This is a genomic window from Stenotrophomonas sp. YJH_SMC_110, assembly GCF_059369255.1.
Window position 1 is genome coordinate 794,119 of record NZ_JCAFSM010000001.1, and the last position, 57,021, is coordinate 851,139.

Here is a 57,021-nt window from a genome sequence, read left to right on the forward strand (position 1 = left end):
TAATGGCCGGCTGTGGTGGCTTTGTGGTGTTGATGCTGGCCGCGCTGGCCTGGGTCTGCCTGCAGCCGCAGACCGTGGATGTGCAGGCCGCCGAACGCCACGCCATCGAGCAATGCGTGCAGCGCAGCGAGGATCCGTCGCGTAGCGAGATCCAGCGCCGCGCGCAGGCCGACTCCTGCCGCGAGATGCGCAAGCAGTATGTGCACAAGTTCGGCGGGGACGCGTCCTGATGGGCGCAGCCGCGCCGCGCCGCCGCTGGCTGCTGCCGACGATGATCGCCCTCGCCTGCCTGTTCATGGCCGGCGTGGCGGCTGCGCTGTGGCAGTACTTCGGCTACAGCGCGCAGTCGACGTTCACCGAACAGGCCATCGTCTTCGACGACTCGCAGCTGCGCCTGCCGTCCGATCTGGCCGGTGATACCGGCCGCATCCGCGTGGTGCATTTCTGGGACCCGGCGTGTGCCGTCTGCAACCGCGAAACCGGCGCACACCTGAGCTACCTGATCAGCATGTACCGCCGCGCCGGCATCGACTTCTATGCGATCCGCCGCCCCGGTACCCACGGCGAACTGCCTGAGCCGCTGCGCAACAAGGTGATCAACCTGCCGACCATCGACGGCATCGAACACATCCCGGCGAGCCCTGCCGTGGCGATCTGGGACCGGCAGGGCCACCTCGCCTATGCCGGCCCGTACAGCATCGGCATGGTCTGCAACTCGGCCAACAGCTTCGTCGAACCACTGCTGGACAGACTGGTGCGCGGCGAAACCGTGCGCCCGAAAGGACTGCTTGCCGTGGGCTGCTACTGCCCCTGGCAGGCCAAGCGCTGAGGACGCGCAATGACACCACTGACGCTGGCCGCTGTGGCCGCCACAAGCAACAACGGCGGTCACCTGTCCGAACCGACCGATGGTTATGGACAGGCTCCCGCCGTTGGAAGCAACGATACGCCCCGACATGCTCCGTACATGCCGCGACCGGATGTCGCAGCCCGCGAATGGGTGCAGGACGTGCTCGCGCACAACGGGCCGATCTACCTGCGCATCGTCAATTCGCTGGAGCGCACGGTGCGTCGCGGTGGGCTTGCACCAGGACAACGCCTGCCCTCGCAGCGTGCGTTGGCGCAGCAGCTCGGCGTCGACCTGACCACGGTAACGCGGGCGTTCGACGAAGCGCGCAAGCGCGGCCTGATCGAGGCACGCGGGCCACAAGGCAGTTTCATCGCACCACCCAAGGCCGGCTTCGACCAGGTGGTGGACCTGAGCATGAACGTGCCGCCGGTGCCCGATGCCGATGCGCTGGCCGAGACCCTGCGCCGCGGTGCCGCCGCCGTGCTTGCGCGCAGCAACGCGCCGAACCTGATGACCTACCACCTGGGCGGCGGCAATCCCACCGACCGCCACGCGGCAGCGCGCTGGCTGCAACCGATGCTGGGCGCGGTGGAGGATGCCAGCCTGTTGCTGACCGAAGGCGCGCAGGTGGCATTGGCCGCGATCCTGCTCAGCCAGGGCCACGATGGCGACGCGATCCTGTGTGACACGCTGGTCTACCCGGGGCTGCTGCAGGCCGCCGGGGCGCTTGGGCGGCGGCTGGTACCGGTGGACGGCGATGAGTACGGGATGTGCCCCGAGGAATTGGTGAGGCAGGCGCGCGGGAGTGGCGCGCGGCTGGTCTATCTCAACCCCACCTGCCAGAACCCGACCGCGCTGACGCTGTCGTTGCAGCGGCGCGAAGCGCTGGCACGCGTGTTGGAAAGCCAGGGCCTGTTGGCGGTCGAGGATGATCCTTACTGGCACCTTGCCGAAGAGGCACCCATACCGTTGGCAACGCTGGCACCGCGCCACGTGTTCCATGTGGCGACGCTGTCGAAGGTGATCAGCCCCGGCCTGCGCACGGCCTTCGTGCGCTGCCCGGGTGCCGCGCACGCCGAGGCGATGGCTTCGGCCTTGCGCGCCACCCGGTTGATGGGGCATCCGCTGGTGGCGGCGCTGGCCAGCCAGCTGCTGCTGGATGGTTCAGCGCAATCGCTGCTGGCGCAGGTGCGCAGCGAAGCGCACGAGCGCATGCGCATGGCGCGCTACCTGCTGGCGCCTTCGCTGCTGCTGCGCGCCGAAGGCCTGCATGCCTGGTGCCGGGTACCAGCGCCATGGACTGACGCCACCCTGGTGCGTACCGCACAGCTGCAGGGGCTGGCGATCGCGCCTTCATCGGCATTCTGCCCGCCGGGGGTGCAGCATCAGAACGGCGTGCGGCTGTCGCTGGGGCTGGCGGCCGATCGCCGGCAGCTGGAAAGTGCGCTGCAACGGATTGACCGGTTGTTGTTGTCGGACGCGTTGCCGGCGATCGAGCGGTAGCCCTGGAATGGGATGTGCCGACCAACGGTCGGCACCCACCCGACCGGTAGTGCCGGCCGCTGGCCGGCGGAAGACTCCTCAGCACGGTTGGAATGTGCCAACCAACAGTTGGCACCCACCCGACCGGTAGTGCCGGCCGCTGGCCGGCGGAAGATTCCCCGGCACGGTTGGAATGTGCCAACCAAGGTTGGCACCCACCAGATCGGTAGCGCCGGCCGCTGGCCGGCGGAAGATTCCCCGGTACGGTTGGAATGTGCCAACCAAGGTTGGCACCCACCCGACCGGTAGCGCCGGCCGCTGGCCGGCGGAAGATTCCCCGGCACGGTTGGAATGTGCCAACCAAGGTTGGCACCCACCAAAGCAGGGTCAGGCCAAGGCGGAGAGGGCCTTCACCAGCGCATCCATCTGCTGCGGCCGGGTGAACACCGACGGCGTCACCCGCACGCAGGCGCCGGAGTCCAAGCCGTCGCGATGGGTGGTGAACACGCGATGTTCGTCCAGCAGGCGCTTCTGCAGCGCGATGTTGTCAGCCACGCTGGTGCGCCCGCGCAGGCGGAAGCTGGCCAATGCACTCGCCAACGCCGGATCCGGCGAAGACAGCACTTCGATGTGCGCCATCTGCCGCGCCGGCAGCGTCCAGCGCTCGCGCAGGTAACGCAGGCGCGCCTGCTTGTTGTCCGCACCGATGCGCTGGTGCAGGGCAATCGCCTCCGGAAGTGCCAGGTAAGCGGCGAAGTTGACCGTGCCGGTATGTACGCGGCTGCCCACGCGGCCGTCGTCGGTCTCGCCCATGTACGGGTCGAGGTCCGCAACGCGGCCCCTGCGCACGTACATCGCGCCGACACCGACCGGTGCGCCGATCCACTTGTGCAGGTTGATGCCGACGAAATCGGCCTTCAGCTGCGGCACCGCGTAGTCGATCTGGCCGAACCCGTGCGCCGCATCGACGATCACGTCGATACCGCGTGCGCGTGCACGCTCGGCGATCTCGGCCACCGGCAGCACCAGCCCATGGCGATGGCTGACCTGGGTCAGCAGCACCAGCTTCAGGCGTGGCAGCCGCGCGAACGCGGCCTCGTAGGCCTGCAGGATCTGCGCATGGTCGGGCACCACCGGCAGCGCGATGCGCTCGACCTGCACGCCACGGCGCTGCTGCAGCCAACGCATCGCACCGATCATGCTGTCGTAGTCGATGTCGGCGTACAGCACCTGGTCGCCGGGCCGCAGGCGGTTGTAGCCACCGATCAGCGCCAGCATCGCTTCGGTGGCGCCACGGGTCAGTGCGATCTCGTCGGCGCCCACGCCCAGCAGTTCGGCCACCTGCCGCTGCACCGCCATGTACTGCACCGGGAACTCATGACGGCCGTACCAAGCGTTACCACGGTTCACCTCGGCGGTGTGGCGCTGGTAGCTGGCCAGCGTCTCGCGGCCCATCGCGCCCCAGTAGCCGTTCTCCAGGTGGTTCACTTCATCGGTGATGTCGAAGTGGCTGGCCACGGCGGCCCAGTAGCCTTCATCGCGGGCCAGCGCGTCCGGCGCTACGGTCGTTGCGGGAATCTGCATGGGCGCAGCGTAACCCGCGGCCGCCATGGCAGGCAGTGAAGACAGCGCAGCTGCAGCCGGCAGCAGTGCACCGGCACGCAACAGGACGCGGCGGTTACGGTCCATCAGAAGCTCAGCCGGTACTGTGCGTACAGGTTGGCACCGTCGGTGTCGTACGGCGCGTTGCGCGAGTAGACCAGGCCGCGACTGGCCTGGAAGGTGGCTTCGTCCGGATAGCGGTCGAACACGTTGTCGGCACCCACGCGCAGGCTGTGATGTTCGTTGATGCGATAGCCGACGGCCAGGTCGAGGAAGCTCATCGCACCAAAGCGCTGGTAGATATCGCCCACCGCATTGCCGCTGGAATCGGTCCAGGCACCGTAGTAGCGCATGCGCGCCATCAGCGACCAGGCACCGATGTCCCAGCTGCCGGTCAGGCTGCCCTTGTGCTCGGGCAGGCGATCTTCGAACAGCACGCGCTGGGTCTCATTGGTTGCCACCGAGGTGCTGCCGTTGTCCACGCGGGTGCGGTTGTAGTTGTAGGCCAGGGTCAGCGTCATGCGGCCCGCGCCGAGGTCGCGCAGGTAGTTGCCGACCACGTCCACGCCGGTGGTGGTGGTGTCGAAGTCGTTGGTGAAGTAGTTCACCGAGGTATAGCCCAGCGGATTGGGCGTACCGGCCGGAATGGCGAAACTGGCCGACTGGCTGAAGCGGTCGGTGAGCTTGATCTGGTAGACATCCACCGAGCCGGACAGGCCCAGGTCGGTGCGCCAGGTCAGGCCCAGCGATGCGGTACGCGATTCTTCCGGCTTCAACGGCCTGGCACCGAGCAGCTGCGCCAGCGGATCGTTCGGCGACAGGCGGCCGCTGGTGAAGATCTGCAGCGTGCGCGTATCCAACCCCTGGGTGGTGCTGGTGGTGTTGAGCTGCGCCGGCGTCGGCGCGCGGAAGCCGGTGGACACGGTGCCGCGCAGGGCGACGTCCGGGGTGATCGCGAAGCGCGCCGACAGTTTGCCGTCCAGTGTGCTGCCGAAGCTGGAGAAGTCCTCATAGCGGCTGGCTGCACCGATGCTCCAGCGCTCGCCCAGCGGCACTTCCATGTCCACGTAGGCGGCCTTGCTGCGCTGGCTCCACTGCCCGGCCTGGCTGGCCGAGAAGCCCGGCGCGCCATTGGAGTTGGCCTCCAGGCCCGCGGCCGCGCCCGGACCCACCGCGTACGAGGCCGGATCACCGGCGCGCACCTGGTAGGTTTCCTGGCGGAACTCGCCACCGAAGGCGACGTTGATCGGCTTGGACAGCGCAGCCACGTCCCATTCGTAGTTGAAGTCGGCGTTGGCGTTCTTCTCGGTCTGGGTGAGGCGGCCGAGATCGAAGTCGGTCGGGCTGGCCGGACCGAGCGAGGCATTGATCGAGTTCTTCAGGCGATAGTCGATGGCGTTGCGGCCATACGAGGCGCTGACATCCCAGCGCAGCTTCGGCGCGATCTCGCCGCGCAGGCCACCGACCAGCTGCAGGTCGTTCTGCACGTTGCCGTACTGCGGGCTGAAGCCAACCGGATACAGCGAGCGCAGGTTCCAGCCCGGGAAGATGGCGGTGGTGCGGTACGCGCCGGTGGTGGTGTCCGGGTTGCGCCAGTTGAAATCGCTGACGCCATCGCTGTGGCTGTACAGGCCAAAGGCATAGAGCTCCAGCGTATCGCTGGCGTTGGCCTTTACGTTGAAGCCGACGCGGCGGCTTTCCAGTTCCGGCTGGCCCCAGCGCTGCACCGGGTTGGGCACCTCCAGCTCCGGATGCGCGGCCTGGAAGGCGATGGCATCGGGGCGCTGGCGGGTGCGCGAGGTGGCGTCGGAGGTGGACGATTCGGCGAACAGCACCAGGCTGCCGTAGTCACCCAGCGACCAGCCAGTGCGCGCACTGAAATCGCGCGAAGCACCGTCGCCCTGCGCGTACTGCGAGTAGCCGGCGGTGATCTCGCTACCCGGCCCATCCTCCAGGATGATGTTGATGACGCCGGCGATGGCGTCCGAGCCGTACTGCGCCGACGCGCCATCACGCAGCACCTCGATGCGCTTGATCGCGCTGGTTGGAATCTGTGCCAGGTCAGCGGCCTGTGCACCACGGTTGCCGAGCAGCGCGCTGCGGTGGAAGCGGCGACCGTTGACCAGCACCAGGGTCTGGTCCGGCGACAGGCCACGCAGCGTGGCCGGACGCACGAACACCTGGCCGTCCGCCATCGGCAGGCGCTGCACCACGAACGACGGCACCAGCTGGGCCAGCACGTCCTTCAGGTCGGTGGATTCGACGGACCTGATGTCTTCCTTGCTGAACACATCCACCGGCGCCAGCGTTTCGAACTGGGTGCGGTTGGACGCGCGGGTACCGGTGACCAGCATCGCGTCGAGCTGGGTGGGCGCGGCGCGGCTGCCGCCGGCGGCATCGACCGCATCGGCCTCCGTTGCGATCGCGCCTCCTGCGCTGGCCATGGAAAGGGCAAGGAGGATGGAACGCGAAAGCTTCGAACGATGCACGGCAGGGCTCCGGGAGGACGCGACAGGGCCAGCACCTGTGCGCACACAACAGGCCTGGACAAGGCGCGCAGTCTCGGCGCGATGTGTGAAGGAGGCATGACGTCAGTACGACAGCTTGATGCGCCAACCAAGGTTGGCCCTGCCAGGGCTCATCCGTAGATCCACGCCATGCATGGGTGGCAATGCAGACCCACGCCCCATCTCCGCACACAGCGGCTAGCCGTTGGCGTCGTCGCCAAAGCCGAAACGGGCTGGCCGTGCCGTTCGCAGCGGAACGAACATCATGGCAGCGAACACCACCAAGGCGGGGGCGGACATGATCCAGATGCCCCTGTTGCGAATCCCGATCCCCATGAAGTCGACCTGCAGATCGCCGATCCATTGCAGCTGCGTCAGTATCATCACCAGCCCGCCGATAGTCGCGCACGGCAACCCACCGTGACCGGCCCCCAACAACGTCGGTGTCAGAAACCCGCCCAGCAACGCGAAGCCGACACGGTACACCCAGGGGTTGCCGCGCCACCGTGGCGCGCCGAACAACATCAGCAGCATCAGCGCCAGGGTCAACAGACTGGGAAGTACCCAGAGGGCAAGCAGCATTTCGATCATCTCGATCATCGGCCGGGCTCCGCTGGCCTGGCATCCCCCGTCGTCGATCGCATCTCCCTGCCCCCCATCACGTCCATGAAGCACGCATTGTTGCCGGTACGCAGGCAGACGCAAAGCCCCGGCAGCGCAAGAACTGCTAAACGCCGCGCCTGCCGATCCGCTACTGTGCCGGCATTGGATGCGGGGAACGGCAGGATGAGCGCGGCAGGCAAGGCGTTGTGGTACATCGAAACCCATGCGGACCAGCCATTGGCGCTGGCCGACATCGCCGCTGCGGCCGGCCTGTCGCCGTTTCATCTGTCACGCCTGTTCCAGGCCCGCACCGGCACCTCGGTGGTGCGCTACCTGCGCGGGCGCCGCCTGACCGCTGCCGCGCAGCGGTTGGCCAACGGCGCGGGCGACATCCTGCAGGTGGCGCTGGGGGCCGGCTACACCACCCATGCTGCCTTTACCCGTGCCTTCAGCGAACAGTTCGGGCAGACACCGGAACGGGTACGCGAACAGGGCACCGATGGGCTGACGCTGGTGCAGGCGATCCGCCTGGACGAGGCCCCGTCAGCCTGCATTGAAGCCCCCCGGCTGCTCGATACGCCCGCGTTCCAGGTGGCAGGCGTCGGCATGCGGCATACCCGCGACAGCAGCGGCGCGATTCCGGGCCAATGGGCCCAGCTCAACCGCGAGTGGCCGACGCCGGCACCGGTCAGCTTCGGCGTGTGCTGCAACAGTGATGACGATGGTGGCTTCGACTACATTGCGGCACTACCGGCAAGCGCGGTGCCGAGCGTGCCTGCGCACTGGCGACGCGTGGACATCCCGGCGCGCCGCTACCTGGTGGCTTGGCACGGCGGACACATCTCGGCCATCCGCTCGACCTGGTTCTGGTTGCTGGATCACTACCTGCCCGGCTCCGGCCTCAGCCTGGCCGATGCACCCGATCTGGAACGCTACGACCTGCGTTTCGATGAGCATAGCGGCAACGGCGGCGTGGAGATCTGGCTGCCGGTGGAAGAACGTCCCCACTGACAAGGAGTTGAAGATGCGCATGACCGCTGCTGTGCTGGGAGGAATGCTGCTGGCGTTCGCGAGCGTCGGCGCCGCCCGCGAAAGCGGCGTCGCCGGCGAGCGCCACGGCACGACGACGCTGGCCAGCGCCGCCGTGCGCGACGCAGGGCACCGCGACGCGCTGCGCTACACGGCCTGGTATCCGGCACAGGCCGGCAGCCGCGAAAACGCGCTGACCATCGGTCCTCCCGACGCGCCGCTGTTCGTCGCCGGCCGGTCGGCCAAGGATGCGCCGGTCGCGGGTGATCGCCTGCCGACCCTGCTGCTCTCGCATGGCAACGGCGGCAGCGCGCGCATGATGGGTTGGCTGGGCACGGCGCTGGCGCGGGCCGGGTATCTGGTGATTGCGGTGGATCATCCAGGCAACAACGGCGTTGACACCATGACCCTGCCCGGCAGCCTTCTGACCTGGTTGCGCGCCGATGACCTGCGTGCCGCACTGGCGGCCGTGCAAGCTGATCCGGTGCTGGGCCCGCATGTCGATCCTGAGCGCTTGGGGGTCGCCGGCTTCTCGGCCGGTGGCTACACCGCGCTGCTGGCAGCCGGTGCGCGACCGGACCTGCAGCGATTGCGGGACTTCTGCACCGCACATCCGGATGACGGCGTCTGCCGGCCCCAACAGGAGGCGGCAACGCACACGATGGAGGCGCGCGTTGCCGCTGCGGCGTCGCCCGAGCTGTCGCCATGGATGTCCCACGCCAACGACGCACGCGCCATTCCCGGCGTGCGCGCGGTGTTCCTGCTGGCGCCGGCAATCGTGCAGGCCTTTGCGCCCGAGCAGCTCTCCTCGCTGAAACAGCCGGTGTCGATCGTGCTGGGCCAGGCGGACACGGTCGCGCCACCACAGACCAATGGCGAGGCTGCGCGTGCGGTGATTGCGGGCGCTGCACTGCAGGTGCTGCCCGGTGTCGGCCATTACGATTTCCTCGCCGCATGCACCCCGGCCGGACAACAGCGGCTGCAGGACCTGTGCAGCACATCGGTGCCGAAGGCGCAGACCCACGCGCAGGCAGCGGACGCGGCAATACGGTTCTTCAACCATTCGCTGCGCTAGTGGCCGCCGGGCATCGCCCGGCGCTACAGTGGGCGCGTCCACGGAGAATCGATCATGCGCCTGCTGCACCTCACTCTGCCGGTATCCGACGTCGCTTCCGTGGCCACATATTTCCACGATGTGCTGCAGCAGCGCGTGGTCGGCAACCATGTGCACGTCGGCTGGAGCACCCTCGAACTTCAGCCTGCGGCGGGGCGTCCGGTGGGTGGCGTGCATCTGGCCTTCAACGTGCCGGACAACCGCTTCAGCGAGGCAATGACGTGGTTGCGTGAGCGCACGCCGCTGCAGCGCAATCCGGCGGGGCTGGACTACTTCGCGCTGGAGAGCAGCTGGCAGTCGCAGTCGGTGTACTTCACCGGCCCGGACGGCCTGATCCTTGAACTGATCGGCCGCCGCCGCCTGCCGGCCAGCGCTCGCGAAGGCGTGTTCCATGGCAGCGAGCTGACCTGCCTGAGCGAAGTCGGCCTGCCCAGCCGCGATGTCGAGGCCGTACGCGAACTGTCCAACCAACGTTTCGGCCTGCAGCCGATCAGCCCGGCTTCGCCGCAGTTCGCACCGATTGGCGACGACGAGGGCCTGCTGATCGTGGTCGCGGCCGATCGACGGTGGTTTCCCGAGCAGAAGGACCTGCCCAATGCGCAGGGGCTGTTGCTGCAGGTCGGCGACGTGGCTGGCCCCGGTGTCGTGGAGGACGTTGTGCTCGGCTGGCGGGTACAGGCAGCCTGAACTACCAGCTGCCCGACGCACCACCTCCGCCGCTGCGGCCGCCGCCTCCGGACCAGCTGCTGGAGCTGCTCGCAGACGAACTTGACGACGGGGTGCTGGACGCACTGCGGTGGCCGACGGATGATCTGCGGCTGCCGCGTGCCTTCTCACAGGGCAGCATGGTGAAAATCCAGGCGAAGTACAGCACGACCGTGCCGGCACTCCACCCGATCGTCGCGGCAAGGCGTGCCACCGGGTCGGCGCGATCAATGGCCAGCAGTGCGAAGAGCACGTAGCCAGCGGTCAGCAGCAAGAGCACTGCGAACCTCACCCCGAAGCTGCTGCGGTCCTTGTGCCAGCGCGCGCGGCACGCCTGCACGAGGAAGAACAGCAGCATGGCTACGATGCCTGCCGCCAGGTCCAGCAACGTGTGCAGGGCCAGACTGGGCGGCAACTGGCCACGCAGCATCATCACCACCAAGAACCCCGAACTGACCCCGAGCATGCCGAGCAGCACCACGCGCACACCTCGGCTGCGGCGCCAGCACCAGCCAAGCAGGCTCGCCACCGGTACGCACAACGCCAATACGATGCAGACCGCTGCCAATGCCTGGCGTGGCGCCCACATAGCCGCCGACAGCAGACCCGCGGCTACCACAGCCGTCACCAGCAGCGGGCGACCCCAGGCCGGCAATCGCTTCGGGCGCGCCTGCGGCGTGGTGACCTCGCGTGGCGCTCCACGCTGGCGCTCGCGATGCCTGCGTGCGAGGTCGTCCGGCATCCTGGCCGCGGGCGCCGAGGGCGGTGAGCGCCACAGACCCGCAAGGAAGCCGGCCAGCAGCGTCAGTGCAACCACGGAATCCGCGCTGCGCCAATCGGCCGGCAACACGTTGCGCATCGATGGCGCTTCCCAGGCCGGCAGGTCCTCGCCATCGATCAGCGCGACCACGACCTTCGTTCCATCCAGCAGGCCCTGGTCAAGGTCGCCATCGCGGAAACGCGGCACGATCGCCTTGTCGATGATGCGGGCGGCATAGGCATCTGGAATCGCACCCTCCAGACCGTAACCGGTCTGGATGCGTACACGGCGGTCCTGCACGGCCACGAGCAGCAGCACGCCATCGTCAACGCCTTCCCGGCCCAGCTGCCACTGGTCGAACACCCGCTGTGCGTAGGCCTCGATGCCCTCGTCGCCAGCATGGTCGACCACCAGCACCTGCAGCTGCGCGCCGGTGCGCGCCTGCAACTTGAAGGCCTGCGTGCGCAGTATGTCGCGGGTATCCGCCGAAAGTGCGTTGGCGGCGTCCACCACCGGGTCATCCAGCGCAGGGACCGCAGCACCGGCCATCACCCTTATCGGCAACAGGCACAACAGCATCAACAGCCATGCCGTGACCCGGGTGCACGTCGTCCTGCGCAGCATCTTCACGTGCCCTGCCCTGCCTCGATCCGCGCATGCAGCGCCTGCAGCTGCGCGACCGCCTGGTTGAACACCTGCAGATCGGCATCAACCAGCGCCGGCCAGTCGGGCGCGTGCCCCAGCAACTGCGCCACCTGCTCGGTCGGCGCACGATCAAAGCCTTCACCCAGCACCGCGAGATAGCGTTCACGGAACCCTGCCGGGTCGCGTTGATCCTGCACGAACAGCTGCACGGCCAGCAGCCCTGCATAGAGGTAGTTCACCAGATAGTTGGGGTCGTCATACATCAGGCGCTTGCCGATCCAGCCGTTGCACAGCTGCGGATAGCGCTCCGGGTCCTGACCGAAGCGCGCCAGCACCCGGCCGGTCAACGCGTCCAGGTCATCGGCGGTACCCAGCGTGTTGTCCGCCACGCCCTCGTAGATCGACTGCTCCAGCTGCGCCTCTTCGGAAGACGTGAACAGCTGCAGCACCATATCGTCCAGCAGTGACTTCAGGTAATAGGCCTTGGCCCGCGGGTCCTCTGCCTGCTGGTACAGCTGGTCGCGGAAGCGCAGTTCGTTGTAGATGGCAAAGGCCTCGGTCAGCCACTGGCTGCCATTGCGCTGCAGCGGCGAGGCATGGCCGCGCTGCATCCACTCACCGTGCATGGCATGACCGGCTTCATGGGCGATCTCGACATCGCTTTCCAGATCACCACGGCGCACGCCAACGAACAGCATTGCCGGCACGCCGGGAGCGCTTACCGAGAACGCGTCCTGGCTGCGGTCACCACGTTCGGTGGCCAGATCCATGCGCCGGTTGGCCGGATCGAGCAGCGCACGCAGCTCACTGACGTATGCCGGCCCCAGGTGCTGCATGGCATCGGCGGCATTGTCGCGCAGCTGCGCCAGCGTAAGTACCGGCGGCATATAGCCGGCATCGGGCAACGTGGTATCCCAGAGCTGCGGCGCATCGATGCCTGAACGCGCGGCGTGGCGCAGCAGCATGTCCTGGTAGGCGCGACGGTCCCGTGCATGGCGTTCGATCGCCTGCAGCGTAGCATCCACCGCCGATGCATCCAGGCCCATGCGCTGGTAGCCCCGCGCCGGTGCAGAACCATCGCCCTGCAGGCGCGCGGCGGCATCGTTCACCTGCACCAGGCCCAGAAGCACCGAGGCCATCGGCTCGCGGCGCGAGTGCAGGCCCTGCCAGTAACCCTTCCAGCCCGCTTCCCGCAACGCGCGGTCCCGCTGCTGGGCCAGTGCCTGCTTGTCGTGCCCGGTGTCCCAGTGCCGACCATCACGCTCGATCTGCGGGTACTCGGCACTGCGCAGGATCTGCCCACGCAGCCGTGCGAAACTGTCCAGCGCCGGATCGGCCAGGGCCTCCACGGCCTCATCCAGTGCGGTACTGGCCGGTGCTGCGGCGTCCTTCAGCGCACGCGCGCGCAGGAAGGCATACGGTGCTGCCCACGCCGCGTCTGCGGGCGCTTCGCGCAGCGCCGCGCGGCCGGTGTGGGCGATGCGGCTGCACAGCCCCATCACCTGGTCCAGCGCCTGCGTCGGGCGATGGTCACGGGCGTTGCGTGCGGCCTGCAGATGCAGATAGCTGTGATGGCGCAGGCACTGCGCCTGCAGTGCCTCGGCCTGATGGAAGCGTTGCGCAGGTGCAAGCGCGGAAGCCTGCTGCAGGGCCTCGACACGCTTGCCCAGCTCGCCGCGCGCGGCCTGTTCGGCTGCCGCACTGGCGAAGTAGGCGCTATCGTCGGCCGGCAGCGACTGCGCCTGGACGCCGGTGAAGGGTGCCATCGCCAGCATGACAGTCATGGTGGCGGTGATGGTGCACATCCTGCGAGCCTGCATCGGCGTCTCCCTGCCTGGATCAGGCTCCGAGCCTAGCAGCCCCCGCCCGGCCGCGCCTGTGCCGGGACAGGCATCAGATCGACTCATCCTCGCGCTTGACCAGCGTCCAGCAGGGCGACTGCGCGAAGGTGTAGGTCTGCTGGTCGCTGCTGTCCGGCGTGCGGATCTGTACCTGTCGTTGCCCATCGGCCAGCGTGCTGACCTGCATCTCGCGGCCCTGCCCGGCCAACGCGGCGGGATCGGGCATGACCGGCCACTCGACATCGGCCAGCGCCAGGCGGCTTTCCACCTTGCGCGGTTCCGGCTCGGCCTCGGCATCGATGTAGCTGTCCAGCAGCGGATCGGCGGTGGCTTTTTCCTGCAGCGCGATCTCGTTGCCGAAGTGCTTCAGGAACGCATCGAACTGCGAGTAGGGGCATTCACCGCTGGCAGGCACCGGTGCGGGCTGGACCGCTGCCGCCGTGGACGACGGCGCGGGATGTGCAGGCGCCACTTCCGTGGGCGTCACCTGGGGCTCGGGCGTGCAGGCAACCAGGGCCACGCCACAGGCAAGCATCAGCACGGCAGCGGAACGGTTTCGACGCATGGGCTCATCCTGAATCCGGTTGGGTCGTCCCATGCTACCGCGCGCCCTACAATTCCGGCACTCCGCCTGTCCGAGACTCTCCATGCGTCGCCTCCTGCTCATGATCGGCCTGCTGTTGCCCGCCCTGTGGCCAGCGCTGGCGATGGCCGTCGATGTCCACGAAGGCGATCTGCTGTTCGTCACCGCCGGCCGCAGCGGCCTAAGTGCGGCCATCGACGATGCCACCGGCAAGCAGGGCGCGCCCAGCTTCGATCATGTGGCCCTGGTCGCTGTGGCGCCAAACGGCTGGGAGGTACTGCATGCGGACGAGAAGGGATCGCGTCGGCAATCGCTGGTCGAGTTCCGCCAGAGCGCCCGGGCCAAGCAGCGGCAGATCGTGGTCTATCGCCTGCGGGCACCGCAGCAGGCGGCGATCAAGGATGCGGTCGCCACCGCGCGCATGATGCTGGGCAAGCCGTACAACACGTCGTATGTGTTGAACGAGGACAGCTACTACTGTTCCGACTTCATCGAGCGTGCGTTCCGTGCGCACCATGTGTTCGCGCTGCAGCCGATGAACTTCCGCAATCCGCAGACCGGGCAGATCGCACAGCATTGGGTCGATCTGTACCGCGGCATGGGCATGGAGGTGCCGCAGGATCAGCCCGGCACCAATCCCAATGACATGTCGGCCGCGCCGGTGCTGCAACGCATCGGCGTGCTGGAATAAGCGAAGCCCCGCGCGCGGCGGGGCTTCGGGGGTTGCCCAGGGTGGGTACCGACGTCACTCTTCCTCGTCCTGCCCACCTTGCTGCTGATTGCGCTGGTTGCGCTGCTGCTGTTCCTGCTGCTGTTGCTGCTGCTGGTCGCGGCCACGGCCCTGCTGCTGATCCTGCTGGTTCTGCTGGCCCTGCTGCTTCTGGTTCGGGTTCTGGTTCTGCTGTGCCATGTCCGATCTCCAAAGCCACGCGCGGAATGCGGTGGACGGGGCCATCGTCTGCAGCGAAGAGTTAATCGCGCGTTGGCGGACGGCTACACCTGTGTGTACGCGCGTGAATGAACGCGCAGAAGCCCTTGTGGCACAAGCGGCTGAAGGATTCATGCGGGTTCGGCATGTCCTCATGCCATCATCCATGCCGCGCGCATTCATGGCGCTTGCCGTCGGAAACCCGCGCTGAACGGGGCTGGTTTCATGACGCTCGCAGTGCAGCCAGCCCCGCAGTCAGGGCATCACCGGCGGCACATACGCCAGGGTCATGCCCAGCAGCCACAACAGGCCCAGCACCAGCGGGATGTGCACCAGCAATTGGATGAAGGTGAAGCCCACGATGTCGCGTGCCTTCAGGCCCAGCACGCCCAGCAGCGGCAGCATCCAGAACGGGTTGATCAGGTTGGGCAGGGCTTCGGCCGCGTTGTAGACCTGCACCGCCCAGCCCAGGTGCGCCTTCAGTTCGTTGGCGGCCTGCATCACGTACGGCGCCTCGATGATCCACTTGCCGCCACCGGACGGCACGAAGAAGCCCAGCACGGCCGAATAGACGCCCATCACCAGCGCGAACGAATCGGTGCTGGCCACGTGCACGAACAGGCTCGACAGCCGGTGCGCCAGGGTCTGCCCGTCACCACCAGCGGCGTGGGTGAGGATCATCGCGATGCCGCCGTACAGCGGGAACTGGATCAGCACGCCGGTGGTACTCGGCACCGCCTTGGCCACCGCGTTGAGGAAGCTGCGCGGGCGCCAGTGCAGCAGCAGGCCCAACGAGATGAACAGGAAGTTGTAGGTATTGAGGTTGGCGATGGCGGTGATCACCGGCTTGTTGGCGAACTCGTTGAACAGCCAGCCGAACGCCAGCAGCGAGAGCAGCACGGTCAGCAGCGGGCTGTATTCCAGCCATTCGCCCGGGCGCGTGCGTCGCTGCAGCGGTTCCGGCTCGGCCTGTGCAGCACCGGGGAACGCCTCGGCGGTACGCGCACTACCCGCCGCGGGTGCCGTCAGCCAGGCGATCAGCAGCGAGACCAGGATCAGCACCGAGGTCAGCGCGATCGACTGCCACAGGAAGATGGTTTCGGTGAACGGCAGCACGCCGGTGATCTCCACCAGCCCCGGCGGCATGCTGGCCGGGTTGGCCTGCAGCTGTGCGGCCGAGGAACTGAGCCCCATTGCCCACACCGCACCCAGGCCGAGGTACGCCGAAGCACCGGCGGCGCGGTAGTCCATGCGCAGTTCGGTACGACGGGCCAGCGCACGCACCAGCAGGCCACCGAACACCAGCGAGAACCCCCAGCTGAGCAGCGAGGCGAGCATGCTGACCAGGCCCACGTACACCACCGCACCGCGGCCGGTACGCGGCACCCGGGCCAGGAAGTCGATGAAGCGCGCGACCACCGGCGCGGTGGCCACGGCGTAGCCACCGATGACCACGAAGGCCATCTGCATGGTGAAGGGAATCAGGCTCCAGAAGCCGTCACCGAAGGCGCTCGCGGTGGCCTGCGGGGTCGAGCCGAAGCCCATCGCGGCCAGCGCGACGATGACCACGCCCAGCACCGCGAACACATACGCATCGGGGAACCACTTTTCCGCCCAGGCGGCCGAACGCAGCGCTGCGCGCGCCATCCAGCCGTCCTGTACTGCTGCCGTCGAGGCCATCGCCTACCCTCCCAGGTTCGATGGATCGATTCTGGGCGGTGGGGTGCAGGCTGTCAGCCACCTATTGGTCGTAGGTGGCGGGGTCGGATCCCTCTCCACAGGAGAGGGCTCTGACCCCGAGCCGGGTATCGGCGCGGCAGAAGGGTCAGAGCCCTTTCCCACAGGAAAAGGGATCCGACCCCGGGCAATCAACGCAGCGCCAGGTCCGCGGCGATGCCGGCAAACAGCGCGGCACCCACCCAGTTGTTGTGCAGGAACGCCTTGAAGCACGGGCCGCGTTCGCGGTTGCGGCAGATCCAGAACTCGTACACCACCAGCGCGGTGGCCACGGCCACGCCGGCCAGGTAGTACCCGCCCAGCCCGCCGCGCACGCCGACCAGCGCCATCGTGGCCAGGAACAGTGCGTACAGCACGCCCTGGATGACCAGGTCGAGATCACCGAACAGGATCGCGGTGGAGTGCGAGCCCATCTTCAGGTCGTCCTCGCGGTCGACCATGGCGTACCAGGTGTCGTAGGCGGTGGACCACAGGATGTTGCCGGCATACAGCAGCCAGCCCAGCATCGGCACCTCGCCCTGCACGGCGGCGAACGCCATCGGGATGCCCCAGCCGAACGACATGCCCAGGTAGACCTGCGGCAGATGGGTGTAGCGCTTCAGGTACGGATAGCTGGCAGCCAGGAACACGCCGATGAAGCTCAGGCCGATGGTCAGCCCGTTCAGGGTCAGCACCAGGCCGAACGCCACCAGCATCAGTACGGCGAACAGCGCCAGCGCGGCGCGGCCGCTGATCGCACCGGTGGCCAGCGGGCGCGCCTTGGTGCGCTCCACATGCGGGTCGAGCCAGCGGTCGGCGTAGTCGTTGATGACGCAACCGGCCGAGCGGGTCAGCCACACGCCGGCGGTGAACACGAACAGCGTCCACAGCGGCGGCAGGCCGCCCGCGGCCAGCCACAACGCCCACCAGGTGGGCCACAGCAGCAGCAGCGTGCCGATCGGGCGATCAGCGCGCATCAGACTCCAGTAATGCCGCCAACGCGGCGTCGCCGGCGACTGCGGCGAAGTGAGGGGGGTATCAGCCATGGCGATAGGATACTCCTGCCCCTCCGGCACGGCTTTGCCCGTGGGGGGAGATTTGTTCGGCGAAACTGGATAGAATGCCGGTCCCGCACCGCTTCATGGCGCTGCGATGCCCGCCCCGGCACCGGCCGACGGCGCGGCGGTTCTACAACGCGCCCGTAGCTCAGCCGGATAGAGTAGTGGCTTCCGAAGCCATTGGTCGGGGGTTCGAATCCCTCCGGGCGCGCCATCTTCCCCTGTGTTGCCTGCACGCCGCCAGCCCGCGCTGGACGTTGCCACGTGCTTCATCAACACTGCGCGCATGACGCCACCGGATCTGCTGAAGCTGGCCGCGGGTGCTGCGATTCTCGGCCTGGCCACCTTGTCCACCGGCGTGAGCGTCGGTCGCACATCGCGTGGGAACCCGCTGCTCACCGCATTCCTCGCCTGTTTCGCCGCCGCCAATCTGTTCGGATTGGTGCTGCTGGGTGGCCAGGCCTGGCTCTCGCCCGACGCCGTGCGCTGGCTGCGGGTCATCGAAGTGCCTCTGGTCTATCTGCTCGGTCCACTGCTGTATGGCCATGCGCGTGCGCTGCTGACACCCGCGCAGGCCGCTGCAACACCCTTGCCGCTCGCGCATCTGCTGCCGGCTGGCCTCGCGTTCGCCATTTCCCTGTTGAACGCACTCGCGCCTTTCGAGGCCTCACCGCTGGGCGATGTGCTGTTCCAGCTCAGTTTCCACGGCTGGCTGCTGCAAGGGTGCTCCCTACCTGCTGGCCGCGCTGTGGCTCTCGCTGCGTGCGCCGCCCGCCTCGCCCGGAGCCGCCATCCAACGCAGCGGACTGCGCGGGCTGGCGATCGTGATGGCGGGATGCTGGCTTGCCAGCGCAATGAACCGGTGGCCGCCGGACGCTGCTCCACTGCTGGCCAGCATCGGGCTCAGCCTGCTGACCACCATGGGCATGTACCTGCTGGCGTGCCGGGTCGTACGCCAGCAGCTGCGCGTACGTGCGGGCACTGCGGCACCCATCATGGTGGACATGACCGCGTCCGCCGAGGATACGACCCACGCACGCTACGAGCGCTCGGGCATCGACGCAGCACAATGCGCGGCCATCGCCAGCGCGCTGACCGCATTGATGCAGGACGAACGCCTGCATGAAGCGCCCGGGCTGGATCTTCAGACCCTCAGCCAGCGCAGCGGCTGGTCACCCAACCAGGTCTCGCAGGCGCTCAACCAAGGGGTGGGCCAGAGCTTCTCCGAGTTCGTGAACAGCTTCCGCGTCGCTGCCGCGAGGGCGTGCCTGTCCGATCCGTCCGACCTCCGCAGCGTGCTGGACATCGGCCTTGCCGCCGGCTTCGGCAGCAAGTCGACCTTCAACAGCGCGTTCAAGCGCGCCACCGGACAGACGCCGAGCGAGTACCGCCGCCTCACCGCGTCCAACTGAACGTCCAATCCTTCACGCCCGGTCGAATATCCCCGGTCCGGGCGCTGCCATCACCTCCTGACCCAACGAAGGAGGTGAGGCGATGCGTTTGCGATGGATGCTAGGTGGCCTGCTGTGGATGCTGGCGGTTCCGGCACACGCCGCGGGGGTGGATGCTGCCGATGTGCTGGCCAAGGCCCGCGTAGCCAGTGGTGGCGAGCAGTGGCTGTCGGTACAGCGTCTGCAGGCGGTGGGCGAGCAGTCGGTGGGCGGCCTGCACGGGCGCTGGCAGCTCAACCAGGACCTGCGTGCCGGGCGCTATGCCGAACAGGCGCAACTGGGAGACTTCACCGTCGCGCAGGGCTTTGATGGGCAACTGTCCTGGCGGCGCGACTATGGCGGCGAGGTCGGCCTGCTGGATGGCACCGTGCCACGTCGGACCGCGCGCACGCAGTCGTGGCTGGCGACCCGTGCCTATTGGTCCAACGCCTATCCGACCACGCACTTTGCCGCGCCCCGCACCGAGGCTCTGGATGGCCGGCGCTATACCGTCCTGGCCACGAAGCCGGAGGGCGCCGACCCGATCGAGCTCTGGTTCGATAGGGGCAGCGGCCTGCTCGGCCGCGTGGTCATTGCATCCGCTCGCACACCCACCGCCACCGCACTGGAGGACTACCGGGCGGTCGAAGGCCTGTTGCTGCCCCATCGCATCATCACCGACACCCTCGATGCCCGGGGCCGTGCTGATCCGCGACTGCGCAGCGATGTACAGGTGCAGCGCTACCAGGTGGATGGCCCGGTAACAGACACCGTGTATGCACCGCCAATGATGGCCCATGACAGCTATATCGAGGATGCCAGCGGCACCACCCGCATTCCGTTCGACCTGATCAACAACCATGTCTACATCGAGGCCGAAGTGGACGGACAGCCGGCGCGATTCCTGGTGGATACGGGCGCCATCAATCTGCTGACACCGACCGCCGCCAAGCGCCTGGGGCTGACCACCACGGGCCGCCTGAGCGTGCATGGTGCCGGCGACAACGCCAGCGACCTGGGCCTGGCACAGGCCCGCCACCTGCGCATCGGTGGCGCGCACCTTGCAAACCCGGTGTTCCACATCATCGACCTCGGCCAGCAGATCAACTCGATGGGCGTGCCGCATGATGGCTTCATCGGCTACGAGACCTTCCTGCGCTTCGTCACCACCTTCGACTATGGCGCGCGCGTGCTCAGCTTCACCCTGCCGGGCCACTACCAGCCGCCTGCCAACGCGGTGGTGCTGCCGTTCGAACAGGATGACCGCGCGCCGGTACTGAATGGCGAGCTTGACGGCATCCTGCTTCGCCTGTGGCTGGACACCGGCTCACGCAACTCGCTGAGCCTGAGCAGTCCGTTCGTGCGTACCCATGGTCTGTTGGAGAAATACCACGCCAGTGAGGAGGCGGTGCTTGGATGGGGCCTGGGTGGCGCGGGGCGGGCGCGACCTGCCCGGCTCGGTGTGCTGCGCATGGGCGATATCAAGGTCACTGGTCTGGTCGGTGATCTGTCCAGCACTGACAAGGGCGCGCTGGCCCTGGCCGACTACGGCGCGATCCTGGGTGGCGGCGTGCTGCGGCGCTTCTCGATGGGCATCGACTACGGTGCCAAGCGCCTCTATCTGGTACCCAATACCGAAAGCACGCAGGCCGATGCCTTCGATCGCAGCGGGCTGTGGCTGCAGGCTGAACACGATGCACTGCGTGTGGCCGATGTGGCGCCGTCCAGCGCCGGGGCACGCGCTGGGCTGCGCAGGGATGATCGCATTGTCATGGTTTCAGGCGAGCCGATTGCCACGCGGATGCTGGCGAACTGGCGTGCGCTGTTGCGTGAGCGTCCGGTTGGGACGCGCGTGGGCATCCGTTATCTGCGCGATGGCCGGCAGGTGGATACCGATCTGGTACTGGCGGACCGGGTGGCTGCGGGATGGCGTGCCGATTGAGTCAGAACTGGCGCTATCCCTGCGGAGCACCCGCCACTCACGTGGCGGATGCTCACGCACCACAAAGGCAGTTCCAACTATTTGTCTCTTAAGAAGTTCCTCGGCCGAGCACCAAGTCTGATGATTTTTCGCGCTGCACCAAGGTAGAAGTCACTGAATACAAATGAGAAGGCGGCAGCTGTATAGAAGACAAGTAGTGCCCCAGGAATGGGAATCGCGCGAACGAAGCTATCGCATTCGAGGTTGCGGGCGACCAGCAACCCAATCATGAACATCTCGGCCAGGAAAGCCATAGCGAATGCGAATCGCACTCGCCCAACCTCAACCGACAGAATTCCCCTCCCCGCCAGTTCGAACTTGGAATACACAAGCAGCACCAGCAATGCGAAAAAAAGAGCAAACATGACTGCTGGAGAGTACCCAACGACTGGACAGCCCATATTCATCATGGACGCAATCAGCGCGCAGCAGATCGCCAACGCTCCAACTGCAGCTGCGCCCTTCATGCACCTTATGAAAATCAGTTCGCGGGACATTGGCATTTGCTGTAGTTTGACCTCAGATACCGAGCTGGTGCTGGCGGGCCGCGTGGCTGCGGGATGGCGTGCCGATTGAGATCGCGCAGACCGCTGTGGGGCACCCGCTGCGCATGCAGTGGGTGCCGCTGAGCGGGGGTGACCGAGAATCTCGCACAGCGGCGGCAACGTCAGGGAATGAATGACGCGGTGCGATGTTCGCAACCGGCTGCATCCCGTACCACGATGGAGTACTCCGTGTCCGCACTGGATTGGCCGGGCAGGAACACGCCATCACCATCGAACAAAACGCTCTGCTGTTCACCCTGCCCGATCGACAGCCCGATCGCTCCCGGTGTGATTTCCTCAAGGATCACGTTGTAAGGTCGCCAGGCATCCTCGCCTTTACGCCTCATCTCTGCGCGAGCGGTCCTTGAGTTCAACCTGCGTCTCTCATCCACCCACAGCTGAAGCGGCTGATCAGCGTTGTGGGTGATCTGGAAGCGCCCGTAGGTCAGTCCGTCGACTCTCTCGGTGCCGACGTAGGTGAAATGGGCCGGTGGACACTTCGTGGTGCGGTTCGGATGCGCCGCACAGGATGTCAGTGCAACCACGAGGCAAAAGGCAGTCAGGCGCTTCATGGGTTCGAGGCCTGATGTGGGTTGTTGTCGCGGCGGCATGCGACGGTGAGGGCAACCAGCACTACGCCCCAGAGCGGCGTGAGCAGCACGACGCTCATCACCATCAGCGAAACCGCTACCTGCCAGAGCAGCGATGGCCTGAATCCGCTGAATCTATAGGCTTCCAGTACAAGCACCACGACCTGGGCCAGAAGGCCCGCAAGCAGCCCCAAGCCAGCCCCCTTGGCAAGCCGCCTGATCGTCAGGCGGCCAGCGGCGGGAACCCGTGCGCCAATTCCCAGCAACAGAAGGCTGACGGCCCATACAGCCAGAAGAAAACCTGATGTGAGTCGAAGGCGTAAAGCGCCCTGCCCACAAAGTGCAGGAACAGCCAGAGTGCTCCACACGACACCGCGTAGGCCAGCCCGTACCGAAGAATCTGCCTGGCTTTCATCTTGTACCTCTCCGAGGGCGTGCAGGCCGATCGCGTTCTTTGGTGGAGGAGCGCGGGAGCTCATGCACCTTGCATCCCGCTTGGCGCCCTACTCGCGCAACGCATCGCGCAGCGCTCGAGAGTACCTGCCTGCCTCCAGCGTTCGCAGCTGGGCCAGTGGAATCCGATACCTCCTGAACAGTGCGGCCAGTTCTCTTGCAAGCCCCTGGAGCGGAGCGCGTCGAACAATATTGATGAGACCTTTTCCAAGGTATCCAAATTCATCTTCATACTAGACGCCGAATTCGAGTTTATTAAGGCCAGGCTGGCACTGAGAAGAAGATTGCGACTGCCGGCCCACAGCGGGCATCTGCGCCCCCCAACAGTGGAGGTCATACGGAGAATATCTGAAAATCACTATCTGCATATTTCCCGCGCCCTGCCGAGAACTGCCGCGCTTGCCCGTCCGACTTCGAGCTTTCGTATCAATCCAGCACATTCAGGCCGATCCCCAGTTTTCGCTCCATAGATCACGGGCTCACCCTTCCTATCTACTCCGTCCAAATAGAGCACTGCGCAATCACCAGCGATCGTACCAATGCGCACCGCACGAACCTTCTCGATACTGGCGTCTGGACCGGCTGCACCCTCGCACATCCCACCGTAATACGCACTACTCAGTTCCGCGTAGATGGGTTTCAGCTGCAGCTCCCCTAAGCGGTCATTCTCGCATGCGCTCAGGGCGAGCACACAGACGGACGCGACAGACAAAGCGCGCAGGAAGAAGCCTTTGGCATCGAGAGAACTCTTGAGCAACCCCGATTTCCTTTGACTGTTTTCCATTACCTCCCCAGAACGATCTGCTCGAACGCATTGGTCGCGCTGCGCCGATCTCCCTTGCGGTTGCCGAGCGCGCCATTGGTCGCACACCTGGCGTCATCCGCCAGGCAGTAGGCGGAGCTCGGCGCTTCAGCGCACTATAGCGCCGCCGAGCATCGACCGAATACATTGGCGGGCTTCTCCCGAAGGCTCACGGCAACCACCCGTTGCTTCTGCTCACCGCAGCCCCCCATCACCCCATACATGATGAGAAGTCCCTTGTCGTTGACGTAGCCGATGAACTTGCCCCTACTTTCATCCGAAGCGGCCCTGACGAAGTAGACGCTCTCCCCGGGCGCTGGCTTCAGGTCACTCAACGGCATTGGACCGATCTTCCCTTTAACCTCTGATGCCGATACCACGGCCAGCGAATGCTTCAACATCCACTCCGCAATGGCTGCTTCACTATCAGGATCAAGCGTGGAAATGCGGTCAAGCGGCAGAGTCGTTGAATTGCCAGGGAAAATCGCATCGGACGAAACATCTACCCAGTCCGACTTCCATTCCGTATGTTGAAACTGGTGAATGCTGCAGCCCCCTAGCATTGGCAAGAGCAGCACCGCTGCACGCAAGATACCAGCCTTCGGCATAGACATGAAAGCCCCAGAAAGGGCCGGCCAAATGCTAATTATCATCTGCAACCCGTTCTGCAAAATGATCTATGATTTGTACCTCGTGCCCAAGATGGCATGTCATTTCTTGACTTCCCTATCATGGGCTGGCGCTTGGCGTGTCGCTACTCTGCCCCGGGTTTGCGGCAGCGTGCGTAGTCGAAACACCCGGCCTGCGCGCATAACTGTAATCGGGATCCCGGCAAGCGCGCACGATCGGACTTCGTGCGTGCCTGATCGCGCCGGGGAACCAGCACAGCACCAGCACCACCGCACAGATCATTCCCAGCCGCGCCCATTCACCCGCGACACTGGCCCCGATCAGCGGCAATGCTGCCACCAGGATGATGACCTGTGTGTACAGAAGATAGAGCGTGTACGTGCCCAACCGCGGGTCTGAACGAAGCTCGACGCGACACCCCCGGCAGGACGTCTTCGCTTGACGCTTTCCAGCAAATCGCAGGGGGAAGCTCTGTCCGCTAGCGCCACAAAGTGGGCAGATGAAGGTCATCAGGCGCATCGGTAGAACCTCTTTTCGGAAGTTTCCATCACCAGGCTCCATCTGCGGCGTCGACCATACGCACCACATCATCAAACCTTGGGTCCTGGCACATCATCTCCAGTGGTGTCCGATCAAGCTCATTTTCGGCGTGTGGGTCTGCACCGCACCAGAGGAGATAGGCTGCTGCCGCAACGCTGCCATGTGCCACCGCGCTTGCCAGCGGCGTCAGATCAAGATCACCACGCACATCGATGTTGGTCACGAAGGGCATCAATGCGCTGAGGAGGGCCACATCGTTGTAATAGGCCACCACATGCAGGGACGTGTCCTCATAGGCCCCTTGGGTCTCCGGACAAGTCAGCACCGTATCGCCGAAGTCAGTGTCGACACTGAGCCGGGAAAGCAGTTCGCTGAGTACAGGATCGATGATGTTCATCGGGCTGCACGCACGGTAGAGCCCATTGCGTTGGCCCGATGGTGATCCGTCCTGTAATCCATCCCTCCGTCAGCTCCGTGTCGACCTAGATGCCCCGCAGCCCGCACCCACTCAAGCCAGGCGGAGCGTGCGTCGTGGAGCGATACCCTCAACAGATCACTCCGCACCCACGATGGATTCGCGTGGAAATGAAAATTCCGTCCCCATCCGGCGTATCCGTCTGCTGTTGCCCCCGGTGATCGATAGCTCGATCGCCCCGGGAAGCTCTGCTCAGGAATCATGATTTGACAGGAATCAACCGGCCTTCCCAAGTGCCCTCTACTAGAAGTGCAATCTCTGCGCCGACAGAGGCCTCAATGAAGACCAAGGTGTCACCATCGACAATTTCCCGGGCAGCCACTGGGTCTAGACCAAGGAGGAAGCAACACCGCTGGAATTCAAAGGAATCATCCTTTCGATTGAAGACCTTAAGATCGAGCACGACATTCTGGCTAGAGAAACCATCAATGCTCGCCTTCCTGACTCGACCAAAGACCAAATCATAGGATCCCTGCACAGAGTCATCGAACAGAGAAACAGTCACTCCGGACACCGGATCAAGACGAATTCCAGCTAACTGGAGATCATGAATATCAATACTCACAAGTTCCTTCTCTTTGGCCAATGCTACAAGCTGGCTCAACAGCTGCAATCTCTGCCCCGCCCGCAAGCACACCAACAGAACGCTCGCAAATGAAATTCCCACTTCCCTATTCCCGCCTCAGACCCACTCACTTAAGAATCTTCAAAGCGCTCCTGAGCACCCTCCGAAGACCTTGGCAGGCCTCTTATTCAGGCTCACAGCAACCACTTCGATGCACTTGCTCCCCACAACGTCCCATTACCCCGTACAAGATGAGAATTCCATTGTCATTCCCATCTATTGACATACGACCGGTAGCCGAAAGCCCACGCCCATCCTCTGCGCACCATGTGAGCCTGGGGACTTAGTGCGTAGCTGGACGTTGTTAGCCCTCAATCGGCAAGTGACCTCTCTCTCCCTATCGTTTACTACCGCATCGTTGAGCTGCTATGCGGGCCGCTTGCTCAAGTTCAGAGTCCGCGCCTCTCACCCCCTTCAACGCGGCACTCTTGAGCCATGCGTATGCCTCACTTGATGACGCGCAGTCCTTCTTGTCCTTCAACATGAAGAACACGTTGTACTGTGCAATCGGGTGCCCCAGTGCTGCGGCATAGACAAGCCACATGTGGGAGCTGCCAGCCGTGCCTCTGCCCTCAAAGTGGCGTGAGATTCGAAACGCTGCCTCAGCGTCGCCCGCGTCTGCGCGGCCAGTCAACGCAAGTAGCTGCTTATCATCAAGCTCAGCGCCACTATCCGTCGCGATCGAGCCGTCAAGCTCAACCACCGGCCTTTCCGGCTGAGGGGGCACCTGTGCATTTACATACCCTGCACCCACCAGATACAGGAGAAGACCAGTCTTCTTGAACATGCTCATTTGACCCCACCCTCCTTCATGAAATTCACCCACTCTCCAGGATTGCTTTTATCTTTCTTCCCTTCAGGTGTTTTTCCATAGTTTCCTTGATCCGGATACAAAGGATCGTTCTTTGCCCAGGTGTACTCGGTAGGCGCCTGAATCGTCATATTCAGCGCCTTAGATAGCTGCTGAGCTGGGATCGGCCCACCATTTACCGACTTACCTGTTCGACAGGAATAGAGCCTGATATACAGATACTTTGAAAGATCTGCATCGCGTCGAATTGACTGCGCCAGCGATTCAACAGACATGCTTCTACCATCCGGCCCTATGAAGTTATTTCCGTTGTGGTGAATGCTAATGGTAAGCATATTCGGGGGCGACGGAATCATTTTATTGCCCAGATAAGAATCAGGATTGTCGTGGGGTGGAATATAGTTTAGGTCGGTGAGCCCGTGAGGGTCGACCCGCCTTGCCGGGGAAGCGCTAGCGTACCCATAGGTCGAGATCCCCCCCATCAACCCAATCGGATCACTCTGCGAATACCGCCCCACAGCCGGGTCGTATTCACGCTGGTAGTTGTAGAACAACCCACTCGCATCCGTCGCCTGCTGGCCCGGGAAGCGCAGCGCCAGCTCGAACGCCACTCCATCACCATCCGGGTCGGTACTCGGAATCTGGTTGCCGAACACCTCGCTCTTGTTGCTCCACTCCCAGATCGAGACATTCCGTACCGGATCGATCACCACGCGCGGCGTGCCCAGATGATCCGGCTGCACGTAGGCCAGTTCAGGCACGCCGGTAGCCGGCATGTTGATCAACGCCACCGGGTAGTTGTCCAGCCAGATCGCCTGCTGCTGCGCCTGGCCCGTGGCCGAGTAGTTGCCCAGCCTCTGCCCTGCTTCGTCGTACAAGGTGATCTGCGCTGCGCCACCGGCCGGGGTACGCAGCACGCGCTCACCGCGATGATTGTAGGTGTAGCTTTCCAGTACGGCATTGCCCTGCTTCACCGCGTTCATGCGGTTGGCATCGTTGTAGATGAACGACTTGCCGCCGATGCGGGTGGTGTTGCCCACCGCGTCATGGTCGCGCGCTTCGCCGTCCACGGCGGTCAGCCGGTGGCTGGTTGCGGGATAGGTGTAGCTGGCCGTGCCTGCCGAGGTGGTCAGCGCGGTGCGATTGCCGGTGGCGTCATAGGCATAGGTTTCGATCGGCGTGCCGGTCGTACCGTCCTGGGTCTGGGTCAGGCGACCCACCGTGTCGTAGGCGTACTGGGCCAGCACCGTCGAGCCTGCGCCGTTCTTCAGCTCGGTGACCGAACCGACCGGGTCATAGCCGTAGCCCAGCGACAGGCCGCCTGCGGCTGGGTCATGCACCGCCTGCGGGCGGTAGTCGAGGTCCAACGGACGCTGCAGCTGGCGGCCGTTGCCGTAGGTCCAGCCGGTGGCCGGGCCGAAGGCCGCGTAGGTCACGTTGTTCACCACGATCTGGCGCGCCTGGCCGGGGCGGGTCAGGCCGATCTGACTGATGCGGCCCTGGGCATCACGCACGTAGTCGGCCACGCTGCCGTCGGGGTAGGTCAACGCAGTCAGGCGACCCGACTTGCTGTAGGCGTAGCGCAGCGTGCTGGCGACACCATTGATCGTCTGCACTTTACGGGTGACCTGGCCGAAGCGGTCGTGGCAGTACTGGGTGCTGCCATTGGCATGCAGCACCTGCCCAAGCCGTCCCTTGGCGAAGCGCTCGTCGGCGGCACAGGCGGCAGGCGCCACGTCATAGCTGTAGCCCACGTCCAGATTGGGGTTCGGATAGGCGATGCCGATCAGGCGGTTGAGCCCATCGTAGTGATAGGTGGCGGTGACGCCGCGTGCATCGGTGGCCGTCTTGCGGTTGCCGGCGGCGTCCACGGTGAAGCTGCTGGCGCCACTGTCCGGGCTGACCTGCCCGGTCAGGTCACCGAACCCGTTGTAGGCATAGGTCGTATGCAGGCCCTTCGGGTCGGTGACCTGGGTGACCTGGTCCAGCGCGTCGTACTGGCTGCGGATCTCCGCCGCGACGCCACCAACGTCCTGCAGGATTTGCGCCAGGCGGTTGAGCGGGTCGTACTGCTGGCTGGTCACGCGCTGCAGTGCGTCGGTCACCGTCTGCGGGTTGCCGTTGGCATCGTAGGTAAAGCCGGTAGCGTGATTGCCTGCGTCCTTCAGTGCGGTCAGCTGGCCGAGTGTGTTGAACGTCCGTGCCAGGGTACGGCGCAGCGTGCCGCCTGCATCCAGCGTGTCTTCCTTGAGGCGATTGCCGGCGTTGTCCAGCGCATAGTGAATGGTGTTGCCCGCACTGTCCGCGATATCCGTCAGCCGCTGGGCGGCGTCGTAGACATAGGTGACGCTGCTGCCGTCAGGCTCGGTGACCTGTTGCACCTGGCCGGTCGGCCAGTAGCTGATCTGGGTCACCCGATCCTCGGCTGTGGTGGCACCGCGCACGGTGACCGAGGTCGGCCAGCCGCGCGCATGGTAGGTGTAGTCGGTGACCACGCCGTTGGCATCCTTGACCGACAACGGCCGTCCGAACGCGTCGTAGGCCAGAGTCTCGACCGTCTGGCCCAGCGCATTGGTCACGCTGCGCAGGTCGCCCTTGCGATAACTGCAAGCACCATTGGCCGCGCATCCCGCGTCGTCCGCAGTGTAGTAGGCATAGGTGGACACATCCGCCACATCACTGCGTGGGCCATCCACGCTACGCAGCAGTCCCACCAGCGGGCACTCCGGCCCTTCGGCCTCACAGTAGGTCTGCGTGGTGATGCGGGTATCACCGGTCACCCTGTCGCGCACGGTGATGGTGGTCGGCTGGAGGCGTGCATTGCGCGCGATGCGGATCTCACGGTTACCGACGGTCTGCTGCACCAGCCGATTGCTGTCCATGGCCACGCGCGTTTCGCTGACGCGCTGATCCGGAGTACCGGCCGCTTCGGTGGTGGTGGTCACGCTGACGGTGCCTGCGACAGCGTCGCTGGCCTCCGCATAGGCGTAGTTGGTGACGACACCACGGCGGTCGGTCGCCGACTGCAGCCGACGCCGGAAATCGGTGCCCTCGGGCAGATAGGCGTGTGTGATGCTGCCATTGCTTTCGGTGATGCCATTGACCTTGCGCGGAAGGCCACTGCTGCCGGTGGCAGTCAATGCGTACGTACTCTGCTTGCCCAGCGCGTCGGTGACGATGGTGGTGCCTGCCGGGGTGTACTCCAGGCGCACGCCATCAATGCCCACGTCGGCTTGACTGCAATCACCGGAATGGCGGCTGCAGCTGACCCGCCCCTTGGCGTCATAGCCAAACCAGCTGTAGCGCCGGGTGTCTTCGGCGGTCACGCCGGTCAGGTAGCCCGGGAAGCGTGTGTCCTCATAGTGGTATGTACGGCTGGCGCCGTCTGCATAGGTCGCAGTGGTCAGCTCGCCAGCAGGAGAGTACGTGTAGCTCACCACAGGCTGGCCGGCGACCACCAGGGCCGAGATCAGCGAATCGTCGCCCGGCGCGAGATACTGGACGTCTACGCGCCGACCGGTTGAATGGGTGATGCTGAGCAGGCGACCACGGCTGTCGTGTGCATAGGTCAGCGACGTTCCGTCTTCGAAATCGCGGCGCTGCATCAAGCCATCAGCATCAAAATGAATGCGCTCTCCGGCACGTGAGAGTTGCCAGTTGGTGCCCTGCTGGACCGCGCGATCGCCGCTTCCGTCCATGGCTTCGTAGCTTGCCCCCACTTTCTGGAATGCGGTCTGCCCGCCATCGGCGCCGATCAGCCCAACTTTCAGTTCGGGGCTGGGAGGGAAGGTGGAATCGTCTACGCCTGCGGTAAGCCGCAGGTTGTGGGAATGGGTCCAGCCCGTGCCCAACGCGCCGCCCGCCGTGCTTGTCAGGGAGTGATAGTGGCGTTGGAAGCTCACCCATCCAAGGTTGAGATCCGGCTCAGGCTGGGATTTATCGCCAGTGGTCGGGTCACACGGGTTACCAACAGGACACTGCTGCGGCGGCAGCGGCGCGCTTGTGTAGGAGAGCATGGGCGACATGTGCGGCTCGTCCTGCTGGACCAGTGAGCACATCTGCAGGGCCTCATTCCACGTCAGGGACGGTCGATTCGGACAAAGCGCCGTTCTGGCCCGGCGCACACGCTCCCACCCCACTATCGACGAGCATTCTTGGGTGCTCTGATGATAGAAGTTCAAGGTGTAATGGAAATCCTTCTCCTCGTTGGTGACGCTACCGTCGTCGCCCCTGCCAAGTCCAAGGAGCTCCACCCAAGGATCCTCCGTGAGTGAAGTCGCCGGGCACTGCGGGTCGCTGACGCGGGTAGCGAGGATCACGCTACGAATCTGATCTTCGGAGGAGTACTCCTGCCCTGAGTGGATGTAGACCCAGTCGGTAGTAACGATCTTCTCGGGTCTCACCCGGTAGTCGTAGATGACCTTCTTTCCAAGGACGCGTTGGCGTTTGACATGCCAATCGAAGGGTTTGTCCTTTTCGTACTGGGAAAAGAGCGACTTGATGTCCTTCTGCACCGCCGCTTCGGTGGCTCGCGGCTGGCCCATCGACAGGTAGCTCTCCCACTTCTTCTGCACCTCCTGCGCCTGCGCAGCCCAAGGAGCCAAGCTCCCTAGCGCGATCATCGCCAGTGCGGCACACGAAATGGTCTTCAGTCGTTCCAACATCCCTGTTCTCCTTCCTGGACGAACGCAGCACCGGCAGGAACGAGAACGTGGGGCTAATGCCTCGCCACGTCATGCTTCGGATCGTCCCTGGTCCGGAATGCGGCCTGACCGCACGGGGAACGTTATCTCCGATGTGGTTTACACATTCAAGTCAGAAACTGTGGAGTGGGTCGGATTTCAGAGTTTTCTGATGCAGGAGGGCGTGTCGAAAATGCAGCCGAGCGTGGGCTCGGCTCTACAAGGCGAATGCTTCCAGAAACAGAAACACCGGGCAGTGCCCGGCGTCTCCGTCACAGCGTGGAAGGGTGTAAACCTCAATACTTACCGTCGAACGCGAAGATCGGCTTGCGCGTCTTCCACGCACCAGCAGTAAAGTCCGGGAACTCCAGCGTCTGGAAGCTGTTGGCGATCGACTGCTCGCTCAACGGGGTGATCGCACTCCAGGTCACCGCGTCGTAGATGTCGATCGGCATCGGTGCCTTGGCCTTCAGTGCTTCAACAAATGCATGGATGACGAACCAGTCCATGCCACCGTGGCCGGCGCTGGCGGCGGTGTCGGCATTCTGCTTCCACAGCGGGTGTTCGTACTCATCCTGGTACTTCTTGAACTCCTCCCACTGGTGCGGCGGGCTGCGGCCTTCGATGTGGATCGAATGGTTGACGTCCATCCACAGGCCCTTGGTGCCCTGCACGCGGAAGCCCATCGAGTACGGGCGCGGCAGCGAGGTGTCGTGCTGCAGCAGGATGGTCTCGCCGTTCTCGCAGGCCAGCGTGGTGGTGACGATGTCGCCCAGCTTGAACTTCACCTTGGTGCTGGGGTGGGTGGTGCCGCCACTCTTGGCCACGGTGTATTCGTGCAGGCCACGCGCCTTGGTCGCGAAGGCGTTGATGTGAGTGAAGCGGTTGCCACGGTTGATGCCGGTGTACATCGCGCATGGGCCGATGCCGTGGCTGGGATACAACTCGCCGTTGCGCTCCACCGAATGCTCGGTGCGCCAGCGTGCTTCGCTCCAGCCCTTGGGACCGAACTCCACGCCGCTGTCGTAGGGCTGGTTCGAGTCGCCGGAATTGAACTTCACGCCGCGCAGGTCGTGCTGGTAGCCGGCCTGCAGATGCACCAGTTCGCCGAACAGCCCCTGGCGCACCATCTGCAACGCCGCCATCACGTCGCGACGGTAGCAGACGTTCTCCAGCAGCATGTACGGGGTGCCGGTACTCAGCTGGGTCTTCAGCACGTCCCAGTGGTCCTGCAGGGTGATGCCGGCCACCACTTCGCAGCCGACGGCCACGCCGGCCTGCATCGCGGCTATCGACATCGGTGCGTGGTATTCCCACGGCGTGGCGATGATCACGCCATCGATGCCCTTCTGTTCCAGCAGGCGCTTCCACGCGTTGGTGTCGCGGTCCTGGCCATAGGTCTTCGGCGCGGGCTTGCCGGCCTTCGCCACCATCTCTGTGGCACGGCCCAGCATGATCGGCTCGATGTCGCACAGGGCAACCACTTCGACGTCGTCGCGACGCACCAGCTCCTTCAGCAGCACCAGCCCGCGCATGCCGGTGCCGATCATGGCCAGACGCACCTTGCGTCCGCGTGCCCAGGCGGGGGTCTGCGGCAGCAGGCTGCTGGCGGCAACAGCGGCACTGGCCGCGATGAATTCCCTACGCTTCATGGCAAACATCTCTCCTCTTGGCAGCGTGCCGGCCGCAGCCGGCACGCCAGGTCACGCAAACGGAATTACTTGAACCGGTAGCCGATGGTCACACTGTAACCACGGCCGAAGATGGTTGCGTAGTCACTGGAGTCACCCAGGAAGCTGTTCGGATCGTAGAACGGCAGGCGGTTGAACAGGTTCTTGACGGTGAAGCTCAGGTTCCACGCATCGTCCGGGCGCCAGGTGACGCTCATGTTGGCGGTCCACCACGACGGTGCACCATCGCACTTGCTCTTCTGCAGGGCCAGGTAGCCGCCGGTGCAGGTTTCCTTGTTGTTGCTCTCTTCGTCGATCTGGTCGGTGGCCCACTTGGTGCCGCCCACGTAATTGACGAACATGCTGGTGGTCACCTGCTTGTAGGTCCAGTCGGCATTGAGCGTGGCGCGCAGGCGCGGATTGTTGTAATAACCCACAACGTCGCCGTAGTACCAGCCGTTCTCCGCGTCCATGTAGAAGCGGTTGCGGTTGGCGATGGTGGCGGCCAGGCCGATGTTCAGGTTGCCCCAGTCGCCCAGCGAGAAGCGGCTGCGCGCATCGATGTCGAAGCCGTCGATCAGGGTCTTGCCGCGGTTCTTGTACTGGCCGACCACGCTGGCCACGTTGCCGGCGGAGTAGCCCGGCAGAGTGGCCGGGCAGCTCACGCCGCTGGCCGGATCGGCGCACATTGCCGCCAGCTGGGCCAGGTTGGCACGGTCACTGTCGGTGATCGGCGAGCGCGACATCGAGATGATGTCTTCCATGCGGCGATAGTCCGGCGCGACGATTTCGTTGTTGCGGTAGATGAACCAGTAGTCGGCCGACACCGACAGCCAGCTGGCCGGCTCGTAGACGAAGCCGAGGGTGGCGATCTTCGCCTTCTCCGGCTTCAGGTCCTTGTTCGGCTGGGTCATGCGCGCCACGGTGCGGCTGCAGTCGACGTTCAGCAGGGTCTTGCCGAGGTCGACGTCACCCGGCCGCTGCGACTTCAGCAGCAGGTTGGCGATGGCGTTGGTCTCGCCGCAGCGCAGTTCGTCACGGAAGCCACCGAGCTGGGCGAACACGCCGCCGTTGCCGGACTCGGCCAGGCTCGGTGCGCGGAAGCCGGTGGAATAGGTGCCGCGCAGTATCAGCTGATCGAACGCCTGGTACTTGAAGCCGATCTTCGGCGCGATGTTGGCGCTGAAGTTCGGGTACTTGTCCACGCGCACCGCCGCATCCAGCTCCAGCTTGTCGGTGATCGGCGCCACGGTCTCGGCGAACAGCGCGTAGGTGTTGCGCTTGCCGTCGAACCACGAGCCGCCCTGCTGGGTGATCAGGCCGTTGGCTGCATCGGCGTTGCCCGGGGTGTAGAAAGTTTCGCGGCTGGCGTTGAAGCCGAATGCGGCGCGCATCTCGCCGGCCGGCAGCTGGAACAGCGGGCCTTCGATCTTGCCGTCCAGGGTGTGCAGGCGGGTCCACGACTGGATGTCGAAGGTCGGGAACGCTTCACGGATCAGCGCGGCGTTGGCGTCGCTGATCTCGCCGAACTTGTACGCCGGATGGTCGGAGATGATCACCCGACCGGTACCTGGATCGATCGTGTACGGGCCGAAGGCCTTCTCGAAGCCCTTGGTGTTGACGTTGATCGTCTGGTAGGTGGTGGAGTGGGTACCCGCGCTGGCGAAGGCGGTTTCCCAGTTCCAGTCACCCCGGTTGCCACGCGCACCGGCCAGCACGCGGTAGCTCTTGTCGGTATTGCGCTGGCCGAAGTAGTTCGGACCGGCATCCTGCAGCAGGTAGTTCAGGCCGACCACCCCGCCCATCATCGCCTTCAACTGCGGACTGGCATGGTTGTATTCGTTGTTGGGGCCCAGGAACGGGTACAGGAACTGGTTGACGGTGTTGCCGGTATTGCGCGAGAACCAGCTGGTCGGGTTGCCGGTGGTGGTGCCGTAGGTGCGCGGCGTGCCACCGTTGGCGCGCAGGTCGATGTCGGTGTAGGTCGCCTCGGCGAAGATCTCGGTGCTCTCACCCACCAGGAAGGTGCCGTTGAGGTAGGCGGTGTTGCGCTCGGACTTGGCACCGGCATCGATCTCGTTGTTCATCCAGGTTTCCCAGACGCAACGCGGACCGGCCGCTTCACTGGTCAGCACGTTCCTGCAGCCCGGCGCAGCTTCCTGCACGCGGCGGCCGGTGACCGGATCGAAGGCGAAGTAAGTGCCCGGATTGAATTCACCCGGCTTGCTGCCCACGCCCAGGCGCAGGTTGTTGAGGTAGTTCGGATTGTTGACGTAGTACTGGTCGGGCCGCTTGTCGTAGAAATCGCTCAGCGGAATCGCGTCGCGACGGTACATGTTGACCGCGCCATAGATATTGAAGCGGTTCTCGGCCAGGTCACCGAAGCCGGCGGTGATGCTGGCCTGGCGCTCACCGTAGGAATCGATGCGCGAGGAGGTGTCGTTGGTGAAGCTGATCTCGGCACCCTGGAAGTTGCGCTTGGTGATCACGTTGATCACGCCGGCCACCGCGTCGGTACCGTACACGGCCGACGCGCCGTCGGTCAGCACTTCCATGCGCTCGATGGCCGCCGCCGGGATCGCATCGATGTTGACGAACTGGGTCTGGAAGCCGGCCGGCGCACCGTAGTACGACAGGCGGCGACCGTTCAGCAGCACCAGCGTGCCCTGGGCGCCGAGCCCGCGCAGGTTGGCCTGCGAGGCACCATCGGAACCGGTGAACAGCGAGCGCGCGTCCTGCTGCGCAGGGCGTGCGGCCGGCAGGTTGTCGAGCACCTGCAGCAGCGTGCGCGCACCCATGTTCTGGATGTCCTGCTTGCTGATCACCTGCACCGGCGAGGCGGTTTCAACGTCGGTGCGGCGGATGTTGGAGCCGGTGACCTCGATGCGGGCCAGGTCGGTGGCGTTGTCCTTGCTCTCCTGGGCGAAGGCAGGAGCGGCAAGCGAGAACAGCGCGCCGGCAATGGCCAGCGTCAGCGGAGCGATCGGGCGGCAGGGGGGGCGGTGGTGGCGGGCGGGCAACATCGGGGTTCTCTCCTGGCAAGGGTGCGGCGCAACTGAGTGAGCGCGTGGGCGTTCGGCGGGCAAAACGCTCCCGGGCCACGGCCATGAGGGCCGTAGTCGGGATGGGGCGGGGGAGGAGCGGTGTTACGTGGGGGTCATGGGGCGACGATGCTGGCGGAGTCGCCCTCCTGGCCGATCAGTACGGCGTTGGCCCAGTTGGCACAGACCTGGGCGGGTTGGCTGCCCTGCGCACCCAGCGTGCGCAGGCTCAGGGTGGAAAGGCCACGGATGTCCAGCTCCGGCTTGACCACGCCGGGCGCCTTCACCAGGCCGCTGTCGTACAGCAGGCGGTTGTCGCCCCATACCTGGAACTGCAGGCCGCCGGCGTTGCGGCAGGCGTCGTCGATGCCGAGGTCGGCACGCAGCAGGTGCCAGCCGCCCTGCAGGCGCAGGTCGATGCGGCTGCTGGCGCCGACGCCCAGGCCACGGCGGAACTGCAGGCCGTTCATGCGCATGCCGGCGTCGCCACGGAAGGACTGGTCGGTACGCAGCTGGCTGGCCAGCGCGGCCGGCACCGGCAGCTCGGAGAGATAGCGCTGCCGGGCCGGTCGCTCCGGTTCCTGATGTTCGAGAATGTGGAAGGTGGACAGGGCGATCGGGCCGACATCGCGCGGCTGCAGTGCATCGAACGCGCGGGCGCTGCCCTGTGCGGCGGTGACCATCGGGTCGGTGCTGCTGGCGCCGTCGCCTTCGGGGTTCTGCACGCTCAGCACGCGGAAGCGCAGCAGGCGGCCGGCGTGGGCCGGGAAGTCGATGCGCTGCACGCCTTCCTTCAACTGCAGGCGGCCACGGGCGATCGGCTCGCCCCACTCACCGTTGCTGTCGCCCAGGTAGACCTCATAGTCACGTACCTGCCCGTGCTTCCAGTTCTTGTCATTGCGTGGCGCGATGTCGATGCCATCGATCATCTTCCGCTCGCCGAAGCCGATCACCCACTCGTGGGCGCCGGTGCGCACGGCCTGGTTGCGCACGCTGCGGAACCAGGTGACCGGATCGTCGTCGAAGGCGTTCTCCAACGCATGGCCAGGCTCTTCGGCCGGGCGGTTGACCACCAGCAGGCTGTCGGCCGGCAGTTCGCGGCCCAGCACCGGTGCGGCCGGATAGGCATCATCGGTGGCTGCGGCAGCGACTGCGAAGTCCAGCTGCAGCTGCAGTGGCTGGCGGATATCCTGGGTGGCAGTGCGCACATGCACGGTGCCGCGGCGGTCCTTGGCATCGAAGTACCAGCCCTCGTTGGCGCTGTTGAAGGCGGCAGCATCGGCCAGCGCCGGCAGCGCGCGGCCACCGGCCTGCACCGCACGTGGTGCCTGCCGGCTGAGTACGCGCAGGCCGTAGCGGCGCTGCGCCAGCTGGCCGTTGTACTGGCCCTGCACGGCGTCGATCTGCACCTGCACCGGGCCACTGCCCTGCGCCGGCGCCTGCACGCGGATTACCTGCGTGCTCGACTCGCCCTGCTGATAGCGGCGCGTGTTGCCATCGTCTTCGTACAACGTGTACTGCGAGTCGCCCTGCGGGTACAGGTCGAAGGTCACTTCATCGAGCGGTTTTTCGCCATCGAACAGCATCGACGGGTACATCGGCAGGATCGCACCGGCACGCACGAACACCGGCAGCGTGGCCAGGTCCACCTGGCGGTCGAGCTGGCGGCCATCGGCGGCGGCCTGCACGCGACGGCCATCCCAGTAGTCGATCCAGCCGCCGGCCGGCAGGTGGATGTCGCGGCGCCAGCCACGGCTGGCGGCCTGGCTGCGGTACACCGGCGCCACCAGCAGGTCGCGGCCGAGCAGGAACTGGTACTTGTAGGTTTCATCCTGCGCATGCGGATCGCGCGGGTTGTCCCACATAAGGCCACGCACCGGCGGTGCACCGGTCTGCGCGGCCTCGTGCACCAGCCCATACATGTATGGCGTCAGGCGCATCTTCAACTTCAGGTAGTCGCGGTTGATGCTGCGGTAGGGCTCGTCGTACCACCACGGGTGCTTGCGCGCGTTCGACGACCAGCCGCTCATGCCCATCAGCACCGGCGTGAACGCCTTCCACTGCAGGTCGCGGGTGAAGGTCTCGGCGCTTCCGCCGAAGATCGCATCCACATCGCCGCTGGCGTAGGCCATGCCGGACAGGCCCGAACCGACCAGGGTCGGCACGTGCCAGCGGATGTAATCCCAGCTGCTGCTCTGGTCGCCGGTCCATGCCACCGCGTAGCGCTGGATGCCGGCCCAGCCCATCACCGTCCACAGGAACGGGCGCGAATCGGAATTGTCGAGGATGCCGTTGAATGCCTGGCGGTTGGCGTCCATCGCGAACTGGTAGCCCTTGCCGGTCCAGGCCACGTCCAGCTTCTGCACGCGGCTGCCGGCCTTGCCCACTTCCCACGCGATCTTGTCGACGCCGTTCTCGGTCCACAGGCCGGTGCGGAAGCCGTACTTGGCCAGGCCCTGCACGGTTTCCGGCAACTGCTTGTAGCCGCAGCCGTAGCCATCGTTGGGCAGGATCCAGCCACCGGGCATGTCGTGGGCGCGGTACTGCTTGGCCACGCTGTCGATCACATCGGGCGTGGTGCCGGTCGGGCCGTCGCTCCAGCCTTCGGGCACGGTGCCGGGCTTCCTGCTGTTGTCGCCGTCGTTGTAGCAATCGGCATCGCCGTAGGACAGCGCCCAGCGCGCGACCATGTTGGGGCGGCCGGTCAGCTGGGTGTAGCGTTCGATCAGCTTGGGCAGGTCGGCGCCCACGAAGTAGTACGCATCGAAGCGGTCTTCGCGATGCAGCAGCGTGGCCTGGTCGCTCTGGCGCAGGTCGTAGCTGCCATCGCTCCATGTATTGCGCAGCATGCCCCAGCCACGGCTGCTCAGCAGCATCGGCGCCGGGCTCGGCCGATCACCTTCTTCCCAGCCGCCGGAATAGGACACCTCCAGCTCGCGGCCCTTGAACTGGTAACGGCCGTTCTGCTGGCCACCACCGAAGTAGCCCTCATCGGCCTGCGAGGACAGCACCTGCACGCTCTGCGTGGCATCCAGGTCCAGCGGTTGCAGTTCCTGCCACAGCGCGGTGGGCTGGCCATTGTCCAGCCGTTCCAGGCGCAGGCGCAGCGGCTGCCGCTGTACATGCAGTACCAGTGCCTCGGTACGCACGCGGATTTCCTGTGCGTCTTCTTCCAGCTGCGCCTGCACGCTCGCCTTGGGCTGCGGCAGCACGATCGGCGCGGCCTTGTCGCCGGCGCCGGTCAACGTGCCGTTGCGGCCGGCCTGCACGCGGATGATGTCGGTCGCCGGCAGTTCAATGCGGATGCGCGCGCCCTTGTCGGTCTGCAGGTCCCAGCCCTGCACGCCGTCGCGGCTGGCGCTGGCGCGGACGGTACGCAGGTTGCCGACCGGCTCGGCGCGGGCCGTCATGGACGCCAGCATCAAGGCCGGCACCAGGGCCAGCATCAGCGGCGAGCGACGAACGCAGTTTTCCACGCGGACTCCCAACCCGTTCACCGGGCGTTTCGAAAGCGGTTGGGCCGACTCTAGGGCAGCGATTCGAAAGATGTCAACAAATTGAAAGGAAAAAGGAAGATATATTCCATTGAAACGAAAGTTGCTGCGCCGCAATACTTTGTGTAAGCGCTTGCAGGCGCCTGTTAAGCATTGTGCGATACGGAATTCCGTCGGTCCTTTCGTTTTTCCCGGCATCGCGGGCAAGGCAAAGCCACCCACCTTTTTTCTTTCTTTTTACTTTCGATGTTTGACATTTCGAAAGAAAACGCAGATGGTGCGCTGGCCCAACTGGAACCTCCGAATGGACGTCACCCTGCTTTCCGATGTGTCCGCCTGGCAGCGCCTTGGCGGAGCCGATACCGCTACCGAAATCGCCCAGCAGCCTGCGCTGTGGGAAGCCCTGGCACAGGACCTGTCGCGTGCCCGCGACCGCCTGCAGGCCTTCCTCGGCGACAGCCTCAACGATCCCAACCAGCGCGTGCTGTTCACCGGCGCCGGCAGCTCCGGCTTCATCGCCGAAATGGTGGCCGACGCGATCAACGCGCAATGGCCCGCCGAGGTGCGCGTGGTGCACACCACCAGCCTGCTGACCCACCCGGCGCTGTACCTGCAGCGCGACCGTCCGACCCTGCTGGTCTCGTTCGGCCGCAGTGGCTCCAGCCCGGAGAGCGTGGCGGCGGTGGACCGCGTGCGCAGCGACGTGGATGACGCGCGCTTCCTCGACATCACCTGCAACGCCGATGGCGAGCTGGCCCGCCGTGGCGCCGGCCGTGCCGACACCTGCACCCTGCTGATGCCGTCGGCCAGCTGCGACCGCGCCTTCGCCATGACCAGCAGCCTGACCTGCATGCTGCTGGCCGCGCTGACCGTGTTCGATCGTTCGCCGTGGGATGCGCGCGTGACGCGCCTGAAGCAGATCGCCGCACTGGCCCGCGAAGGCCTGGCGCAGTGGGATGCACCGGTGGCGACACTGGCGCAGCGCCCGTTCAACCGCATCATCTACCTCGGCAGCGGCCCGCTGGAAGCACTGGCACGCGAGTGCGCGCTGAAGGTGCTGGAGCTCACCGCTGGCCGCGTGCTGGCGCTGGCCAACACACCCCTGGGCTTCCGTCATGGCCCGAAGTCGACGCTGGATGGCAACACCCTGGTGGTGGTGCTGCGCAGCGTGCAGCCGCTGGCGCGCCGCTACGAACAGGACCTGCTGGAAGAACTGCGCCGCGACGGCGTGGCCGGCCAGGTGCTGGCGATCGGTCCGCATTCGGACATCGGCGCCGACGACGAATACACCCTCACCGTGCCGGCACTGGACGATCCGTGGCTGGCACCGGTGTGGCTGGGCTTTGCGCAGCTGTTCGCACTACAGCGCTCGGCCGCGCTGGGCCTGACCCCGGACAACCCGTTCCCGGACGGCACCGTCAACCGCGTCGTCAAGGGCGTCACCATCCACCATGGCTGAGCTGATCGCCCACGCCTGCTACGGCATCGACATCGGCGGCACCAAGATCGAGCTGGTGGCGTGCGATGTGGCGATGCAGGTTACCTGGCGCCGCCGCGTGGCCACCCCACAGGGTGACTACGACGGTTTCCTGCAGGCAGTCGTGGCGCTGGTCGCCGAGGCCGATGCCGCACTGGGCCGCAGTGATGCGGCGATCGGCATCGCCCTGCCCGGCGTGCGCGACCGCCGCAGCGGCCGCCAGCTCAGCGCGAACGTGCCTGCGTTGACCGGCCACAGCGTGGCCGCGGACCTGCAGGCGCGGCTGCAACGCCCGCTGCATTTCGGCAACGACCTGCAGTGTTTTGCCCTGTCTGAAGCACACGGCGGTGCCGCCGACGGCTACCCCAGCATGTTCGGCGCCATCCTCGGCACCGGTGCTGGCGGTGGTTTCTGCGTGCAGGGCCGCCTGCTGACCGGTTTCAACGGGCTGGCCGGCGAATGGGGCCACTGGAGCGTGCCCGGTCATCTGCTGCAGCGCCACGGCCTGCCGCTGATCGACTGCGCCTGCGGCCTGCAGGGCTGCGTGGAGCGTTATGTGTCCGGCAGTGGCGTGGCGATGATCGAGCGCCACCTTGGTGGCAGCGCCGCCGACGCCAGCGCGGTGATCGCCCTGGCCGAAGCCGGTGATGCCCGCGCGCGCAAGGCGCTGGACATCCATCGCGACCTGCTCGGCCACAGCCTGGCCGCGCTGGTGCTGGCGCTGGACCCGCACGTGATCGTGCTCGGCGGCGGCCTTTCGCAGTACGCGCCGCTGTACCAGCACCTGCCCGCCGCCATCGCCGCCCACCTGTTCAAGGGTGTGCAGGTGCCACCGATCGTGCCGCCACGCTTCGGCGATGCCGGTGGCGCACGTGGTGCCGCCCTGCTCGCCTGCCAACCCTCGTTTTCCTGATGTCCGGAGCCTGACCATGTCCCCGTTGCAGACCCTGCTTGCTTCCCACCGCGCCGGTGCCAATGTCGGCCTGTACAGCGTCTGCTGCAGCAACGAGCAGGTGCTGCGCGCGGCCATGCACGTGGCACAGGCACATGGCACCGTGCTGCTGGTCGAGGCCACCTCCAACCAGGTCGACCAGTTCGGCGGCTACACCGGCATGACCCCGCCGCAGTACCGCGATTACGTCGGCACCCTGGCCGATGAGGAAGGCTTCCCACGCGAACGGCTGATCCTGGGCGGCGACCATCTCGGCCCGAATGCCTGGCAGAAGCGCCCGGCGGCCGAAGCGATGACCCACGCGCGCGTGCTGATCGAAGCCTACGTCGCCGCCGGTTTCCACAAGATCCACCTCGACTGCAGCATGTCCTGCGCCGATGACCCGGTGCCGCTGCCCGATGCCATCGTCGCTGCGCGTTCGGCCGAGCTTGCCGAGATCGCCGAACGCACCGCCGCCGAACACGGCCTGCCGCCGCCGGTCTACGTGATCGGTACCGAGGTGCCGATTCCCGGCGGCGAAGCCTCGCTGGCCGAAGGCCTGCAGGTGACCACGCCGGCTGCCGCCGCGCAGACCCTGGCCATCCACCAGCAGGCGTTCGACACGCCACAGCTGCGCGATGCGTGGCAGCGCGTGATCGCGATGGTGGTGCAGCCGGGCGTGGACTTCGACCACAGCAGCGTGCATGAGTACAACCCGGACGCCGCCCATGCGCTGGCCGACTTCCTCGAGCGGCAGCCGCGCATCGTGTTCGAAGCGCATTCCACCGACTACCAGCGCGAAAGCGGCCTGCATGCGCTGGTACGCGACCACTTCGCCATCCTCAAGGTCGGCCCGGCGGCCACCTTCGCCTACCGCGAGGCGCTGTTCGCGCTGGCCGCGATCGAGGCCGAACTGCTGCCGGCCGCACAGTGCTCGCACCTGCCGCAGGTGCTGGACGAGGTGATGGTGGCGCAGCCGAAGTACTGGCAGTCCTACTACCAGGGCGATGCCGCCGCGCTGCGCCTGCTGCGCCGTTATTCCTTCAGCGACCGCTGCCGCTACTACTGGGGCGAGCCGGCGCTGGTACAGGCGGTGCAGACCCTGTTCGCCAACCTGGAGCAGCATGCGCCGCCGCTGGTGCTGCTCAGCCAGTACCTGCCGGAGCAGTACCGCGCCGTGCGCGAAGGCAGCCTGGCCAACACCCCCACCGCGCTGGTGCAGCACCGCATCGGCCTGTGCCTGGGTGAGTACGCCCGTGCCTGCAGCGCCAACCAGGCCGGACCCCGCACGCAGAACGCAGGTTCGGCTGCCGGCGTTCCTGCGAACGGCTAATCTCTACCTTTTCCCGCAAAACCGAGAATGGCCATGCGCAACACCCGCTCCCGCCGGCAACAGATCCTGCAGCTGCTGATCGAGCACGGCTCGGTGCAGGTGGCCGATCTGGTCGAGCGCTTCGGCGTGTCGGCGGTGACGATCCGTGCCGACCTGACCCACTTCGAATCGCAGGGCCTGGCCAACCGCACCCACGGCGGCGCGACCCTGGTGCGCACGCCGCCGCAGGAACAGGACATCCATGAGAAGGACGCGCTGAACCTGCCACTGAAGGAATCGATCGGTGCGCGCGCTGCGCGCCTGGTGCAGCCGGGCGACAACATCATCATCGATTCCGGCTCGACCACGATGACGCTGGCCCGCCACCTGCGCGCGCATCGCGACGTGACGGTGATGACCAACGGCCTGAACATCGCCTGGGAACTGGCCAATGCCGCGGGCATCACCGTGCTGCTGACCGGTGGCCTGCTGCGCCAGCAGTCGCTGTCGCTGCAGGGCAGCCAGGCCGAAGCCAGCCTCAACTCGTACAGCTTCGACACCCTGTTCCTGGGCGTGGACGGCCTGGACCTGCAGTTCGGCCTGACTACTCACGACGAGGCCGAAGCCCGCCTCAACCACCGCATGGTCGAGCGTGCGCGCCGCATCGTGGTGCTGACCGATGCCTCCAAGTTCGGCCGCGTCAGCCTGCACCGCATCGCCCTGCTGGACCAGATCCACGCCATCATCACCGACGCCGGCATCGACGATGCAACCCGCGAAGGGCTGCAGCGGCTGGGCATCGAAGTGATCATCGCCGAGCCCACCGCATGACCGAGACCCGCACCCTGCATGGCCGCATCCTCACCCCGCTGGGCTGGCGGCGGGGGCACGTCCACTTCGATTCACGCGTGCGCCGGCTGCAGGTGGACGACCACAGCGGCGCCGACGACCTGCAGCTGCCGGTGATCCTGCCCGGCTTCGTCGACCTGCATGTGCATGGCGCGGCCGGCGTGGACCTGATGCAGGGCGGCGACGTGGCACGCACCATCGCCCGCACCCATCTGCGCTTCGGCACCACCACGCTGCTGGCGACCACCATGACCGCCGGGCTGGACGAGATCGAGCACGCGCTGCACGGCGTCGCTGCGGCAATGGCGGCGCCTGATACCGACGCCGCCAGCATCGTCGGCGTGCATCTGGAAGGACCGTTCATCAGCCCGCAGCGGCTGGGCGCACAGCCCAATCGCACGATCGAGGCGACGGTGGCACTGGTGCAGCAGCTGCACGCGCTGGCGCCGATCCGGGTGATGACGCTGGCGCCGGAGATCGGCGAGCACACCGCGTTGATACCCGCGCTTTCGGCGATGGGCATCCGCGTGCAGCTGGGCCACAGCGCCGGCACCTACGAGGAGGGCGTGGCGGCGCTGCAGGCCGGTGCCTCCGGTTTCACCCATCTGTTCAACGGCATGACCGGCGTTGACCACTATCGCCCGGGCATTGCGGCGGCGGCGCTGGCGCATGCGCAGTACGCCGAGATCATCCCCGACCTGCAGCACATCCACCCCGGCGTTATCCGGCTGGCCGCGCGCGCGATCCCGCGCCTGTACGCGGTGACCGACGCGACTGCCGCCACCGGCATGCCCGACGGCGAGTACGCGCTGGGCGAGCAGCGCGTGCACAAGTGCGGCGGCTGCGTGCGCCTGGCGACGGGTTCGCTGGCCGGCAGCGCACTGACCATGGACCAGGCGCTGCGCAACCTGGTGCGCGTCGGCCTGGACCTGGCCGACGCCTCGCAGCGGGTTTCCACCTTCCCGGCCGACTATCTGGGCCTGGGCGATCGCGGCCGCATCGCGCCCGACGCCCGCGCCGACCTGGTGGTGCTGGACGCCGAACTGCGCCTGCAGCAGGTGGTCATTGGTGGGCGCGTGGTCGATCTGACCTGACGCAAGCGATGCGGCCCGGATGCCGCGCGGGCTCCCTGTAGAGCCGAGCCATGCTCGGCTCACCGCGCGAAGCGCGGCATGGGGAACCTCGATATCGGAACGGAAAGCAGCCGAGCATGGCTCGGCTCTACAGAATGCACTCTGCGACGAACCGCCGCCGGGCCTGGCCCGGCGCTACCACAGGAACTGCCGATGACTGCAAGCACCGCCCCGCGCTGGCCCGTACGCTACCTGCTCTTCATCGGCGGCCTCGGCGGCCTGCTGTACGGCATCGACATCGGCATCATCGCCGGTGCCCTGCCCTACCTGGAGGCAACGGCCAGCCACGCCTGGCAGCTCAGCAGCCAGCAACTCGGCTTCGTGGTGGCGGCGGTACTGCTGGGCAGCGTGCTGTCCTCGCTGTTCGCCGGCATGGTCGCCGACCTGATCGGTCGCCGCGGTGCGATGCTGCTGGCCGGCCTGCTGTTCACCGCGTCGATTCCGATCATGGCGCTGGCCTCCGGCTACACGCCGCTGCTGCTCGGGCGGCTGCTGCAGGGCATCAGTGGCGGCCTGATCGGCGTAGTGATCCCGCTGTACCTGGCCGAAGTGCTCAGCCCCGAGCGGCGTGGGCGCGGTGCGGCGATGTTCCAGCTGCTGCTGACCATCGGCCTGGTGTTGGCGGCACTGATCGGGCTGTACCACGCACATGCGGTGGATGCCGCCGCCGAAGCCGTGCGCTCGCTGCCGCTGGCGCAGCAGGCGCAGGAACTGTTCACGGTGAAGGACCAGGCCTGGCGCACCATCTTCTGGAGCTGCCTGGCGCCAGGCCTGCTGTTCTGTGCCGGCATCTTCTGGCTGTCCGAATCGCCGCGCTGGCTGGTGCGCCGCGGCCGCGTCGATGATGCCCGCCGCAGCCTGCAGCGGGTGTTGCCTGCTGCCGACGTGGAACCCACCCTTGCACAGATCCAGGCGCCGGAATCGAGCAGCAGCGACGGCAAGCGCGACCCACTGCTCAGCCGCCGCTACGTGGTGCCGTTCGTGCTGGCCTGCGTGGTGCTGGCCTGCACCCAGGCCACCGGCATCAATTCGGTGCTGGCGTACGCGGTGAACATCCTCAATCAGGCCGGCCTGTCCGGCTCGGTGGCCAACGGTGCCGACGTGGCGATCAAGCTGCTCAACGCGGTGATGACCGTGGTCGCGCTGCTGCTGGTCGACCGCAAGGGCCGCAAGTTCCTGCTGATGCTCGGCAGCGGCGGCATCTGCGTGGCCCTGCTGGCTGCCGCCACGCTGTTCTTCCAGGCCGAGCGTGGCCGCGCCGACGTGCAGCCGCAACTGCAGGCGGCGGTCAGCGGCGACGGCCTGCGGCTGGTGCTTGACGACGCACAGTGGCAGCGCCTGGGCGGTGGCATAAACAGCGAAGGCCGGCCGATGCAGCTGACCGTGTCGTACGCCTACGGTGACTTCACCAATGTGCGCGCCCTGCGCAGCGACAGCCTGACCGACCGCGAGCTGCGCATCGAGCGTGCCGGGACCGTGCAGCCGGACAGTGTGATCGGCGCGTTCTTCCGCAAGCTGCATCTGAACCCGTTCGCCGACCCGGCCAAGGCCGCACAGGCACCGCTGCGCATCGAGCAGGCCCGCATCGGCCCGGTGCCGCCGCTGGCGCATGGCTGGGCGGTAGCCGCCTGCATCCTGGTATTCGTCGCGTTCTTCGCGGTCGGCCCCGGCGTCTGCGTGTGGCTGGCACTGTCGGAACTGATGCCCAATCGCATCCGCTCCAACGGCATGAGCATCGCCCTGCTGATCAACCAGTTCGTGTCGACCACCATCGCGGCGATCTTCCTGCCCACGGTGGGCCACTACGGCTACGCCAGCATGTTCCTGTTCTGGGCGGCGTGCACGTTCGTGTTCTTCCTGGTAGCCGCGTTCTGGCTGCCGGAGACCAAGGGCAAGTCACTGGAGGAGATCGAGGCACGGTTCGCACGGTAGCGGTCGACCTTGGTCGACCTCCGCGCGTAGCGCGGTGGTGTTGGCGCGCCCGTCACTGACCGGTGATGTGCCTGGCCAGCGCCTGCGCCTCGGCAATGCTCGGCAGCCCGCTCAGCATCATCGATTCCCCGAAGGGGCCTTTCACCGTCGCCACCATCAGCACGCGGCCGTCCACGCTGATCGCCGCGCGCTGGCCCACCAGGGCCGAGGTGCCATCGTGGATGCGCTGATGCGCTTCTGGCCGATAGCGGATCTGCAGGCCTGGCTGCTTGGCATCGTCCAGCACGTAGCGCACATCGGCGATGTCCGCACTGCCGGCAATCGGCGGCTCGCGCAGGGCCAGGGTTTCACCTTGCCAGTGCGCCGGAGTGCCGTTGCCAGCCGCATCGACCGCGCTCAGGCGCACGTCCACGCCGGCGCGCGGCGCATGATCCTTGCCTGCCAGCGCACCGGGCGTGGCACCCGGCATGCATCCGGCCAGCACCAGCGCCGCGCCGAGCAGGAGCGGAAGCGCGCCCCTCATTTCAGCTTCCGCAGCTTGAACGCCACCAGCACCTGCAGCAGCCCGTACAGCAGGCTGCCAATGCCGATCCACAGCGTGGTCACCGCCACGCCTGCGTATGGATTGGCCGCGAACAGCAACCCCAGCACCACCGCCAGCACGCCACTGAGGATCAGCAGCCACTCGCCCTGGATCTGCTTGCGCACGCGGATCGCGAAGACGATGCGATAGATGCCGGCTACCAGCAGCCACGCCGCCAGGAACAGCACCAGCACGCTGGCGGTGGCCAGCGGGTTGATCACCGCCAGGATGCCGAAGCCCAGCGAAGCGATGGCATACAGCGCCAGCCAGCCGCGCGAGGCGCCGCTGCCACCACTGATCAGTGCGAACAGGCTGATGACCCCTTCGATGATGGCCATCACGCCCAGCGTCCAGGCCAATGCCATGGCTGCGGACAGCGGCCAACCGATGGCGATGATGCCGAAGCCGAGCGCGACCAGGCCATACAGCAGCAGGATCCACCAGCTGCGGCCAACCGCTGACAACAAGGGAGACAAGGGGGAATTCATGGTCACTCCTTCGATCCGGAACCGGGTTCATCCTAGCCCGTGGCGATGAAGGGAGCGATCACGGCACCCGCGCGCACACCCATACCCGCACCTCTCTGGCGCCCACGCAGCGCAGGGTTTCGGCGATTTCCATCACCGTGCTGCCGGTGGTCATCACGTCGTCGACCACGGTCAGATGCGTGGGCACCGGCCCGTGGACATCGAACGCATCGAACAGGTTTTCCCTGCGCTGTTCGGCCGTGCGTTCGGACTGAGGTGCGGTGTGCCGCCGCCGGTACAGCCCCTGCCAGACCGGCAACGGCAGCAGCCGGCAGAGCTCGGCAGCCTGGTTGTAGCCGCGCTGGCGCAGGCGCCGGCGGTGCAGCGGCACCGGCACCAGCGGCGGGCAGGACCAGGGCGGTGGTGCGCGCTGCATCAACTGCGCCAGCAGGCGACCGGCCGCCAGGTCCTGATGGAACTTGTAGCGCAGCAGCAGCTGGTCCACCGGCGGCAGGTACAGCAGGCTGGCGTGGGTGGCCGTCTGCGGTGGTGCTTCCTCGCGGCAGCTGCCGCAGACGATCAGGCCCTCATCCGGCAACGGCAGTGCACACCGCAGGCAGGCGCGACCGGCCCAGGGCAGTCCGGCGAGGCAGGCGCGGCACAGATCGAGATCATCATGGCCCGGATCGCCGCAGACCAGGCAGCGCAGTGGCAGCAGGACACCCAGCAGTGCGCGGGAGACACGGGTTGCCGAATGCAGGAGATCAATACGCATTGCCCATACTTCATCGCGCTGCCCATGTGCGGCCATCGGCGAAGCACCGATCGCAGTGTCGGGACTGCCCGCAACTGCAGAGGGTGCTGCCGATCAGGAAAGGCGTCCGCCCTGCCCAGGCCCGGTTGATGCAACGGCCGACGCCGTCAACACCTCCGCCAACCCACGATAGATCGGCACCCGGCATACCAGACCGGACACGCCCCGCGCGATCAGCACCGTGGCCAGGATCGGCAGGAGCAGATCGCCGCTGTCGGTCAGCTCCAGCGAGATCACCGCCGAGGTCAGCGGTGCCTGGGTGACGCCGGTCAGGTAGGCGCACATGCCCAGCAGCACGAACGCGCGCGGATCCACGCCCGGCATCAGCACCGCCAGGTTGTGGCCCAGCCCCGCGCCGACCGCCAACGCGGGCGAGAACAGGCCGCCGGGTATGCCGGCCACGTACGATGCCAGGTTGGCCAGCAGCTTCATCAACCCGAACTCGTGGCCGACCAACGCCTGCCCCTGCACCAGGCTGCGCGCCTGTTCGTAGCCGGTGCCGAACGCGCCGTCGCCGAACGTCAAAGCCAGTGCCACCACCGCCAGGCCGCAGCCTGCGGCCAGCAGCACCGGATGCCGCTGGCGCAGCTGGCCCAGCCAACGCGGGCGGCCGGCCGCACTGGCCAGCACCGCGCGCGCGAACAGGCCGCCCAGCAACCCGGCCACCACGCCGCACAGCAGGATCGCCAGCCAGCCCTGCCCCAGCGGCAACCGCGCGCTCACATGGCCGAAGTAGGTGTAGTTGCCGAGCAGGCCCAGCGACACCACGCCACCGACGATCACCGCCGTCAGCAGGGTGCCGGAGAAGCGATGCTCGAAACGGCCGCTGAGCTCCTCGATGGCGAATACGATGCCAGCCAGCGGCGTGTTGAACGCCGCGGCAATGCCCGCTGCACCACCGGCCAGCAGGAAGTGCGAGAGCTCGCGAGGATCCTTGAAGCCGAACCAGCGGCCGAACAGGTACATCAGGCTGGCACCCACATGCACCGTGGGACCTTCGCGTCCGACGGACGCGCCGCCGAGCAGCGACAACGAGGTCAGCAGCAGCTTGCCGGCTGAGACCGCAGGCGAAAGATTGGTCTTCCGGAATGGCTCATCGGGCTTGTCCAACGCAGCGATGACCTGCGGAATGCCGCTGCCCCGCGTGGGCTTCAGCACGCCACTGGTCAACCAGGCCAGCAGCGCGAAGATGCCCGGCGTGAGCAGCAGGGCCCACCACGGCGAGTGCGCGGTGATGCGCTGGAACAGATGGAAGGCCGCGTCGCTGGCCTTGGCGAACAGGATGGCCACCAACGCCACGGCCACCGCGCCGCCCCAGAGCGCGGCACGGCGGCGCCAGGCCTCGCTGAGAACCAGCGCGGTGATGCGGCCGCGGAGGCGATGGAGATCGGTCATGGGGCACAGTCTGCGCGCCAGCGCTTGCGTTGGGCAGCGGTTATTGTGGCTGCAGGCCTTGCAGGATGCGGTGAAACGCGCGAGTGCGGGTGCTCGCCGATAGCACCTGCCCTGTGCAGCTACCTATGCGTGCAGGCGCTCCCGCCACCGGCGCTTCTCCACCGCTCGCACGTTGGGCTGCTGCCGCAGCCACTCCAGATACAGCTGCAGATGGGCCAGCTCGTCATCAGCCGGATCCCCGGTGAACTCACGCACCGCGACCAGATTTCCGTAGTTTCTGGCGTACTTGCCGGGCGTGTCATCGATACCGATCATCTGCTCCAAACGGAAGCCGTGGCGCTTCAGCTTGCCCAGCCGCTTCTGCGAGGTGTAACCGCCGGTTTCCCAATCACGGGCCGTGCTGCACCGCGGCGCGGACCACAGGAACGCCAGCGGACGCCCCGGCATCAGCCGGTCCACCAGCGGTTCGGCGTACAGTTGCCCGGACGACGTCCACACACCCACCGTGAAATGGGCAAAGGCATAGTCGAGGAATGCCTGCAGATGGGGCCGCAGGTAGACGTGGTAGCCGACGAGGCGGAAATCCGCGGCTCGCTCCAGTTCACGCTCGCTGGCATGCACCAGCGTCTCATCCAGATCGAGTATCAGCAGCTTTCCGCCCTGCGGCATCGTGTCCGGTTCCATGCGCATCCTTCTTTCATTGCCTCAGCTGCCGCCATCTTCTGGATGGACTTCAGCATGTGTCCTTCCAGCAGGTAGATGTAAGCACAGTTCCAGCCAGGTCCTGGTGGGCGCAAGCCTACTGCCGGACGCGCACTTCGCAACAGCCCATCCGCGTGAGGTCGCCCTGCGCCTGCAACATGCCCCGTTCCACCAGCATGCGTACACGCCCTGCATAGAACACATCGGGAATTCCCGATCGGCACTTCGGCTGCAGCGACATGACCATCCCCACAATGTAGGCGATCTTTCGGAACTGCCCGTCGCAGAGGGAGAACAGCTGCTCATCGATCGAGGCGATGTCCTCGCTGGTCAGCGCGGCGATGTTCTGCCGCGCCAGGTCAGTGAGATGGGCATCGTTGTCGGAGCGCTCGTCCGTATCGCGCAGGCAGCCATTGATGGCCAACAGGCGAACCAGCACATAGTGGCCGAAAGCCTCGAGCTCCTCCTTCGGCAACGTCGCCGGATCGAGCTGCCCTGCCGGGTAGTCCTTGAAGGTCACGAAGACGTGGTTCTTCCACTGCCCTGGCGTGTCGGACTGGCGCAGATCATCCAGCACCACGCGCAGGCCGCCGTCGGGCAGCTCGGCAAGGCTGCACAGCACCGCGTCGCGGCGGATCGGGTAGGGCTGGTAGCTGTTCATGGCACGTGCTCGCGCGTCCGTATGCAGCAATGAACTTACACCGTAGCGCCCATTCATGGCGGTCAACCAATGTAAACCAGATGAGAAGCAGCCAAGTTGACATGACTCACCAACCCACCCACACTGCCGCCCTCGCTTCACTCGTACCCCAAGGTCCCGCCATGGCTGCTGCCATCCGCCACGACTGGCAACACGACGAACTGCAGGCGCTGTTCGATCTGCCGTTCCCCGCGCTGCTGTTCCGCGCCGCCGCAGTCCATCGCGAGCACTTCGACCCAGCGCAGGTGCAGGTGTCCACGCTGTTGTCGGTGAAGACCGGCGGCTGCCCGGAAGACTGCGCGTACTGCCCGCAGGCACAGCGCTACAGCACCGGGGTGAACGCGCAGAAGCTGATGGACACCGACGCGGTGCTGGCCAAGGCACGCCAGGCCAAGGCTGCCGGCGCATCGCGCTTCTGCATGGGTGCCGCGTGGCGATCGCCGAAGGACCGCGACATCCCGAAGGTGGCGGCGATGATCGCCGGGGTGAGGGCGCTGGGCCTGGAAACCTGCGCCACGCTGGGCATGCTCAGTGGCGAGCAGGCGCGTGCGCTGAAGGACGCCGGCCTGGACTACTACAACCACAATCTCGACACCGCGCCGGACTACTACGATTCGATCATCCACACGCGCCAGTACCAGGACCGCCTGGACACGCTGGCGCACGTGCGCGATGCCGGTCTGAAAACCTGCTGCGGCGGCATTGTCGGCATGGGCGAGACGCGCGCGCAGCGCGTGGGCCTGCTGCTGGCGCTGGCCACGCTGCCGGCGCATCCCGATTCGGTGCCGATCAACAGGCTGGTGCAGGTGGCGGGCACGCCACTGCATGGCAGTGCCGAACTGGATCCGTTCGAGTTCGTGCGCATGATCGCGGTGGCACGCATCGCCATGCCGCGTTCGATGGTGCGGCTGTCGGCCGGTCGCGAGGCGATGAGCGACGAACTGCAGGCGCTGTGCTTCGTGGCCGGTGCCAACTCGATCTTCTACGGCGACAAGCTGCTGACCACCGGCAACCCGGAGAGCGAGCACGACCTGGCCCTGTTCGCGCGGCTGGGGTTGCAGCCGATGGCGGTGCAGGTGGATGCCGAGGGCCACGACCACGGCGGCACCGTGCACGCTGATATCAGCGCCGATGCGCCCGCCTGTGGCTGCGCTCACGCGGCCTGAGACGGGCCGCAAGCAGGCGCCGCGGCAACGCGCTACCCTAGCCGCCCCGTCGCCGCATTCAGCCGCCATGGCCCGCCCCGACCTGACCGCCCGCCTCCACGCCCAACGCGCCCTGCGCGATGCCCAAGGCCGTCGCCGCACGCGGCGCACGGTCAGCCGTCGTGATGGCGTCCGCCTGGAGGTGGACGGCCAGTGGCTGACCGGCTTCTGCAGCAACGATTACCTGGGCCTGGCCCAGCAGTTCAGCGTGGTCAACGCATTGCAGGATGCGGCCGCACGCGAAGGCTCCGGCGCGGGCGCCTCGCATCTGGTCTGCGGCCACCACGCTCTGCATGAGGCACTGGAGCGCGAAGTGGCGGAGTGGCTGGGCTACCCGCGCGCGCTGCTGTTCGGCAGTGGCTTCGCCGCCAACCTGGCCGTGCAGCAGGCGCTGCTGGGCGAAGAGAACGATGTGTGCGTGCAGGACAAGCTCAACCACGCCAGCCTGCTCGATGCGACGCGGCTGGCGGGTGCGCGCCTGCGCCGTTATCCGCACCTCGACGCCGAAGGCGCGATGCGCCAGCTCAAGCACGCGCCCGATGGCGCGGCGATGCTGGCCACCGACGGTGTGTTCAGCATGGATGGCGACATCGCACCGCTGCGTGCATTGTCGCTGGTGGCACGCCTGCAGCAGGCGCTGTTCTATGTGGACGATGCGCACGGCGTGGGCGTGGTCGGTGATGGCCGTGGTGCCGTGGCCGCCGCCGGGCTGGGCGTGGACGATGTGCCGCTGCAGCTGGTCACGCTGGGCAAGGCACTGGGCGGTTCCGGCGCGCTGGTGCTGGGCCGCGACGACCTGGTCCAGCACCTGGCCGAAACCGCACGCCCGTACATCTACACCACTGCGATGCCGCCGGCGCTGGCCGCCGCAGCACTGGAAGCGGTGCGCCTGGCGCGCCGTGACAACTGGCGGCGCTCGAAACTGACCGATCTGATCGCGCTGTTCCGCGGCGAAGCCCGCCGCCATGGCCTGGACCTGATGGCCTCGGAAACGCCGATCCAGCCGCTGCTGTGTGGCGATGACCATCGCGCCGTGGCGATGTCCCAGGCGTTGGAACAGGCCGGTTGGCTGGTCGGCGCGATCCGCCCGCCCACGGTTCCCGAAGGCAAGGCGCGCCTGCGCGTCACGCTGTCCGCGCTGCACACCCCCGAGCAGGTGCGTGGCCTGGTCGAAGCCATTGCCAGCGCGCGCGATCGCGTCAACCTGGCCGCGCGTGAGGCCGCGCCACCGCCGCTGCCTGTCTTCGCCTGAGCCTGTTGCCGTTTCCCCATGCATATCGACGTCACCGGCCAGGGGCCGGACCTGGTACTGATCCATGGCTGGGCCCTGCAGGGCGGCGTGTTCGCGCCGTTGGTGCAACGCCTGGCCGATCACTTCACCCTGCATCTGGTTGATCTGCCGGGCCATGGCCACAGCCGCGAGGACACCACGCCGCTGCGCCTGCCGTTCGTGGTCAATGCCATTGCCGCGGCCACGCCGCCTGCGGTGTGGTGCGGCTGGTCGCTGGGCGGCCTGTTCGCGCTGCACGCCGCCGCGACACTGCCGAAGGTGCGCGGGCTGGCGATGATCGCGGCCACGCCGCGCTTCGTGCGTGGCGAAGACTGGCCGCATGCGGTGGAGCCGGCGGTGTTCGAGCAGTTCGGGCGCGAGCTGGCCACCGACTTCGGTGGCACCCTGGAACGCTTCCTGGCGCTGGATGTCATGGGCTCGGCACACGCCCGCGAGGAGCTGCGCACGCTGCGCCAGCGCCTGGTCGAGCGCGGTGCACCCACCGAACGCGCCCTGCTGGAAGGCCTGCGCCTGCTGGAAAGCACCGACCTGCGTGGCGCACTGCCGACGCTGGCCAAGCCCAGCCTGTGGATCGCCGGCCAGCGTGACCGGCTGGTGTCTCCGGCGGCAATGCAGGCCGCCGCGGCACTGGCCCCCGGTGCGCAGGCGCTGACCATCGCCCACGGCGGCCATGCGCCCTTCCTCGGCCATGCCGACGAGGTGGCCGCCGCCCTGCAACACTTCGTTGCCGGCCTGTCACCGGCCGATGGCGGACAATGAGCGCCTTCCTCATTCCGCAGGATTGATGCATGGATCTGGGTATCAACGGCCGCTGGGCACTGGTCTGCGGCGCAAGCAAGGGGCTGGGCCTGGGCTGCGCGCGTGCGCTGGTGCGCGAGGGCGTCAACGTGGTGATCGTGGCCCGTGGTGAGGCTGCGCTGCAGGCCGCCGCCGAAGCGCTGCGCGCCCTGCCCGGCGCCGCCGAAGTCCGCGTGGCCGCCGCCGACGTGACCACCGAGGCCGGTCGCTCCGCAGCGCTCGCCGCGTGCCCGCAGGTGGACATCCTGGTCACCAATGCCGGTGGCCCGCCGCCGGGCGACTTCCGCAGTTTCGAGCGCGACGACTGGATCGCCGCACTGGACGCCAACATGCTGGCGCCGATCGCGCTGATCCGCGCCACCGTGGACGCGATGATCGCGCGTGGCTTCGGCCGCATCGTCAACATCACGTCTTCGGCGGTGAAGGCCCCGATCGACATCCTGGCGCTGTCCAACGGCGCGCGCAGCGGCCTGACCGGCTTCGTCGCCGGGCTGTCGCGCCGCACCGTGGCACACAATGTCACCATCAACAACCTGCTGCCCGGCCAGTTCGACACCGACCGCCTGCGCGCCAACTTCGCCCACAGTGCGGGCAAGGACGGCAATGCTGCCGAAGTGGCCGAACGCCGCCGCCAGCAGATCCCCGCCGGCCGCTTCGGCACGGCGGATGAATTCGGCGCGGCCTGCGCCTTCCTGTGCAGCGCACAGGCCGGTTACCTCACCGGGCAGAACCTGCTGATCGACGGCGGCGCCTACCCCGGTACGTTCTAAGAGACTTTCGCAATGCCGTCCCACTTCGATGCCCGCCATGTCCGCCGCGCGTTCGCCCGCGCCGCCAACAGCTACGACGCCGCCGCCGCCCTGCAGCGCGAGGTGCAGGCGCGGCTGGTGGAATCGCTGGACTACCTGGAGGCACGCAAGCCCGAGGTAGTGCTGGACATCGGCGCGGGTACCGGCCACGCCAGTGCGCTGATGAAGAAGCGCTGGCCGAAGGCGCAGGTGATCGCGCTGGACCTGGCGCTGCCGATGCTGGACCAGGCCAAGCGCCAGGCCGGCTGGTGGAAGCCGTTCCAGCGCCTGTGCGGCGACGCCGCCGCGCTGCCACTGGCCGACAACAGCGTGGACGTGATCTTCAGCAACCTGTGCCTGCAGTGGGTGGACGACCTGCCGGCAGTGTTCGCCGGCTTCCGTCGCGTGCTCAAGCCCGGCGGCCTGCTGCTGTGCTCCACCTTCGGCCCGGACACGCTGGTCGAACTCAATGAGGCCTTCGCAGCCGCCGATGATCGCCCGCACGTGAGCCGCTTCGCGCAGATCGCCCAGTTCGGCGATGCGCTGATGATGGCCGGTTTCCGCGACCCGGTGCTGGACCGCGACCTGTTCACCCTGACCTACGACGACCTGCCCTCGTTGATGCGGGAGCTGCGCGCGATGGGCGCGACCAATGCGCGGGTGGACCGCCGCCACACGCTGACCGGGCGTGGCCGCTTCGCCGCGGCGGCAGCGGCGTATGAACCGATGCGACGCGCCGACGGCAAGCTGCCCAGCAGCTGGGAAGTAATCTACGCCCACGCCTGGGCACCGGACCCGGGCGCACCGATCCGCGAAGGCGGGCATGACGTGGCCTCGGTGCCGGTGTCGGCGATTCCGATCCGGCGCAGGCAGACCTGACCGGCTGGTAGTGCCGGCCGCTGGCCGGCAACCTCACGTTTCCACGATGGGCGTCTGCCCAGATCAGGTTTCCGCCCTCAGGTATTGGCCGGCGAACTCAGCGGCGGCCGCACCAGGTCGCGGTGGAAGAAATAGATTTCCTGCACCAGGAAGCGCCAGCTGGTGTGGAAGCTGCGGAAGCGCGTGCTGGGCGTGGACGAGGCCAGCGCATCGATGCCCAGCGCCTTGCTCAGGCGCAGCGCGCGCGCCATGTGCAACGGGTCGCTGACGATGATCACCCGGTGCAGGTCGCGCTGGTCCATCAGCCGCTTGGCCTCGACCAGGTTCTGCACGGTGTTGCGCGAGGCGGTCTCGATCAGGATCGCATCGTCCGGCACGCCATGCTTGAGCGCATAGCGCCGCGCCACCTGCGATTCGGAAAAGCGCGCGCCGGTGCCACCGTAGCCGCCGGTGAAGATCAGCAGTGGCGCGTACCGGGCTTCATAGAGATCCAGGCCATGACGGATGCGTTCTTCGAATACCGGCGACGGCTTGGCGTCATAGGCCGCCGCACCGAGCACGATGATGGCGTCG

At 66.4% G+C, this 57,021-nt stretch carries 47 protein-coding genes and 1 tRNA gene (2 of these 48 cut by a window edge); 21 read left to right on the plus strand and 27 right to left on the minus strand.

The window, feature by feature from the left end; genetic code table 11:
- The 3 genes in view from AC5P6H_RS03590 to AC5P6H_RS03600 are tightly spaced (at most 9 nt apart) and all read left to right on the plus strand, a layout consistent with a single transcriptional unit that may run on beyond the window.
- Positions 1-230, plus strand: the 3' portion of a protein-coding gene (locus AC5P6H_RS03590) for a hypothetical protein (protein ID WP_169411283.1). The gene continues 49 nt to the left of window position 1, outside the view; the window shows 230 of its 279 coding nt (coding positions 50-279); its start codon lies off the left edge, out of view; the stop codon is at positions 228-230.
- A complete protein-coding gene (locus tag AC5P6H_RS03595) occupies positions 230-829 on the plus strand; it encodes a DUF6436 domain-containing protein (RefSeq protein WP_032958773.1) in 600 nt (199 codons plus the stop codon). Before AC5P6H_RS03590 ends, AC5P6H_RS03595 begins: the two co-directional genes overlap by 1 nt.
- Before the next feature lie 9 nt (positions 830-838).
- Positions 839-2,353, plus strand: a complete 1,515-nt coding sequence (locus AC5P6H_RS03600; RefSeq protein ID WP_346601276.1) for an aminotransferase-like domain-containing protein — start codon at positions 839-841, stop codon at positions 2,351-2,353.
- A gap of 366 nt (positions 2,354-2,719) precedes the next feature.
- Here the strand turns inward: AC5P6H_RS03600 and AC5P6H_RS03605 are convergent, their stop codons facing one another.
- From AC5P6H_RS03605 to AC5P6H_RS03615, 3 genes are all read right to left on the minus strand, one after another.
- The gene (locus AC5P6H_RS03605) at positions 2,720-4,021 is read right to left on the minus strand and encodes an aminotransferase class V-fold PLP-dependent enzyme (protein ID WP_134809397.1); all 1,302 of its coding nucleotides are present in this window, start codon (positions 4,019-4,021) and stop codon (positions 2,720-2,722) included.
- Positions 4,021-6,423 carry a TonB-dependent receptor plug domain-containing protein gene (locus tag AC5P6H_RS03610; RefSeq protein WP_495202318.1) on the minus strand — a complete coding sequence of 801 codons (2,403 nt, stop codon included), beginning with the start codon at positions 6,421-6,423 and terminating at the stop codon, positions 4,021-4,023. Before AC5P6H_RS03610 ends, AC5P6H_RS03605 begins: the two co-directional genes overlap by 1 nt.
- Positions 6,424-6,639: 216 nt before the next feature.
- Positions 6,640-7,041: a hypothetical protein gene (locus AC5P6H_RS03615; RefSeq protein ID WP_197556610.1), complete on the minus strand. Its 402-nt coding sequence runs from the start codon at positions 7,039-7,041 to the stop codon at positions 6,640-6,642.
- 186 nt (positions 7,042-7,227) lie between these two features.
- Between AC5P6H_RS03615 and AC5P6H_RS03620 the strand changes: the two genes are divergently transcribed.
- From AC5P6H_RS03620 to AC5P6H_RS03630, 3 genes are read left to right on the plus strand one after another with little or no spacing between them, the layout of a single operon-like run.
- Positions 7,228-8,055 (plus strand): AraC family transcriptional regulator, encoded by an 828-nt coding sequence (locus tag AC5P6H_RS03620; protein ID WP_126411468.1) that lies wholly within the window; start codon positions 7,228-7,230, stop codon positions 8,053-8,055.
- Positions 8,056-8,068: 13 nt separating this feature from the next.
- Positions 8,069-9,148: an alpha/beta hydrolase family protein gene (locus AC5P6H_RS03625; protein WP_346601279.1), complete on the plus strand. Its 1,080-nt coding sequence runs from the start codon at positions 8,069-8,071 to the stop codon at positions 9,146-9,148.
- Between the two features lie 54 nt (positions 9,149-9,202).
- Positions 9,203-9,874: a VOC family protein gene (locus tag AC5P6H_RS03630; protein ID WP_495202319.1), complete on the plus strand. Its 672-nt coding sequence runs from the start codon at positions 9,203-9,205 to the stop codon at positions 9,872-9,874.
- Between the two features lies 1 nt (position 9,875).
- On the opposite strand, the gene AC5P6H_RS03635 is transcribed toward AC5P6H_RS03630, so the two are convergent.
- From AC5P6H_RS03635 to AC5P6H_RS03645, 3 genes are all read right to left on the minus strand, one after another.
- Positions 9,876-11,276, minus strand: coding sequence for a TPM domain-containing protein (locus tag AC5P6H_RS03635; protein WP_346601289.1), 1,401 nt, complete (start codon positions 11,274-11,276; stop codon positions 9,876-9,878).
- Between the two features lie 2 nt (positions 11,277-11,278).
- Positions 11,279-13,117, minus strand: coding sequence for a M3 family metallopeptidase (locus AC5P6H_RS03640; protein WP_111205647.1), 1,839 nt, complete (start codon positions 13,115-13,117; stop codon positions 11,279-11,281).
- Positions 13,118-13,190: 73 nt separating this feature from the next.
- The gene (locus AC5P6H_RS03645) at positions 13,191-13,703 is read right to left on the minus strand and encodes a hypothetical protein (protein WP_032958753.1); all 513 of its coding nucleotides are present in this window, start codon (positions 13,701-13,703) and stop codon (positions 13,191-13,193) included.
- Between the two features lie 82 nt (positions 13,704-13,785).
- Between AC5P6H_RS03645 and AC5P6H_RS03650 the strand changes: the two genes are divergently transcribed.
- Positions 13,786-14,412 carry a YiiX/YebB-like N1pC/P60 family cysteine hydrolase gene (locus AC5P6H_RS03650; protein WP_041863935.1) on the plus strand — a complete coding sequence of 209 codons (627 nt, stop codon included), beginning with the start codon at positions 13,786-13,788 and terminating at the stop codon, positions 14,410-14,412.
- Between the two features lie 54 nt (positions 14,413-14,466).
- On the opposite strand, the gene AC5P6H_RS03655 is transcribed toward AC5P6H_RS03650, so the two are convergent.
- The 3 genes from AC5P6H_RS03655 to ubiA all read right to left on the minus strand — a co-directional run bounded on the left by AC5P6H_RS03655 (position 14,467) and on the right by ubiA (position 17,411).
- The gene (locus tag AC5P6H_RS03655; protein WP_005414774.1) at positions 14,467-14,631 is read right to left on the minus strand and encodes a hypothetical protein; all 165 of its coding nucleotides are present in this window, start codon (positions 14,629-14,631) and stop codon (positions 14,467-14,469) included.
- A gap of 273 nt (positions 14,632-14,904) precedes the next feature.
- A complete protein-coding gene (locus tag AC5P6H_RS03660) occupies positions 14,905-16,329 on the minus strand; it encodes a short-chain fatty acid transporter (RefSeq protein ID WP_181454184.1) in 1,425 nt (474 codons plus the stop codon).
- Positions 16,330-16,517: 188 nt separating this feature from the next.
- Positions 16,518-17,411, minus strand: coding sequence for a 4-hydroxybenzoate octaprenyltransferase (gene ubiA, locus AC5P6H_RS03665; RefSeq protein WP_014648747.1), 894 nt, complete (start codon positions 17,409-17,411; stop codon positions 16,518-16,520).
- A gap of 149 nt (positions 17,412-17,560) precedes the next feature.
- Between ubiA and AC5P6H_RS03670 the strand changes: the two genes are divergently transcribed.
- From AC5P6H_RS03670 to AC5P6H_RS03680, 3 genes are all read left to right on the plus strand, one after another.
- Positions 17,561-17,637, plus strand: a tRNA-Arg gene (locus AC5P6H_RS03670).
- A gap of 640 nt (positions 17,638-18,277) precedes the next feature.
- Positions 18,278-18,835, plus strand: coding sequence for a helix-turn-helix domain-containing protein (locus tag AC5P6H_RS03675; RefSeq protein WP_288496586.1), 558 nt, complete (start codon positions 18,278-18,280; stop codon positions 18,833-18,835).
- Between the two features lie 82 nt (positions 18,836-18,917).
- The gene (locus AC5P6H_RS03680; protein WP_164109649.1) at positions 18,918-20,795 is read left to right on the plus strand and encodes an aspartyl protease family protein; all 1,878 of its coding nucleotides are present in this window, start codon (positions 18,918-18,920) and stop codon (positions 20,793-20,795) included.
- Between the two features lie 77 nt (positions 20,796-20,872).
- Here the strand turns inward: AC5P6H_RS03680 and AC5P6H_RS03685 are convergent, their stop codons facing one another.
- From AC5P6H_RS03685 to AC5P6H_RS03735, 11 genes are all read right to left on the minus strand, one after another.
- Complete coding sequence (locus AC5P6H_RS03685; RefSeq protein WP_100450744.1) at positions 20,873-21,331, minus strand: hypothetical protein; 459 nt, start codon at positions 21,329-21,331, stop codon at positions 20,873-20,875.
- Between the two features lie 170 nt (positions 21,332-21,501).
- Entirely contained in the window at positions 21,502-21,951 is a 450-nt protein-coding gene (locus tag AC5P6H_RS03690) for an adhesin (RefSeq protein ID WP_100450745.1), read from the minus strand.
- Positions 21,948-22,448, minus strand: a complete 501-nt coding sequence (locus AC5P6H_RS03695) for a hypothetical protein (protein WP_229653722.1) — start codon at positions 22,446-22,448, stop codon at positions 21,948-21,950. Before AC5P6H_RS03695 ends, AC5P6H_RS03690 begins: the two co-directional genes overlap by 4 nt.
- 892 nt (positions 22,449-23,340) lie before the next feature.
- Positions 23,341-23,838 (minus strand): hypothetical protein, encoded by a 498-nt coding sequence (locus tag AC5P6H_RS03700; protein WP_241887295.1) that lies wholly within the window; start codon positions 23,836-23,838, stop codon positions 23,341-23,343.
- A 563-nt stretch (positions 23,839-24,401) separates the two neighbouring features.
- Positions 24,402-24,791, minus strand: coding sequence for an ankyrin repeat domain-containing protein (locus AC5P6H_RS03705; RefSeq protein ID WP_241887294.1), 390 nt, complete (start codon positions 24,789-24,791; stop codon positions 24,402-24,404).
- A gap of 277 nt (positions 24,792-25,068) precedes the next feature.
- The gene (locus AC5P6H_RS03710) at positions 25,069-25,473 is read right to left on the minus strand and encodes a hypothetical protein (protein ID WP_141098646.1); all 405 of its coding nucleotides are present in this window, start codon (positions 25,471-25,473) and stop codon (positions 25,069-25,071) included.
- A gap of 358 nt (positions 25,474-25,831) precedes the next feature.
- The gene (locus AC5P6H_RS03715; protein ID WP_049420889.1) at positions 25,832-26,287 is read right to left on the minus strand and encodes an SEL1-like repeat protein; all 456 of its coding nucleotides are present in this window, start codon (positions 26,285-26,287) and stop codon (positions 25,832-25,834) included.
- Positions 26,284-30,969: a DUF8616 domain-containing protein gene (locus tag AC5P6H_RS03720; RefSeq protein WP_346601283.1), complete on the minus strand. Its 4,686-nt coding sequence runs from the start codon at positions 30,967-30,969 to the stop codon at positions 26,284-26,286. The genes AC5P6H_RS03715 and AC5P6H_RS03720 overlap by 4 nt, the downstream gene beginning before the upstream one ends.
- Before the next feature lie 314 nt (positions 30,970-31,283).
- Positions 31,284-32,639 (minus strand): Gfo/Idh/MocA family protein, encoded by a 1,356-nt coding sequence (locus tag AC5P6H_RS03725; protein ID WP_288496584.1) that lies wholly within the window; start codon positions 32,637-32,639, stop codon positions 31,284-31,286.
- 65 nt (positions 32,640-32,704) lie between these two features.
- Positions 32,705-35,680: a TonB-dependent receptor domain-containing protein gene (locus tag AC5P6H_RS03730; RefSeq protein ID WP_495202320.1), complete on the minus strand. Its 2,976-nt coding sequence runs from the start codon at positions 35,678-35,680 to the stop codon at positions 32,705-32,707.
- Positions 35,681-35,814: 134 nt separating this feature from the next.
- Positions 35,815-39,174, minus strand: coding sequence for a TIM-barrel domain-containing protein (locus AC5P6H_RS03735; RefSeq protein ID WP_288496582.1), 3,360 nt, complete (start codon positions 39,172-39,174; stop codon positions 35,815-35,817).
- A 322-nt stretch (positions 39,175-39,496) separates the two neighbouring features.
- Here AC5P6H_RS03735 and AC5P6H_RS03740 point away from each other — a divergent pair, with 322 nt between their 5' ends.
- The 6 genes from AC5P6H_RS03740 to AC5P6H_RS03765 all read left to right on the plus strand — a co-directional run bounded on the left by AC5P6H_RS03740 (position 39,497) and on the right by AC5P6H_RS03765 (position 46,826).
- The gene (locus tag AC5P6H_RS03740; protein ID WP_049405400.1) at positions 39,497-40,651 is read left to right on the plus strand and encodes an SIS domain-containing protein; all 1,155 of its coding nucleotides are present in this window, start codon (positions 39,497-39,499) and stop codon (positions 40,649-40,651) included.
- Positions 40,644-41,582, plus strand: coding sequence for an ROK family protein (locus AC5P6H_RS03745; protein WP_046433033.1), 939 nt, complete (start codon positions 40,644-40,646; stop codon positions 41,580-41,582). The genes AC5P6H_RS03740 and AC5P6H_RS03745 overlap by 8 nt, the downstream gene beginning before the upstream one ends.
- A gap of 16 nt (positions 41,583-41,598) precedes the next feature.
- The gene (locus tag AC5P6H_RS03750) at positions 41,599-42,933 is read left to right on the plus strand and encodes a D-tagatose-bisphosphate aldolase, class II, non-catalytic subunit (protein ID WP_014648754.1); all 1,335 of its coding nucleotides are present in this window, start codon (positions 41,599-41,601) and stop codon (positions 42,931-42,933) included.
- Positions 42,934-42,966: 33 nt separating this feature from the next.
- Positions 42,967-43,743, plus strand: a complete 777-nt coding sequence (locus AC5P6H_RS03755; RefSeq protein WP_014038836.1) for a DeoR family transcriptional regulator — start codon at positions 42,967-42,969, stop codon at positions 43,741-43,743.
- On the plus strand, positions 43,740-44,855 hold the full coding sequence (nagA, locus tag AC5P6H_RS03760; RefSeq protein WP_288496580.1) for an N-acetylglucosamine-6-phosphate deacetylase: 1,116 nt from the start codon (positions 43,740-43,742) through the stop codon (positions 44,853-44,855). Before AC5P6H_RS03755 ends, nagA begins: the two co-directional genes overlap by 4 nt.
- Positions 44,856-45,047: 192 nt before the next feature.
- Positions 45,048-46,826: an MFS transporter gene (locus AC5P6H_RS03765; protein WP_495202321.1), complete on the plus strand. Its 1,779-nt coding sequence runs from the start codon at positions 45,048-45,050 to the stop codon at positions 46,824-46,826.
- 52 nt (positions 46,827-46,878) lie between these two features.
- Here the strand turns inward: AC5P6H_RS03765 and AC5P6H_RS03770 are convergent, their stop codons facing one another.
- From AC5P6H_RS03770 to AC5P6H_RS03795, 6 genes are all read right to left on the minus strand, one after another.
- Positions 46,879-47,349, minus strand: coding sequence for a SecDF P1 head subdomain-containing protein (locus AC5P6H_RS03770; protein ID WP_046433045.1), 471 nt, complete (start codon positions 47,347-47,349; stop codon positions 46,879-46,881).
- Positions 47,346-47,897 carry an HdeD family acid-resistance protein gene (locus tag AC5P6H_RS03775; protein WP_014648758.1) on the minus strand — a complete coding sequence of 184 codons (552 nt, stop codon included), beginning with the start codon at positions 47,895-47,897 and terminating at the stop codon, positions 47,346-47,348. The genes AC5P6H_RS03770 and AC5P6H_RS03775 overlap by 4 nt, the downstream gene beginning before the upstream one ends.
- A gap of 58 nt (positions 47,898-47,955) precedes the next feature.
- Positions 47,956-48,651, minus strand: a complete 696-nt coding sequence (locus AC5P6H_RS03780; protein WP_014648759.1) for a ComF family protein — start codon at positions 48,649-48,651, stop codon at positions 47,956-47,958.
- 93 nt (positions 48,652-48,744) lie between these two features.
- Complete coding sequence (locus AC5P6H_RS03785) at positions 48,745-50,085, minus strand: chloride channel protein (protein ID WP_014648760.1); 1,341 nt, start codon at positions 50,083-50,085, stop codon at positions 48,745-48,747.
- A gap of 123 nt (positions 50,086-50,208) precedes the next feature.
- A complete protein-coding gene (locus AC5P6H_RS03790; protein ID WP_197574976.1) occupies positions 50,209-50,769 on the minus strand; it encodes an HAD family hydrolase in 561 nt (186 codons plus the stop codon).
- 115 nt (positions 50,770-50,884) lie between these two features.
- Positions 50,885-51,448 carry a DUF3658 domain-containing protein gene (locus AC5P6H_RS03795; protein ID WP_241887289.1) on the minus strand — a complete coding sequence of 188 codons (564 nt, stop codon included), beginning with the start codon at positions 51,446-51,448 and terminating at the stop codon, positions 50,885-50,887.
- A gap of 161 nt (positions 51,449-51,609) precedes the next feature.
- Here AC5P6H_RS03795 and bioB point away from each other — a divergent pair, with 161 nt between their 5' ends.
- The 5 genes from bioB (at position 51,610) to bioC (ending at position 56,448) form a co-directional block, all read left to right on the plus strand.
- Positions 51,610-52,653: a biotin synthase BioB gene (gene bioB, locus AC5P6H_RS03800; RefSeq protein WP_495202322.1), complete on the plus strand. Its 1,044-nt coding sequence runs from the start codon at positions 51,610-51,612 to the stop codon at positions 52,651-52,653.
- 67 nt (positions 52,654-52,720) lie between these two features.
- On the plus strand, positions 52,721-53,944 hold the full coding sequence (gene bioF, locus AC5P6H_RS03805) for an 8-amino-7-oxononanoate synthase (protein ID WP_197605265.1): 1,224 nt from the start codon (positions 52,721-52,723) through the stop codon (positions 53,942-53,944).
- 18 nt (positions 53,945-53,962) lie between these two features.
- Entirely contained in the window at positions 53,963-54,742 is a 780-nt protein-coding gene (bioH, locus tag AC5P6H_RS03810) for a pimeloyl-ACP methyl ester esterase BioH (protein ID WP_014648764.1), read from the plus strand.
- Positions 54,743-54,771: 29 nt separating this feature from the next.
- Positions 54,772-55,551, plus strand: coding sequence for an SDR family oxidoreductase (locus AC5P6H_RS03815; protein WP_111206568.1), 780 nt, complete (start codon positions 54,772-54,774; stop codon positions 55,549-55,551).
- Positions 55,552-55,563: 12 nt separating this feature from the next.
- Positions 55,564-56,448: a malonyl-ACP O-methyltransferase BioC gene (bioC, locus tag AC5P6H_RS03820; protein ID WP_495202323.1), complete on the plus strand. Its 885-nt coding sequence runs from the start codon at positions 55,564-55,566 to the stop codon at positions 56,446-56,448.
- A gap of 77 nt (positions 56,449-56,525) precedes the next feature.
- Here bioC and AC5P6H_RS03825 read toward each other — a convergent pair whose 3' ends face one another.
- Positions 56,526-57,021, minus strand: partial view of a YdcF family protein gene (locus AC5P6H_RS03825; RefSeq protein ID WP_032957535.1) — the 3' portion only. 149 nt of this gene lie beyond the right edge of the window; the window shows 496 of its 645 coding nt (coding positions 150-645); its start codon lies beyond the right edge, outside the window; it ends in the stop codon at positions 56,526-56,528.

What these genes read in the sequence shown, in the direction of transcription:
- AC5P6H_RS03695 (WP_229653722.1), bottom strand. Translation starts at nt 22,448, where the DNA reads ATGAGCTCCCGCGCTCCTCCACCAAAGAACGCGATCGGCCTGCACGCC.
- AC5P6H_RS03780 (WP_014648759.1), bottom strand. Translation starts at nt 48,651, where the DNA reads ATGCGTATTGATCTCCTGCATTCGGCAACCCGTGTCTCCCGCGCACTG.
- AC5P6H_RS03655 (WP_005414774.1), bottom strand. Translation starts at nt 14,631, where the DNA reads ATGGCACAGCAGAACCAGAACCCGAACCAGAAGCAGCAGGGCCAGCAG.
- AC5P6H_RS03730 (WP_495202320.1), bottom strand. Translation starts at nt 35,680, where the DNA reads ATGTTGCCCGCCCGCCACCACCGCCCCCCCTGCCGCCCGATCGCTCCG.
- AC5P6H_RS03750 (WP_014648754.1), top strand. Translation starts at nt 41,599, where the DNA reads ATGTCCCCGTTGCAGACCCTGCTTGCTTCCCACCGCGCCGGTGCCAAT.
- AC5P6H_RS03600 (WP_346601276.1), top strand. Translation starts at nt 839, where the DNA reads ATGACACCACTGACGCTGGCCGCTGTGGCCGCCACAAGCAACAACGGC.
- AC5P6H_RS03640 (WP_111205647.1), bottom strand. Translation starts at nt 13,117, where the DNA reads ATGCAGGCTCGCAGGATGTGCACCATCACCGCCACCATGACTGTCATG.
- bioC (WP_495202323.1), top strand. Translation starts at nt 55,564, where the DNA reads ATGCCGTCCCACTTCGATGCCCGCCATGTCCGCCGCGCGTTCGCCCGC.
- AC5P6H_RS03645 (WP_032958753.1), bottom strand. Translation starts at nt 13,703, where the DNA reads ATGCGTCGAAACCGTTCCGCTGCCGTGCTGATGCTTGCCTGTGGCGTG.
- AC5P6H_RS03635 (WP_346601289.1), bottom strand. Translation starts at nt 11,276, where the DNA reads ATGCTGCGCAGGACGACGTGCACCCGGGTCACGGCATGGCTGTTGATG.
- AC5P6H_RS03775 (WP_014648758.1), bottom strand. Translation starts at nt 47,897, where the DNA reads ATGAATTCCCCCTTGTCTCCCTTGTTGTCAGCGGTTGGCCGCAGCTGG.
- AC5P6H_RS03625 (WP_346601279.1), top strand. Translation starts at nt 8,069, where the DNA reads ATGCGCATGACCGCTGCTGTGCTGGGAGGAATGCTGCTGGCGTTCGCG.
- AC5P6H_RS03630 (WP_495202319.1), top strand. Translation starts at nt 9,203, where the DNA reads ATGCGCCTGCTGCACCTCACTCTGCCGGTATCCGACGTCGCTTCCGTG.
- bioH (WP_014648764.1), top strand. Translation starts at nt 53,963, where the DNA reads ATGCATATCGACGTCACCGGCCAGGGGCCGGACCTGGTACTGATCCAT.
- AC5P6H_RS03675 (WP_288496586.1), top strand. Translation starts at nt 18,278, where the DNA reads ATGAACCGGTGGCCGCCGGACGCTGCTCCACTGCTGGCCAGCATCGGG.
- AC5P6H_RS03755 (WP_014038836.1), top strand. Translation starts at nt 42,967, where the DNA reads ATGCGCAACACCCGCTCCCGCCGGCAACAGATCCTGCAGCTGCTGATC.
- AC5P6H_RS03765 (WP_495202321.1), top strand. Translation starts at nt 45,048, where the DNA reads ATGACTGCAAGCACCGCCCCGCGCTGGCCCGTACGCTACCTGCTCTTC.
- AC5P6H_RS03715 (WP_049420889.1), bottom strand. Translation starts at nt 26,287, where the DNA reads ATGAGCATGTTCAAGAAGACTGGTCTTCTCCTGTATCTGGTGGGTGCA.
- AC5P6H_RS03620 (WP_126411468.1), top strand. Translation starts at nt 7,228, where the DNA reads ATGAGCGCGGCAGGCAAGGCGTTGTGGTACATCGAAACCCATGCGGAC.
- AC5P6H_RS03815 (WP_111206568.1), top strand. Translation starts at nt 54,772, where the DNA reads ATGGATCTGGGTATCAACGGCCGCTGGGCACTGGTCTGCGGCGCAAGC.
- bioF (WP_197605265.1), top strand. Translation starts at nt 52,721, where the DNA reads ATGGCCCGCCCCGACCTGACCGCCCGCCTCCACGCCCAACGCGCCCTG.
- AC5P6H_RS03740 (WP_049405400.1), top strand. Translation starts at nt 39,497, where the DNA reads ATGGACGTCACCCTGCTTTCCGATGTGTCCGCCTGGCAGCGCCTTGGC.
- AC5P6H_RS03790 (WP_197574976.1), bottom strand. Translation starts at nt 50,769, where the DNA reads ATGGAACCGGACACGATGCCGCAGGGCGGAAAGCTGCTGATACTCGAT.
- AC5P6H_RS03605 (WP_134809397.1), bottom strand. Translation starts at nt 4,021, where the DNA reads ATGGACCGTAACCGCCGCGTCCTGTTGCGTGCCGGTGCACTGCTGCCG.
- AC5P6H_RS03725 (WP_288496584.1), bottom strand. Translation starts at nt 32,639, where the DNA reads ATGAAGCGTAGGGAATTCATCGCGGCCAGTGCCGCTGTTGCCGCCAGC.
- AC5P6H_RS03615 (WP_197556610.1), bottom strand. Translation starts at nt 7,041, where the DNA reads ATGATCGAGATGATCGAAATGCTGCTTGCCCTCTGGGTACTTCCCAGT.
- AC5P6H_RS03705 (WP_241887294.1), bottom strand. Translation starts at nt 24,791, where the DNA reads ATGAACATCATCGATCCTGTACTCAGCGAACTGCTTTCCCGGCTCAGT.
- nagA (WP_288496580.1), top strand. Translation starts at nt 43,740, where the DNA reads ATGACCGAGACCCGCACCCTGCATGGCCGCATCCTCACCCCGCTGGGC.
- AC5P6H_RS03745 (WP_046433033.1), top strand. Translation starts at nt 40,644, where the DNA reads ATGGCTGAGCTGATCGCCCACGCCTGCTACGGCATCGACATCGGCGGC.
- AC5P6H_RS03795 (WP_241887289.1), bottom strand. Translation starts at nt 51,448, where the DNA reads ATGAACAGCTACCAGCCCTACCCGATCCGCCGCGACGCGGTGCTGTGC.
- AC5P6H_RS03785 (WP_014648760.1), bottom strand. Translation starts at nt 50,085, where the DNA reads ATGACCGATCTCCATCGCCTCCGCGGCCGCATCACCGCGCTGGTTCTC.
- AC5P6H_RS03700 (WP_241887295.1), bottom strand. Translation starts at nt 23,838, where the DNA reads ATGTCTATGCCGAAGGCTGGTATCTTGCGTGCAGCGGTGCTGCTCTTG.
- AC5P6H_RS03680 (WP_164109649.1), top strand. Translation starts at nt 18,918, where the DNA reads ATGCGTTTGCGATGGATGCTAGGTGGCCTGCTGTGGATGCTGGCGGTT.
- AC5P6H_RS03650 (WP_041863935.1), top strand. Translation starts at nt 13,786, where the DNA reads ATGCGTCGCCTCCTGCTCATGATCGGCCTGCTGTTGCCCGCCCTGTGG.
- AC5P6H_RS03685 (WP_100450744.1), bottom strand. Translation starts at nt 21,331, where the DNA reads ATGTCCCGCGAACTGATTTTCATAAGGTGCATGAAGGGCGCAGCTGCA.
- AC5P6H_RS03660 (WP_181454184.1), bottom strand. Translation starts at nt 16,329, where the DNA reads ATGGCCTCGACGGCAGCAGTACAGGACGGCTGGATGGCGCGCGCAGCG.
- ubiA (WP_014648747.1), bottom strand. Translation starts at nt 17,411, where the DNA reads ATGGCTGATACCCCCCTCACTTCGCCGCAGTCGCCGGCGACGCCGCGT.
- AC5P6H_RS03770 (WP_046433045.1), bottom strand. Translation starts at nt 47,349, where the DNA reads ATGAGGGGCGCGCTTCCGCTCCTGCTCGGCGCGGCGCTGGTGCTGGCC.
- AC5P6H_RS03720 (WP_346601283.1), bottom strand. Translation starts at nt 30,969, where the DNA reads ATGTTGGAACGACTGAAGACCATTTCGTGTGCCGCACTGGCGATGATC.
- AC5P6H_RS03595 (WP_032958773.1), top strand. Translation starts at nt 230, where the DNA reads ATGGGCGCAGCCGCGCCGCGCCGCCGCTGGCTGCTGCCGACGATGATC.
- bioB (WP_495202322.1), top strand. Translation starts at nt 51,610, where the DNA reads ATGGCTGCTGCCATCCGCCACGACTGGCAACACGACGAACTGCAGGCG.
- AC5P6H_RS03690 (WP_100450745.1), bottom strand. Translation starts at nt 21,951, where the DNA reads ATGAAGCGCCTGACTGCCTTTTGCCTCGTGGTTGCACTGACATCCTGT.